A 56,363-nucleotide genomic window follows, 5' to 3' on the forward strand; every position below is an offset into this window, starting at 1 on the left:
GCCCGGGCCCCGGCAACGGGCCCCTCGAACCGCGTCGCCGCATGCGGCTCCGACTCGATTCCCTGCCGACGGTCGCCGCCCTGGTGATCCTGATCGCGATGCTGGCCTACGGAGAGATCGCCTACGGCCGCATCGTGCAGGCCGCGACCCTGTCGAACCTGCTCATCAACAACGCCCATGTGATCGTCCTGGCCGTGGGGCTCACGTTCGTGATCCTCACGGGGGGCATCGACCTCTCCGTCGGTGCGATCGTCGCGGTCAGCAGCGTCGCGGGCGTGCTGCTCGCGAACGCCGGCTGGAACCCCTGGGTCGTGATGGTGCTGATGATCCTCATCGGCACGGCATCCGGCGTCGTCTCGGGCGTGCTGATCCAGTTCTTCGACGTGCAGCCGTTCATCGCGACGCTCGCGATGATGTTCCTCGGACGGGGCCTCGCCTCCATCCTCAGCACGGTGCCCGAGCGACTCGCCGACGAGTCGCCCATCCGCTCGCTCGCGACGAACATGAAGGTCGTCGACGGTCCGAAGGTGAACGACGTCGTGACGACTCCTGGCGTGCTCATCGCGCTCGTGGTGGTCGCCGTCGCGTTCTTCGTGCTGCACCGCACGCGTCTGGGTCGCACCGTGTACGCGATCGGAGGGTCGGAGCAGTCGGCCGCCCTCATGGGCCTCCCGGTGCGCCGCACGAAGCTCGCCGTCTACGTGATCAGCGGATCGCTGGCGGGGCTCGCCTCGGTCATCTACACGGCCCGGCTCGGGAGCGCGCAGAACATCACCGGCATCGGGTGGGAGCTCGATTCGATCGCCGCCACGGTGATCGGTGGCACCCTCCTCACCGGCGGCGTCGGCTTCGTGCTCGGGTCCGTCGTGGGAGCGCTCGTGCTCGGCCTCATGAACGTGCTCATCACGCGAGACGGAGGCATCCCGCCCGAGGCGACGACCATCATCACCGGCGGGATACTCCTGGTCTTCGTGCTGCTCCAGCGCGCGGTGATGGCGCGGCGGCGGCAGACCTAGTCGCCCCTCGAGGCGCGCATCGGATGCGCGTCCTCTCCACGAACGGCTGCGCTGCACAAAGGATCAGGACCGGGGTGCAGCGCAGTCTCCCTCCCCACGAACGGCTGTGCCACCCCCGAGTCCGGGTGCGGCGCGGCCGTTCGTGCTCGGTGTCCCGACGAGTGGCCGCGCCGCGGTCGAGCGCCCTGGCTCGTTCCGACCGAACATCTTGTTAGCGTGAACATCTTGCAATAGGTTCGGCTGGTCGGCACCGATCCAGATCCCGCAGGTCGACTCGTGTCGCGCACTCGCGCTTCCGCTCCCGCACCATCCACATCGGATTCAGAGGCGAATCCTGAGAGGAACCGTCAATGTCGACGTCCCGCAGCCCGTACCGCTCCGCACCGAGGCCACCGCGTGCGCCCCTCGCCGCCACGATCGTGACCATGACGCTCCTCTTCTCGTGTGCCGCCGTTCCGGGGGCGGCTGCCTCGGCCGCGGACACGGTCGCGTCCCCGGAGCAGAGCCTGCTCTCCGACTTCACCTTCGACGCGGCCCCCGTCGACGGTACGTTCGCCGATCGGGCGGCTCGTGCCGGCGTCCGAGGTGCCGCCGACCTGGTTCCCGGAAGGTCCGGGCAGGGGACGGCCGCGCGGCTGTCCGCCGACTCGTGGCTCGACGTGACCGCCGCGGACGGAACGGCGCTGCTCGCGGGCCGGCAGAGCGTGACGATCTCGTACGACAGCAAGCCGGACTCGTCCGGGAACGACGGCTGGACGGTCTTCGCCGCCCGGTCTGCCACCCGCCAGGAGTACGCCCAGGAGCACTACGTCGGCGTCCTGGATCGGACGTCGGGGCTGACGGTCGAGCGGTACGACAACAGCACCGCCCGGAACACCGGGGGAAACCTGGCGGCTTCTTCGTCGAACGCCGAGTGGAAGCACGTCGATCTCGTGGTCGCCGGGACGACGACGCGGCTGTTCGTCGACCAGAAGCCGGTGGCCGTCAACGGCTCCGGGGTCCCGCTGACCCAGATCCTCGGATCATCCGGAGGAGTGCTCCAGGTGGGCAAGGCGAACTGGGGCGGTGGCGAGTACTTCTCCGGCCTCGTCGACAACCTGCGCATCTACGACCGAGCCCTGTCCGGTACGGAACTCGGCGTCGAGGTCTCCGCGCTGCCGTCCGACGTGGGCGCCGCCTTGGCGGTCCCCGCCATCGTGCTCGGCGATCTTCCGGGTCGAGTCCTCGGCGATCAGGTCACCTGGACCGCCACCGGAGCCGGTGCGAGCCGTGTGCGATCGGACGGGACGATCGACACCAGCGGCCTCGGGTCCGGATCGGTCGCGGTGACGCTCACCGCCACCGTCGAAGGCGCCCCCCAGACCTTCCGCTGGGACAGTCGCATCGCGGCCCCTGGAGGGCGCGTCGCGACCTACGTCAAGACCGTGACGACCACCGACGGGAGGAAGGACGACCCGCTGGCCTACGACGACGACCGCCGTGCCGACGCGTTGTACGCCGCGGCCTTGCCGACCGGCAGCACCAGCTGGGAGCCGCTGAACCGCTCACAGGCGATCCTGTACGTCGGCAACGATGGCGACCAGGCATCGAAGCCGAACGCCCAGGTGGGTTCACCCGGTCTCTTCCGTTTCGCGGACGGTGCACTCGGGGCCGTGTCGTCGCAGAACAACGCCACGGACTTCATCTACGTGTGGACCTCGCCCGACGGGCGGACCTTCGCCCAGCAGCGGGCCGTGAGGATCGCCACCGGCGCGGTCGTCACCGACCCCCGCATCGTGTTCGACTCCGCCGCTCAGAAGTACAAGGTGTTCTGGACGGACCTTCTCACCGGGGAGGGGCGGGTGACGGTCGTCGCGGACCTCACCACGACCACGCCTCTCGGTGTCACGTCCGCCGCAGACGTCCGCGTCCTCGGCGTTCAGGGTGCGGGGTTGCCGTCATGGGTCACCCAGAGCCAAGCGAGCGACGACGTGATGTCCACCGCGGAGTTCGACACCTTCTACGAGAACTACGTCGACCTCCAGAACACGGGCGTCGAGAAGATCGACGCCGCCGTCGCCCAGGGTGCCGGCGCCGATGGGGTCGCCGCCGCTCTGCCCAAGCAGGCTGCCCTGACCTACAACGACGGGTCGACGAAGAGCCTCAACGTCGACTGGCAGGACGACCTCACCGGCGTGGACACCACCAAGCCGGGCAGCTACCAGGTGTCGGGGATGCTCCAGCAGGACCCCGAGGAGATGGTCAGCGACGCACGCGCCGATCCGTACGTGTTCCACAATCCTGACGACGGCTACTACTACCTCACCGGGTCGCACTACGGACAGCCCTCCCTGGGGCCGATCGAGGAGAGCTCGAGCTACCGCAAGATCGGCCTCAAGCGAGCGACGACGCTCGCGGGGCTCCAGGACGCCCCGGAGCAGATCGTCATCGACCCCGACGAGGGCACGCCCGGCAAGGAAGCGCAGTACCCGAACACCTTCTACGGCTGGGGCGGCTACATCTGGGCGCAGGAGTTCCACAAGATCAACGGCACGTGGTGGATCGTCGCAGGCATGAACAAGGGCTACGCGCCGGTCGGCGGGTGGTGCGACAACACCGTCCTGATCCCGTACACGGGCACGGACGCCTCCATCGCGGCGGGTGGATTCCTGGACCAGACGAAGTGGGGCGAGCCCGTCGTCCTCGACGGCGCCGCATTCGACGTCAGCTACTTCGAGCGCACGGAGGCAGGCAAGCAGCAGGGCTACTGGATCATGCCCTCCGGCGGCCAGATCCTCGTGGGGAAGGCCGTGGCGGGGCCGAAGGGCACCGTCCCGCTCGTCGACGGCGAACTCCGGCGCGTCTACGGCGAGTCCCAGCCGTGGGAGATCGGCAAGCGGTCTCCGACGCCCAGTGACACGTCCGAGGGAAGCGACCAAGGGGTCGTCGAGGCCCCGTTCATGGTGCAGCAGGGAAATGCCATCTCGATCACCTACTCCGGCGGCACGGTCGACAAGTACTACAGCTTGGGCCTCCTGACGACGACTGCCGACGCTGACCTCCAAGATCCGGCGAGCTGGAGGCAGACCAGCTTCCCCGTGCTGGACACCAACGACACCTCGACGGGCCGTCTCGGGGCGGACGAGACCCGCTACTACACGAGGCAGCAGGCCGGTACGGGGCACAACTCGTTCGCGAAGGACGAATCGGGCAATCTCGTCCTCGCCTACCATGCCCGTCCGTACGAAGATCCTCACCTGGGGACGGATCCGCAGAACGTCGGCGGCCTCTTCGACTCCGACCGGAACACCTGGTTCAAGGGCGTCAACGTCCGCGCCAACGGCACCCTCGACCTGTCGTTGACGAAGGACCAGGAGGTGGCTCCGAGCAATCGGACCGTCACGGCCACGGTGGTCGTCCGCGCCACGGCCTCGGCCGTGACCTCCGCGGCCACGACGAGGTGCATCGCGGGGAAGGCCGTCGTCACGATCGTGACCAAGAACTCCGGAGCGGCCGCGGTCGTCACCTGGGCGACCCCCTGGGGCGAGCGGACGCAGAGCGTCGGTGCGCAGAAGACGACCACACTCGCGATCACCACCCGGTCAGGCGCGATCGCCGAGGGGACGCTGACCGGGACAGCCGTCGCCGGAGGTGCGAGCACGCCGGTCACCGCGTCGTACCCCGCCGCACGCTGCGGCTGAAGCAGGAGGGGGCGGGGCGGGGCGGCCGAAGGTCGGCTCGGTCGCGCTCGGGCCGGGTCCGGAGTGCTGTCTGTCCGAATCGCGCACGATGAGCCCTCACGGTTGTTCACGGTAACAAAAACGGATACCCTGACCATTCAGAGGCCGCGCAGGACACGATCCAGCCGACTCGCCCCGATCGATCGGCTCGAAGAAGAGCCTGAGAGGAACGTCGATGACGACGTCGCCAACCCTTCCCCGACGAGGCCGCCAGGCCTCGTCCCCAGGTCACCGTCGCTGCCTGCCGGCAGCTGCCCGTCCGCACTCCGCTGACGAATCCACGGGCTGACCGTTCGCGATCGCCGCCCCCACCCGGGGCTGCTCAGCCCGAGCCGAGCGAGCAGCGCGCGCTACCTCGCCGTCCTGCATCGCTGTCCGCCGTGCCTCCCCACCGACGCTCCGCTCCTGCTCGCCCTGTGCGAGAAGCAGACGGCCGATCGGCCTTTCCTCCCCGCCGTCCCACCATGCGAAGGACTCCTCATGTCACGATCTCTCACGCACGAGCGCACCCGACGCTCACGCCTTCCTCGCGCGGGCCTCGCGCTGACTCTCGCCGCCGTGTCGCTCGGCGGTGCACTGGCGCCGATCGGAGTCGCCGGAGCGGCGGAGAGCGTCCCCGCGCCCGTCTTGCAGTATTCCTTCGACGCCATCGGCTCGACCCCCGGCAACGGTGCGGTCATCGCGGACTCAGCGGCGGGCGACCACCCCGGGACGCTGGTCGACTCCGGCGCGACGAGCGTCGCCGGTGCCTCCGGTGCCTCCGGCGACCGCGCGCTCTCGCTCCCGGGCGGGTCGAGCACGTCCGCTGCCCCGCACGTCCGGATCGCGCCCGGCCTCATCCCGGCCGGCACCCAGGACGTCACGATGTCCGCCTGGCTGCGCTGGAGCGGCGCTCCGGACTGCACCTGGCCCTTCACCCTCGGCTCCAGCGTCGACTCCCACGTCCTCGCGACCACCAAGTGCGGTCCGGCCGGCTTCGGCGCGGTCAAGAACGGCTCCGAGGTGCGGGGCGCAGGGAACACCGCCGTCGCCGCGAACCGCTGGGTGCACATGGCGGTCGTGGTCAAGGGCGGCCAGTCCGTCTCGACCTACTTCGACGGTGCTCTCGTGGGCCAGGGCAGCACCTCCTCAACCGCCGCGTCCGCGATCGGCACCTCCACCTCCTCGGGCTTCCTCGGCAAGTCGTTCTACGGCGCGGACGCCTACTGGGCCGGTGCCATCGACGACATGCAGGTCTGGACCTCCGCGCTGACCGCAGGCCAGGTGCAGCAGAGCGCTGCCAGCGTGCACGCCGTGCTCGCGAACCAGGACGCCACCGTCTCGCTCGGCGACACCTCCGCCGTCACCTCCGACCTCACCCTCCCCACGTCCGGCGCCGCCGGCTCCGTGGTCACCTGGGCGTCGAGCGCCCCGGGCACGGTCAGCCCCACCGGCGCCGTGACCCGACCTGCCTCGGGCAACCCGGACGCGACCGTGACGTTGACCCCCACCGCCGTCCACGGCGGCATCTCCGCCGTCGGCCGTCCGATCACCGTCACCGTTCCCGCCTACGCCGCGGGCGAGACCGCCGAGTCCGAGCTCGCTCGGGCCGTGGCCGACGCCATCAGCGCAGATCCCGCACTCGCCGGACCTGTACGCGGCAGCCTGGACCTGCCCTCGACCGGAGCCGACGTCGCAGCCACGGCCTCGCGGCCCGGCAGCTCGGGCGCGGCCGTCAGCTGGACCTCGTCGAACGAGGCGGTCATCACTTCAGGCGACAAGGGAACGGCGCCCGACCTGGTCGCCAAGGGATCGCTCACGCGTCCCTCCGCCGACACGACCGTCACCCTCACCGCCACGGTGACCGTGCCGGGAGCCTCGCCCGTCGTGCGGACGCTCACGCGCACCGTGCCAGCCGCGGCCCCCGTCGCCGCGAGCGACCTCGACGCCTACTTGTTCGCCTACTTCACCGGTGACAGCGTCGAGGGCGAGAAGATCCGCTTCGCCACCTCGGACGGCAACGACTCGCTGCAGTGGAAGAACCTGAACGACGCGCAGCCGATCCTCACCTCGACCCTGGGCACGAAGGGTCTGCGCGACCCGTTCATCTTCCGCTCGAAGGAGGGCGACAGGTTCTTCCTGATGGCCACCGACCTCTCCGTCGGCACCACCGGCTTCGGCGGATCGACCAACCGCGGCAGCCGCCACCTCGAGATCTGGGAGTCCACCGACCTCGTCAACTGGGGCCAGCAGCGTCACGTCGAGGTCAACCTGCCCAACGCGGGCATGACCTGGGCGCCGGAAGCCACCTACGACCCCACCATCGACGCCTACGTCGTCTACTGGACCTCGGCTCTCTTCACGGACAGCACGCGAAACGTGGAGGACGGCAACGGACCGCAGATCCTCACCTCCACCACCCGCGACTTCCGTGACTTCACGACTCCGGAGGTGTGGTTCAAGGCCGCCGACGTCCCCTCGCTCAACAAGAGCAACGGGCTGATCGACGCCACGATGCTCAAGGACGGCGACACCTACTACCGCTTCACGAAGGCGACCCAGACCACCGGCTGCCCCTCGCCCGACATCATCGGACAGAAGTCCACCGACCTGCGTGCCACCACGGCCTCCGGGGCGTGGAGCTTGATCGACACCTGCATCGGCCGCGACGCCGGAACGCCCGAGGTCGAGGGTCCGGAGATCTTCAAGACCAACGAGGGCGACCGGGCGGGGTTCAAGTACTTCCTCTGGACCGACAACTACGGCGGACGCGGCTACATCCCGCTGGGCACCAACTCGCTCGAGGGCGACATCCGGTGGACGATCCCCAGCAGCTTCTCGCTGCCGGCCTCGCCCCGTCACGGGTCCGTCGTCTCGATCACCGCCAAGGAGCGCGACGCGCTCGCCGCCAAGTGGAACCCGTCGCTCCTGGTCACCTCCGTGGACCCGGTGGCACGGACGGTGCAGGCCGGATCGAGCGCAGTGTCGCTCCCCGCGACGGTGGCGGCGTCCTTCAAGGACGGCCACCGGGAGACCGTGGCCGTGACCTGGGAGACCGCGGACCTCAGCTCGCTGAAGAAGGCCGGCGACACCGTCCAGGTGCGCGGACAGCTCGCCAACTCGGCAGCGACCACCGCGGTCGCGACGATCACGGCGACGGCGCCTCCTGGACCGGCCGTCCAGGCTTCGGCCTCCAGCCGCTGCGTCGCCGGCAAGGCCACGGTGACGGGGACCGGCAGCAACGCCAGCGACTCGACCGTCGAGCTGACGATGTCCTCGCCGTGGGGGAGCAGGACGTTCACGGGCGTCGCCCCCGGGAAGACCGTCTCCGCGGCGTTCAGCACCCGCTCTGCCTCCATCGCGGCAGGTGAGCTCAGCGTCACGTCCAAGGCTGCGTCCGGTTCCCGGACGGTGACGGCGCCCTACGCGGCGATCGTCTGCCGCTAGCACGGGTCCAGGGAGGCAGCCGCTCTCCCCTCCCGGACCTCCTGCACCCGGGAGCCTGAGTTTCCCGCCCAGCGGGGAGCGCGGACCGAACGGCCCGCGCTCCCCGGATGCACCTCTCACGGAAGTTGACGAACGATGCAGTTCCGACGCACTACGGCACTGATGGTGGCCGCGACCTTGACGGCGGGGAGCGCTGCGCTCAGCGGCGCACCCGCGCAGGCCGCCGCACCCGGCCCGATCCTCTCCTACGACTTCGCCTCGACGAGCGCCGCGGGCGCCCCCGTCACCGCGGGGACGGCCTTCGCCGACTCGGTGGGGAACCGATCCGCCACGGTGCGCGGGACCGGCGCCACGACGGTCGTGGGTCCGCGAGGCGGGAACGATCGCGCCCTCCGTCTCCCCGGAGGCGTCGCCGGGAGCTCTGCTGCATTCGCCGAGATCGCGCCTGGACTGACCTCGACGTCGACAGCCGACCTCACCATGTCAGCCTGGCTGCGATGGGACGGCAGCCAGAGCTGCAGCTGGGCGTACGCCCTCGGGCAGTCGACCGAGCGGTATCTCTTCGCCACCCCGCAGTGCGGCGGGAACCTCATCGGCGCGGTGAAGAACGGCTCCGAGCAGCGCGCGGCGGACACCGGCCCCGCGGCGTCCGGCCGCTGGACCCACGTCGCCGTCGTGCTCCGCAGCGGAGTCAGCGTGTCGACCTACGTCGACGGTCGGCTCGCGCAGACGACCCCGACCTCCGCGACCGGCGCGACGACGATCGGCACCTCGACCGCGTCCGGACTGCTGGGCAAGTCGCTCTACGGTCCCGACCCCCTCTTCGCGGGTGCGATGGACGACGTGCACGTGTACTCCACGGCCCTGTCGCAGGAGCAGGTGCGTGAGGACGCAGCTCCCGCCGCCTCCGTCATCGCGGGCTCGGACGCCGCTGCGGCGACGTTCTCGGCCACGCAGCCCGTCACCGGCGACATCGCCCTCCCGACCCGCGGCGCGGGAGGCTCCCTCCTGACCTGGTCGAGCAGCGACCCTTCGGTGATCGGCGCCGACGGGACCGTGCGGCGACCAGCACCCGGAACGGCGAACGCCGCGGTCACCCTCACGCCGAGCGCGAGCTTCGCGGGCTCCGCCGCGACCGGCGCCGCGCGCTCCGTGACCGTCGCGGCCGACACCGAGGCCGACGCGATAGGACGCCTGCGCACCGCCCTGGTCGTTCCCCCCACCGTCGCGTCCGGCACCACGTTGCCCACGATCGCCGGGTACGCCGTGTCGTGGAGCGCCGACGGCACCGGCCTGTCAGGGGGACGCCTCGTCAACGACACGGCATCCGACCAGGCGATCCGGCTCACCGCCTCCGTGGCGGTCGGCGGCACCACGCTGACGAAGACCTTCCGCACCACCGTCCTCAGCGCCACCACCGGGAAGACCGTCGTCGCCTACACTCGGACCCCCACCGGCGAGCTGAAGGCCAACCAGGACACGGTCGCCCGCAGCATGCACCTGGCCCTCGGTTCGTCCGTCGACACAGCGGCACCCCTCGCCGGCAACGGCGGTGTCCTCTTCGCCGAGGGCGTCTTCGTGGGGACCGACAAGGTCGATCACCGGGCCGTCGCGGCTCCGTCGCTGTTCACCTTCGCCGACGGGACCGTGGGGGTGCTCGCCACCCGCGTCCGTGAAGGAGGCGGACCTGACGGCACCGAGACCTCCAGCGCTCTGGTCTTCAAGGCCACCGACGGCACCGCGACCGACTTCACCGAGCTCGGCTTCGTCGACCTCGGGACCACAGGAGGCGTCGTCTCGCCCCGCGCCGTCTACGACAGCGACCAGGAGCAGTACCTGGTCTCGTGGACGGATGCGGCGGGGGCCGCCAAGTACGCGACCGTCACGGATCTCGCCCGCACCGAGCTCCGGACGGAGGCCTTCTCGCCGAAGGACGGCGGCCGCCGGAGCGTCGTCGTGACCGACGGGAACCGCGGACCGGTCCTCGGCGGGAGCCCCGCGACGGTGGCGACCGCCGACCTGTCCGCATTCGCCGGCCGTGTCGCCGACGCGGTCCCTGGCGGTGCGCTGGCTGTCTCCGCCTCGACCGCCGACGCGCTGACGAAAGCCCTCGGCCGCACGGTCAACACCGGATCGTCCGTCGCGCCGCAGACGATCGAGCAAGGGGACGTGACCGCCCTCACGGAGGCGAAGGCCAGCCTGTCCTACGCCGACGGCTCCACCGGCAGCCTCGGCGTCGACTGGGACCCTCAGCAGCTCGCGGACATCGGCACGAAGGGCCCGGGGACGTACGACCTCTCGGGCACCGTCCGCCAGCGGCAGTACGACGAGCCGTTCGCCTACAACCGCGCCGACCCGACCATCTACCGGTACGAGCGCGGCGGGAAGACGCAGTACCTCTTCACGGCCACCGACGACACGGGCAACGACAACATCGCCTCCGAGCACCTCCCCATCCGGGTGGCCGACAGCATCGACCAGCTCAGCGACGACGACGGCGGGCGTGCCAGGGAGGTCGACCTGCTCAACCGCACGACGCGGATGGACCGCACTGCCGAGGGGAAGGTGATCGCGGGCTGCTACTGGGCCCCCGAGATCCACGAGATCGGCGGCAAGCTGTCCATCCTGTTCGCCCCGTGCTTCAACCCGGGGAACGACCAGTCGAACCAGGACGCCGCGTGGTACACGGTGCAGGCCCACATCATGCAGCTGCGCGACGGGGGAGACCCTGCTGAGCCGGCTGACTGGTCGGCGCCCCGCGCAGTCCTGAAGGGCGACTCGAGCGCCCTCGGACGCACCGGCACGGGGCGCAACATCAGCCTGGACATGACCTACTTCGAGTCCGGCGGAACCGCCTACTACGCGTGGTCCCAGCGCTACGTCGACGGAGGCGCCAGCGACCCGGCGACCTGGATCGCGAAGGTCGATCCGGGCGATCCGACTCGGGTCATCGGTGAGCCGACACCGATCATCGTCGCGTCGCTCTCGTTCGAGGACCACCTGTCAGAGGGGGCGTTCGCGATCCAGCGCGACGGGAAAATCACGCTCGTCTACTCCAGCAGCGGCGTCAGCCCGAAGTACATCGTCGGCGGTGCCTGGGCGAAGGAGGGCAGCGACCTGACCGACATCGCCAGCTGGACCAAGTACGACGCTCCGCTGTTGGCGAGCGTCCCCATGCCGGACGGAGTCGTCGACTACCGCACGTACGAGCAAGGACCCGGCCACGGGGCCGTCACACGCGACGAGGACGGCAACGACGTGTTCGTCTACCACACGTGGGGCAACGGGGTCGGGGGAGACGGCAGGGACACCCGGCTCGTCCGCATCCACTACGCCGCCGACGGCCGCCCTGTGCTCGACGTGACGCGCGACGAGGAGGTGGCGCCCGCCAACCGTGCGGTGACGACCACGGTGACCGTCCTGTCGCGACCCGTCGTGAGCGCCGTCGCGACGACACGGTGCATCAGCGGCAAGGTCGTCCTCACCACCGTGGTCAAGAACTCGGGCCCCTCGGCCATCGACGTCACCACCGCGACTTCCTTCGGGTCGAAGACCGTGAAGGGAGTCGCTCCGGGAGCGTCGGGCACGACTGCCACGACGACGCGGGCAGCGTCCGTCACGTCGGGATCGGTCGCCATCACCGCGACGTCCGCCACGGGCACCTCGCAGGAGAGCGTGGCGTACGCGTCGCGCAGCTGCGGATGAGCGGGGAGGGCGCAGGCGGGCCGATCGGCGGTCGTCTGTCGCGTCTGAGCGGAGAACTCGACAGGGATCTCGTCGACGGGAGCTCCGGGTCCGACGACGACGTCCTGATCATCAACGGCAACGCCTTCACGATCACCTAGAAGTCGGCCTCGGCACAGCACACGCCGCCGCCGTGACACACCCGCTCACGTCTCAGGAGGCACTCTCCGCACATTCCCACACGGCGACGTCAGACGTCCTCACCCCCGATCGACCCCACTGACCCACCCTAGAAAGCGAACCATGTCAACAAGATCGAACTCCCTAGCCGGCCCCGGCCGCAGCTCGTGGCGGCGCCGTCTGGCGACCATCGCCGCGACGGTCGCCATGATCGGTGCCTTTGTCGTGGCGTTGCCACCGTCAGCCCCCGCAGAAGCAGCGACGGCCAACAGCGCCTACGTCATGGCGTACTTCAAGGAGAGCCCCAACGGGTCCGGCAACTCCAACAACGTCCACCTCGCCGTGAGCAAGGACGCGCTGGAGTGGACGGCCCTCAACGACAACGCCCCGATCCTCGTCCCGACGCTCGGGACGAAGGGCATCCGCGACCCGTTCCTCTTCCGGCTGCAGGACGGCAGCTGGGTGATGACGGCGACGGACCTCAAGAACGAGAACTTCGGGGCAGCCAACCCCTCCATCCACATCTGGACCTCGCCTGACCTGGTCAACTGGTCGAGCGACCGGCTGCTCAACATCAACAGCGCGAACCCCAACTCGTTCACCTGGGCACCCGCGATCTTCTGGGACCCGACGCGTGCCAAGTACGGCATCACCTTCAGCGCGAGTCCTACGGGTGGCCCGTTCGGCACGATCCTCGTCGTCTACACGTCTGATTTCGTGACGACCACGGCACCCGTGACGTTCTTCGACAACAACGGCCAGGGCGGTGTCATCGACTCCGACGTGCAGACCGACATCAACGGGGTGAACTACCTCTACTACCGTTCCCCTGCCCCGAACCAGACGGGCCTCATGGGCGCCCGCTCGTCGTCCCTCACGCCGGGCTCGTTCACCCCTTACACGACCGGCCTGTACCAGGGTGGCTGCGTCGAGGCACCCACCGTCGTGCGATCTCTGTCAGACCCCAACTCGTGGTGGCTCTGGGGCGACAACTACTGCCCGAACAACAAGTTCAACGTTTGGCAGGGAAGCGTCACGACTGGATCGTGGACGCCGCTCAGCCAGCGGAACTTCACGGCCCCGATCGGGTCCAAGCACAACAGCATCCAGCCCATCACGTCCTCCGAGTACACCGGATTGACCGGCAAGTACGGCCTGAGCAGCTCGACGCGACTCAAGTCGTCCAACTTCCCTGACCGTTACGTACGCCACCAAGGCGGGGCAGCACGCATCGATGCCTTCCCCTTCGACCTCCAGCAGGACTCGCAGTGGAAGATCGTCCCCGGTCTGGCCGACGCGAACGCCGTCTCCTTCGAGTCGGTCAACTTCCCCGGCCAGTACCTCAGGCACTCGAACTTCTCTGTCGTCCTGAACGCCAACGACGGCAGCGCCGGCTTCGCCGCTGACGCGACGTTCAGGAAGGTCGCCGGCCTCTCGGACTCGTCTTGGTCCTCGTTCCAGAGCTACAACTACCCCACCAGGTACCTGCGACACAGGGACTTCTCCTTGAGGATCGACCCGGTGTCCAGTGCCGAGTACGGAGACGCCACCTTCCGGCTCGTTCCCTGAGCCCCAGGACACTGAGCTCCACGAGATACGCGAGAGCCGCCCCGAAGGGGCGGCTCTCGTCGTTCGCGCTCATGCACTCGGCGAGCTGCTCAGCGATCGTTCGCGTTCGCGCTCCCGCCATCCGTGCCCCCGCCGGCGGCACCCTCCCGAAGGCCTTCCTCCTTGGCCTGCCGCACGAGCGCGGCGACACGGCTGCGCGAGCGTGACCGGCCCGCGAGGAGCGCCGAGAGAACGAGTGCCGTTCCGAGCACCACGAGCAGTTGCGACCACGGAACTGCGGCGGCCGTCGCCGTGGCGGTGACCGGCTCCAGATCGACGGCCGCCCCTCCGTCCGGTGCGACGACCGTGGGGGCGACCTCCAGCTCGGCGCTCGCGACGACGAGGGGCCAGACGCCCCTGAGCGGGATCGACACCGCCCTGCGGTCGCCCGGCAGCAGTTCCTGTCGTGCGGCGTCCTCGGCAACGATCGGCGCGGACGATCCCTGTGCGCGGACTGTCCCGTCGAGGACGAGGCGGACGTTGCCGGTGTTGACGATGTCGGCCTCGACGGTCAGCGACCCGGCGGCGAAGGGGTTCCACGACATCTGGTAGTCGACCCGCATGCCGTCGACGGCGACACCCGGGACGACGTCGCCGGTCACCCTGGTCATCACGCGGAAGCCGATGCGGCTCTCGACCCCGACGGACGCGCCACCGGCGCCGGAGCCGACCGACACCAGGGACGCTGCTATGCCGGCCGCGTGGTCTCCGGGCTCGGCATTCGAGGGCACCGAGACCGTGAACGGGACGATGCCCGTTGCTCCGGGCTCGACGGTGACCGTCTCGGGAGCGGAGATCCACGTGCCGGCGTCCGTCGACGGCCTGTCCGAGGGGAGCATGGAGAAGTGGCCCTCGTCCGTGAAGTAGCCGTCCGCCGCGTCGATGCGGAACGTCACGGTCTCGTCGCTGAAATTGCGCACGGCAGCTTCGTCGGAGGCGGTGGCACCGGGGCCGAGGTCGAGTTCGACCCAGGATCGCTCGTCCGGAGCGCCGTCGGTCGCGGGGCTCACTGCCCACGTCACTCCCTGGGGGGCTGACGCGGCTGACGCGGCCGGAGCGGCCGCCGCGACGAACCCCCCGGTGACGAGCCCGACGAGGACGAACCGGGAGAGCGTGTGGAGGCGCGTCGCCGGAAGGCGCCCGCCGGAAGAGGATGGGCGTGGACCGGTCATGGAAACCTCTGGATCTTGAGCAGGACGCACGGAGCGGCCGGGCACGAGGTGCCCGGCCGCTCACGGCTGTCGAGGGATGAGGGGTGTGCCTCGCGGAAGTTACTCGAACAGGGAGAGCGTGATCGTGGAGCTGTAGTCGCCGGCGTCGACGGTGGTCGGCGTCTTCAGGGTCAGCGCCGCGTCCGCGGTCCACGACCCCTCGCCCGCGATGCCGGCGGAGTTGTCCGTGATCGCCAGGAGCTCCTGGTCGACGAGGCCCACGCCGTCGGGACCACCATCGATCGCGGTGTCGACGACGTCGCCCTCAGCGACGAGGCCGCTGTCGCCTCCGTCGATGAGGTTCGGAGCCCAGCCGAGGTTCTCCGCGCCGATCGTGCTCAGGCCGTCCGAGGAGACGAAGTCGGTCGCGGTCCCCAGGACGTACCAGCCGGCGTCCGCGGGGATGTCGGCGGGATCGCGGGTGTCGGTCACGGTGACGGTGGGCAGGGTCCCGGTGAACTGGCGGATCACGCCGGTCGAGCCGTTCTCGGCCAGTGCGGACGAGGTGCCGGCCACGGACATGGCGAGAGCGCCTCCTCCGCTGAGGGGTGCGATGTCGACGGTGACGTCGACGTCGTCGGTGCCGATCTCAGGTTCTGCGGCGGCCGCCGTGCTGGCGACGCCGAGGAGGAGCAGGCCTCCGGTCAGGCCTGCGGCTCCGCGGGCGAGGAGGGAGCGGGTGTTCATCTCGGGTGTCTCCGTTCTGCGTGGGCAGCATCGCCGACGCGGTGGGGTGTTGAGGGTGGGACGGGGGTCAGCGGCAGCTAGCAGCGGGATAGGGGGCGACAGCGCTCGTCGTTGCGGGCTTGCCGGCGACGAATGCCGTGGCGGACACGCTCACCTGTCCGCTGGCGACGCTCGCGTCGCGGGTGGTGAACGCATGTGTGGCGCTCTTCCCGGCGCCGATCTCGTCGATGGTCTTGACGCCGTAGGCCGAGGTGATGACGACCTTGATCGCGAAGGCGTTCGGGTTGGTGACGGCCACCGAGAGGACGACCTTGCCCTGCACGCAGCGAGTCCTGCTCGAGGCGGTGACGGTGACCGCGGGCACGGCCACGTCGACGACCTCCTGAGCGCTGGCGCCCTCGAGCGTCGGTCGCACCTTCTCCATGAGGCCGGTCGTCGGAGAGAACGTGACCCGGTCGATGGTCGTCTCACGGTGAGTGCCGTCGCCGCCGGAGAAGGCGAAGCGATGGTAGGCGATGTACCAGTCGTCGGTGCCCGGCACGTTGACGATCGAGTCGTGGCCCGTGGCGAGGATGCCCAGGGCAGGGTCCTTCTCGAGGACCACACCGCGGTAGGTCCAGGGTCCGTCGATGCTCGTCGCGGTGGCGTACCCGACCTTGTAGTTCTCGGACCCCGTGTCGTCTATCGAATACGTCAGGTGGTAGAGCCCGTTGCGCACGTTGACGAAGGCGCCCTCACGGAAGTCGGTCAGGCCGTCGATCCGCTTGATGGTGTCTGCCTTGACCGAGATCATGTCGTCGGCGAGCTCGGCGTAGACGGGAACTCCGTTGCCCCAGAAGAGGTAGCTCTTGCCCGTCGCCGGGTCGGTGAACGCGGCTGGATCGATGGCCTGCCCGGAGTTGACGGCCTCGCCGTTCGTGATCATGGCCGTCGGCTGTGCGGCGAAGGGGCCTGTCGGGCTGTCGGCGACGGCGACTCCGATCGTCTTGCGGTCCAGCGCGGCGTTGTGGCCGGAGAAGTAGAAGTAGTACTTGCCGTCCTTCTCCGAGATCGTCGGTGCCCAGGCGTTGCCGACCGCCCAGGGGACGTTCCCGTTCGCACCGTCGAGGGTCAGGATCGGTTGGTCCGAGCGGGTCCAGTCCACGAGGTCCTTCGACGACCAGACCCAGAACTGGTTGCCGCCCCAGCCGGGGACGCCGTCGGTCGTGGCGTAGACGTAGTAAGTGTCTCCGAAGACCGCGATGTTGGGGTCGGCGTAGAGGCCGGGGATGGCGGGGCTCCCCATCGAGATCGCCTTCAGCGTCCAGGTGGTCGGCGAGCCGCCGTCGAGCGGCGTCAGCACCACCCGCTGAGGCGAGGACAGATCGCGCACGGTCCCGGAGGCGGGGCTGGCGACGACGCCGGCTGCAGTCGTGTAGGTGGGAGCGAGGGAGGTCAGCGCAACACCCGGCTTCACCGGGAAGGTGACGACCCGATCGACCGAGTCGATGATCGGCGCGGTCTTGAGGACGTCTCCGCCGATCGTCACGTCGGACAGGGTCGTCGTGTTCCCGGAGGCGGAGAGCACCTCGGCCGGGCTCAGAGCTCGGTCGTAGATCGCGAATTCCCGGATCTGGCCTCGGAAGCGATTGTCGGCGTCGTAGTTCGAACGGCCGATGTAGTTGGCCGTCGTCCTGCCGGCTCCGATGTCCTTCGGATCGATGGTCACGGTCGAGCTGCCAACCTTCACCCCGTCGAGGTAGAGGGTGGCGGTCGTTCCGGCGAGCGTGTACGCCAGGTGCGCCCAGGTGCCGCGCGGCACTGCTGCACTCTGCGACACCGTCTGCTCTGTGGTCCAGTTGCCGGTGGTCAGGCTGGTGCGGTAGTCGTCTCCGGAGGTGAAGAGGTAGCCGTCGCCTGCTCCGGCCGTCGTGTTGCCCAGCCCGTAGAGGAAGTAGGGGGAAGCCTGGGCGGGATCGATCCAGACGTCGGCCTCGACGGTGATGTCGGTGACATCGGCGAGCAGGTCGTCCGGGAGCCTGACGAAGTCGTCGTCGCCGTCGAGCTGCAGAGCACCGTCGTTCCACGTACCGCCGGCGACGAGCTCCCCGTTCCGACCGTTTCCCGAACTGTCGAGGACGGATGTCCCGGCATCGGAGTCGAAGGTGTAGCGGAGGATCTCGTCTGACCCGCCGACCGCGTCTGCCGAGGCGTCGGACTGCGCTGCGGTGGCGGATGCTGACGACATCACCAACGCCAGAGGGGCCGTGAGGGCCACGGCTGTCACGAGGGCGAGCGGTCGGAAGAAGGGCTTCATCACACGTGCTCCTGGTTCGGCGTCTTTGCTGAGGAGGGCTAGGGCTGTCAGTGATGTTCACGGTAACACCCAAACGAGGGTCAACGCGAGCGATCTTGCCCACGCGGTCTGCCGGTCGCTTTCCTTCAGGAGTCGGCGGCGATCATCTCGACGATCGTGTCGACCGTGAGCCACGGGCCGTTGCTGACCTCGCCGATCTTCTCGCGGTCCTTGAACACGACGATCCGATCGCTGAGGCGGACGACTTCGTCGAGGTCGGACGAGATGTACACGATGGCGACCCCGTCCTCCGCGAGCCTCACGACGTGGGCTTGGATGTCGACCTTCGAGGCCACGTCGATCCCCTTGGTCGGCTCGTCGAGCACGAGGAGTCGAGGCTTGGTCGCCAGGCACCGTGCCAGCACGACCTTCTGCTGGTTGCCGCCGGAGAGGTACTTGGCCAGGAGGCCGGGATCCGCCGGCGAGATGTCGAGCGAGTCGACGTAGGCACGGACGAGGCTGTCGGTCTCGGCGGTCGAGAGGGGTCGAGACCAACCACGAAGCGCCTGGATGCCGAGCACGATGTTCTCGCGGACCGACAGCTCGCTGATGATTCCGTCCTCGTGGCGGTTCTCGCTCGCGTGCGCTATCCGATTCCGCATGCCCGAGCGGGGATCGGGAACATGCGTGGGCTCACCGTCGATCAGGACGCGTCCGCGATCGAAGCGATCAGCGCCGCTGAGCAGGGAGGCCATCTCGGTGCGACCGGAGCCTCGCAGCCCGGCGAAGCCGACGATCTCGCCACGATGCAGCTCCAAGTCGGTCGGTGCGACCGCTCCTCGACGGCCGAGGCCGAGAGCCTGGTACATCGGCGGGCCGACGGGCTGCCGGCGATGCTGGCGGCGGTCCGCGCCGATCCGCCGTAGCGCCTCGATGTCTTCGCCGAGCATCGAGGCGATCAGCTCGGCCCGGTCCATGGAGTGCGCCGGGTATTCGCCGACCGTGCTGCCGTCGCGCAGCACGGTAATCCGGTCGCTCAGGGCCAAGACCTGTTCCAGGAAGTGCGAGACGAACAGTATCGCCACACCGCTGTCGCGCAGGCGTTTCAGGACTGCGAAGAGCCGGACGACGTCGTCGAGGTCGAGACTCGAGGTCGGTTCGTCGAGCACGAGGACGCGAGGGCGGTCGATCATCGCCCGACCGATGGCGACGAGCTGGCGGAGAGCCGGCGACAGCGAGCGCACGGATGCTCGCGGATCGAGGTCTCCCAGTCCGAGCTCTCTCAGCATCTCGGCTGCTCGCTGGTGGGTACGCGACCAGGAGATGCCGAAGCGGCCACGGACCTCGTGCCCGAGCATCATGTTCTCGCCGATGCTCAGGTTGTCCGTGAGCCACTCATCCTGGAACACTGCCGAGATGCCGGCCGATCGTGCGTCCGTCGGCCCCGAGAAGCGGCGCTCGACGCCGTCCACCTTGACCATTCCGGCGTCGGGACGATGAATGCCCGTGAGGGTCTTGATCAGCGTCGACTTGCCCGCGCCGTTCTGCCCCATCAGCCCGTGGATCTCTCCCGGGGCCAGGCACAGACGTGCGCCGGTGAGAGCCGGGCCCGAGGTGAAGACGACGTCGATCCCGACCATCTCCACCGTCCGGTGGGGAGAACCAGGAGTCGCCATCGACTGCAGATCCACGTGCCGTCCTCGGATCGTGTGCGGCACGGCATCGGGGCCGCCGTGCCGAGGTGTCGCCGATGATACGCGACAGCTGACTACGGATCACCCAACGGCGATCAGGCGCGGGGCGGTGCAGTGGACTCGCGAACCACCAGCTCGGTCGCGATGCGTGTGCGCCGGGGGATCTCCTGGCCGTGCATGTGGGCGTGGATCACGTCTGCGACCGTCGTCCCCAGCTTGTCGAAATCCTGCCGCACCGTCGTCAGCGGAGGCAGCATGTGGCGAGCGCTCGGCAGATCGTCGAAGCCGATGACGCTGACGTCTCGCGGAACACGGATCCCCCGTTCGGCGAGACCGTGGATCACGCCGAGGGCCATGTCGTCGTTGGCGACGACCATCGCGGTGAACTCCGGGACCGAGGTCAGGCTCGCGGCGAACTCGTAGCCGGAGTCGGGCGTCCAGTCACCGACCACGATGGGGCGTTCTCGCATCCCCCAGGACTTGGCGCGCACGTGGAAAGCACGTTCACGAGATCGAGCGTCGAGCCAGTCCAGAGGGCCCGAGAGGTGCAGGACGTCACGATGCCCCAGCGAAGCGAGGTGGTCGACCGCCTCCGCCGTGCCCGCTTGTTGATCGACCGAGACCGTGAGGAAGGTCGGGTCATCCTCGGACTTCACTACCAGTGTCGGGACCCCGATCTCGATGGTGCGGAGGGTCGCCACGGACGAGGAGCGCGGCGCGATGATGCACAGGGCGTCGATGCCCAGCCCCGTCAAGTGCTCGATGGCGTCGACCGGAGTCATGTCCTGTTCGTCTCGCAGTGCGACGGACGTCACCGAATAGCCCCTCGACCGCGCGGCCCGCTCGATGGCCCGCAGGGTGCTCGAAGGACCGAACGCGGTTCCGCTCTCGACCAGTACGCCGATGCGCTCCGTGCGCTGCGTGACGAGCGATCGAGCCGCGACGTTGGGTCGGTAGTTCAGCTCGTCGACTGCCTTGAGCACCTTCTCGCGAGTGGAGTCCCTGATGTTGGGATGGCCGCTCAGGACGCGCGAGACGGTCATGTGGGAGACGCCTGCCACCGCGGCGACTTGTTTGAGGCCTGGCCGACCGGTCACCACGACGACCTCCTCCCCGATCACGGGCATGTGTGTCCCGGGCCCCTGAGCCGGTGGCAAAAACGCCGATCGCTCAACTCCAGCTTAGTGACGCAGCCGAGGAGGGCTCGACGTCGCGACCCGCTCTTCGCGCCGTCGGCGAGATGAGCACGTCACGCGTTCAGGCCTGCCGCCCGGCGAGGCGTGGCGCGTGGTGCCGCAGCCGTCCGCACCCGGCAGTCGAGTGGGCCGAGTGGGCAGAGTGCGGCCTCCGGGTCAGGGGGACGAGGCGAGGGCGGCGAGCTCGGTGCGGCTGCGAGCCCCGAGCTTGCGCAACAGGTTCGACACGTGGAACTTCACCGTGTTGTCGCTGATGCCGAGCACCGCCGCGATGTCGCGGTTCCGGTCGCCGGCCGCGACCCGGTGCAGCACCTCGCGTTCCCGCTCGCTCAGGGCCGCGACCAGCTCCCGCGGCTCGTTCGACGGCGGCGGGTCGAGCGGAAGGCGCACCGTCAACTCCGAGCCCCACCCCACGGTCGACGCCACCGTCAGCTCGCCCCCGACCCCCGAGACCTGCTCGGTGATCGGCCGCAGCGCGTCGTCGTGTGCCGTCAACTCGCCCGCGCCGTCGTCACGGATCGCGATCAGCAGGTTCAGGCCGTCGCAGTCCCACTGGATGCGCACCCGACGTGCGTCACCCGCGTCGACGAAGGTGAGCACGGCGTTCCGGACGACGGCCCGGGCCACGTGCGCGACGTCGCCCGGCAGGGCCCGACCCGTCGCCGGAGGCTCGACGAACTGGACGTCCAGGTCGCCGAAGCGCACGAGCGGCCGCAGGTCGGACCGGAGGCGCGCGAAGGCCCCGACGACCGGTTCGAGGGTGGTCCCGCGGTCGCGGTCGGACCCCGTCCGGAGGGCGACCAGGGCCCCCGCCGCGACGTCGATGGCCTCGGCCCGTGCCGCCCGGTCGTCGAGGCGTCGTGAGCGCAGGGCGGCCAGCACGGACTCGAGCGTCATCGCATGCCGGTCGACCAGGTCGGCGGTCGCCCGCGCGTGCTCGGACGCCAGGGTCCGGGCCAGGGTGTCGGAACCGGCCCGACCGGGGACGTCGTGCACGGTGTGGCTCATGCGCCCACCCTAGGCGTCCGCCTACCCGACGCCACCCTCCCTACCCGAACGGATGGGTGGGACGCCCCCGTCGAGGGGCTGCTCTCACAGCATCGTCGGACCAGGATCGAAGGCGACGGGATCGACGACGTACCAGAGGCCCGATCGGGCCCCGTCGCCCCCACGAGGAGCACCACATGAAGCTGCAGTTCGCCATGGACACCCTGACCACCGACGCCGCCCTCGAGCTGGCCGCCGCCGCCGCGCCGAGCGTCGACATCATCGAGCTCGGCACTCCACTGATCAAGGCCGAGGGCTTCCGCGCCATCACCGCGATCAAAGAGGCGCACCCCGACAAGATCGTCTTCGCCGACCTCAAGACGATGGATGCGGGCGAGCTCGAGGCGGGCGAGGCGTTCAAGGCCGGCGCCGACCTGGTGACCGTGCTCGGCGTCGCCGGTGACAGCACCATCGCTGGTGCCGTCAAGGCGGCCAAGGCCCACGGCAAGGGCATCGTCGTCGACCTCATCGGCGTCGGCGACAAGGCCGCCCGTGCCAAGGAGGTCGTCGCGCTCGGCGCCGAGTTCGTCGAGATGCACGCCGGGCTCGACGAGCAGGCCGAAGAAGGCTTCACCTTCGAGAAGCTGCTCGAGGCCGGCAAGGCCTCGGGCGTGCCGTTCTCGGTCGCCGGTGGCGTCAAGGCCGCCACGGTCGGCTCGGTCCAGGACGCCGGAGCAGTCGTCGCCGTCGCCGGTGCCGCGATCTACTCGGCCGACGACGTCGCCGGTGCCGCCGCCGAGATCCGCGCCGCCATCAAGTAGCAGCACCAGCACCACCCGCAGCGGCTCACGAGAGAGCGCTGACGCGCAGGAGGCGCGGTGTCGGTCGGACCGGCACCGCGCCTCCTCGTCGTCCCGCGGTCAGCGGGATGCGTCGACCAGACGGGCCGAGACCGACACCACGACGTCGCCCGTCACGCCGGAGGCGGCCAGGCGTCCCCGCAGCGCGTCGGCCGCCCGGGCCAGCGTCTCGGGCGTCGGGACGTCGAGTCCGGTCGCCACGTGGGCGGTGACGGACACCGAACCGGCCGTCCGCGAGATCTCGACGAGGCCGGTCGAGCCCGCGAGGTCGAGGCCGGCCGCGACGGCCCGCACCGCCCCCTCGACGACGGGGTGCGCGTCGAACACGTCGACCACGCCCTCGACGCCGCGCAGCACCTCGGTCAGGTCACGGGAGAGCAGGTCGTCGCTCATCGGTCGTCCTCTCTCGCCACGAAGACGTCGTCGACGAGCACGTCGACCCGGACGACGGTCAGCCCGGTGTGCCGCGTCAGCGTCTCGGTGATGCGGGTGCGCAGCTCGTCCGCGACGGCGCCGAGGTCGAGTCCGTACCGGGCCGCCGCGGTCACCCGCACGACCACGTCGGCCCCCGCCGTCGTCAGGTCGCCGTCGAAGGTCGTCGACCCGAGCACGACGCCGGACTGCTCGTCGCCCGCCCGTCGCACCAGCCCGCGCGCCGCGGCCTCGGTGACGCTCAACCGGACCGCGGGATCGGGGTGGCCGATCGGGATCACCCGGCCGCCGACGACCTCTCGACGGATCGAGTCGAGGAGGCCGTCGATCCAGGCGCCGTCCCGGTCGGGCTCGCGGCGGGCCTCGTGCTCGAGGGAGGCGCGGGACAGGTCGTGCACCCGGGCCAACGACTGCAGGTACAGGCGGCAGGCCGCCGAGCCCTCGATGGCCGGGTCGCGGGGCGTGCGTCCGGCGTCGAGGTAGTCCGCGAGGCGGTCGGCGGGGATGCCGTCCACCGTGTCGTCGTCCTCGGGCACGTCGAGGGGGGAGCGGTCGTCGGTCGTCATCGCCACGCCTCCATCTCGGTCATGAGGAACACCCGGGCCCGCGCGATCTTGCCCCGGACCGTCGAGACGGGCAGGTCGAGGGCCTCGGCGATGTCCGCGTACGAGTAGTCGGCGGTCTCACGCAACAGCCAACACCGTCGCTGGTCGAGGGGGAGCTTGTCGAGGGCCGACCACATGGCGTCGAGCTGCAACCGGGCCTCGACCACGCGTTCGGGCGTCTCGTGGCGCGGGGCCGACACCTCGAGCCGGTCGACGTCGTCGTGGTCGCGTCGCACGCGCAGACGGTCGACCGCCTTGTTGCTGACGATGCGCATCAGCCAGTTGCGCACCCGCGACGGGTCGTCGAGGTCGGCCAGGCGTCGCCAGGCCGTCATGAAGGCGTCCTGCACGACGTCGTCCGACTCGAGGTCGGAGCCCAGGAGGCGCGCGGCGTACACGCGCATCAGCGGTCCGTGTCGGCGCGCGATGACCTCGTAGGCGTGGACGTCGCCGTCGCGGGCCCGTACGGCCAGCGTCGCGTCCGCAGCGTCGAGGAGGGGGTCGTCGGTGGTGATGACGACCTCCTGCGATCGGACGGGGCGGGACGGGACGCGGCGGGACCCCGGCGACGAGGACCGGACGGCCCGCGCCATGCCTCTTGACTACCACCCCGTGCCCGGATCGGGGGACGTGATGGCCGAAATGTGAGTGGTGGTGAATCGTTCCCTGAAAGCTGGCTGACCCACCATGACACCTGCCGTGCCCCATGCGTCTGAATGATGTGACCCGCTTCACGGGCACCCCGACACCGACCGGTCCCACCGGTCCAGAGCAAGGAGCAACCATGAGCAACGTGACCCCCTCCACCAGCACCGCCGCTGCCAAGACCACGCAGTCCCACGCCGCCGGCAAGAACACCATCGCCGAGGGCGTCGTCTCGAAGGTCGCCGGCATCGCGGCCCGCGAGGTGCGCGGCGTCCACGACCTGGGCAACGGTGCCGCCCGTGCCATCGGCGCGATCCGCAACGTGATCAACCAGCAGGACCGCGGCCAGGGCGTCTCGGTCGAGGTCGGCGAGAAGCAGGTCGCCGCCGACATCGTCATCGTCGCCGAGTACCCCGTCGAACTGCAGAAGGTCGCCGACGACGTGCGCAAGTCCGTCACCGACGCCATCTCGCAGGTCGTCGGCATGGAGGTCACCGAGGTGAACGTCACCGTCTCCGACGTGTACATCCCCTCCGAGGACAACGACGACGACGCCGACGACAGCCGCGTCAAGTGACCGCCACGACCACCGGCATGCTGGTCGGCGCCGTCCTGGCGCTGACCGCCCTGGCCTTCGGCTTCTGGGCCTTCGTGTTCGTCGCGATCGCCATGGCGATCGGGTTCGGCGTCGGCCGTGTCGTCGAGGGCAAGCTCGACGTCCGCGGCCTCGCCGACGCACTCCGCGGGCGGCGGTCGTCGTGACCGCGGCGGTGACGGCCGACCGGGCCCTCCACGGCCGGAACAAGATCACGTCACGTGCCGTGCGTCGGGTCGTCTCGGCCGTCACCGCGGAGGCCCTCGAGGTCTCCGCGTCGAAGGTGTCGGTCGAGCTGGCCGACCACGACGGCGCTCTGAGCGTGATCGCCAAGACCCCCATCCGGGTCTCGCCCCTGGGCGTCTCCGAACGTCGTTCGGGCACCCTGCTGGACCGCCTCACGGCGGCCCAGTCCACCATCCGTGACCGCGTGCTGCAGCTGACCGGGTCGAGCATCGACAAGGTCGACCTGCAGATCACCGGTGCCGACATCCGAGAGAGGAAGCGCGTCGCATGAGCACCGCATCGCTCTACAAGCGCATCGTGCGCCGTGAGACGCACTCGTCGCGGGCCGGCATCGCCATCACCCTCGCCGTCCTGCTGATCGTCGCCCTGGCGTGGATCGGCACCGAGGCGGTCCTCGCCGCCGTCGGGACGGCTCCGCTGCTCCTGGCGCCGACCGACCTCGTCGGTTCGACCCTGGACGCCGCGAGTGCTCCGGTCGGCGTGCTGACCGCCGTCGCGGTCGTCGTCGCGCTGATCGGGCTCGTCCTGATCGTCGTGTCGCTCGCGCCGGGCCGTCGTGGCCGTCGTGGCGCGAAGGCCGAGCGCACCGTGGCCGTGGTCGACGACCGGGTCATCGCCCGCTCGCTGGCCCGCACCGCGAGCTACGCCGGCGACGTGGACCCCTCGCAGGTCAGCGTCAGCGTGGGCAAGCGCAGCGCCCTGATCGAGGTCACCCGCACCTCCGGCCGTCAGACCGACGTCCGCAGCATCGACGAGGCCGTCCGTGACGAACTGGGCGCCTACGACTTCAGCCCGGCCCTGCGTCACAAGGTCAAGCTGTCCGAGAAAGGAACGGTCGGGTCATGAACAGCACCAATCGCGCTCTGAACCGCATCGTCGTCTTCGTCATCGGCCTCGTGCTGCTGCTCGCCGGCGGAGCCGTCGCCGTCGGGGCTCTTCTGCCCGACGTCCAAGAGACCGTCTCGCAGGGTGCCTCCGATGCGAGGGGCCCCGCGACCGACGCCCTCGGCGACCAACCGTGGATCCTCTGGGTGGTCGCGGCGGCCAGCCTCGTGCTGATCGTCCTGCTCGCCTGGTTCGCCCTGCGACAGGGACACGGCCAGACCGGCACGTTGCTCACCGTCGACGAGGGGTCGCGTCGCGACCAGACCACCGGTGGTCGCCTGGTCGTCGACGCGAAGGTCGCCGAACAGGTCCTCGAGGAGGCGCTGGCCGACACCCCGGGCATCGTCTCGGTGGACGTGACCGCCTTCCGCGTCAAGCGCGAGTCGGTCCTGCGCGTCACCGCCAACGCGCGTCGCGGCGTCTCGCCGACCGACATCCGCCGGAGCATCGACCAGGCCGTCGCCCACTGGGACGGCGTCCTCGGGACCGAGACGCCCGTCGTGATCCAGATCAACGGCGGTCTGCGCAGCCAGATGTCGTCCGCGACGCGGCTCGACTGACCTCCCTCGACCCACCGCACGGACGGCCCTCGCCCTCGACCCGAGGACGGGGGCCGTCCGTCGCCCCACCCACGTTCCACGATGAAAGGCCGGTCTCATGAGCGAGTCCACCCACCACGTCACCCCCATCGACATCGACGCCGCGGCGTCCACCCGGGCCACCTCACCCGAAGAGGTCCTCGAGCACACGATCGGCGTCACCGTCCTCGGCGTCTCGGGCGTCCACGCCCTCGGCACCGCGTCCCAGCGGCTCGCCGGCGCCCTGCGCACGGCGATCGGCACGGGCTCCGTCCCCGGCGTCCGCGCCGGCACCACCGACGAGGGACTCGTGGTCGACATCGTTGTCGTCGCCGAGTACCCGACGAACGTCACCACGCTCGCCGACACCGTCCGCACGCAGGTCAAGCACGCCGTCGGGCAGCTCGACGGCGAGGAGGTCACGGTCAACGTCACCGTCACGGACGTGCACGGCCCGTTCGACTCGGACGAGGACGCCGCCGACAAGGTGAACGCCGCCGCGGACAAGGCGAAGCAGACCGTGTCCGACGCCGGCGACCGGGCGAAGGAGGCCGGCGAGAAGACCAAGGCCGCCGCCGGCGAGGCACGCGACCGCGCCGCGACCGCCGCGGGCGACCTGTCCGACAAGGCTCGGACGGCCGCGGGCGACCTGTCCGACAAGGCCCGCGAGCTGGGCGACAAGGCCGGCGAGGTCGCCGAGCAGGCGAAGGCCACCGCGGGCGAGGTCGGCGAGAAGGCGGCCGCCAAGGCGGACGACGTCGCCGACGATGCCCGCGACGTGGCCGACCAGGCGCGGGACGCTGCTGCCGACGCCCTCGACTCCGCGGCGGACCGTGGCGACGACGCCCGCTCGACGACCGCCGACGCCACCGACGCCGCACTGGACACGACGTCCGAGGTCGTCGCCGACGCCCGCGCGAAGGCCGCCGACGCCGTGGACGGCGTGGCCGACGCGGTGGACGAGAACCGGGCCTCGGACGGCGACGCCACCCGCGCCTCCTCGGGCGACGCCCACGACGCCGACGGTGCCGACGTCACCGTGACGGTCGACGGCGGAAGGGTCACGGTCGAGGTCGACTCCGACAGCGACGCGCAGGTCGTCGTCGACGGCGACGACGTCGCCACGACGGAGAAGTGATGTTCGGGCGGCGCGCCACGATGACGACCCGACGCCCCCGGCCGCGGGCCGTCTGGGCGGCCCTGGTGACCTCGGCGGTGCTCTGCGTGCTGATCGTCGTCGGCGTGCTGCTGCCCGTGCTCACCCTGATCGGTGCGGCGGACGGCGGCACGGCCGGCGCCCTCGACGTGCCCGTCGGCTCGATCGTCGCGGCGATCGCCATCGGTTACGTCCTGGCCCTGGTCTTGCTGCTGCTCATCGTGAAGGTGCGCAACGGTCCCCTGGCCTGGGTGCTCGGGGTGGCGGCCGTGATCTCGACGCTCGTGGTGTCGCTGTGGCCCCTCGTGGCCGTCGCGATCGCCGGCGTCGACCAGGTGCAGGACCTAATCCCGTTCATCCAGGACCTGATCACCCGCTTCTGGCCCGGCAGCTGACCCACCCCGAGGTGGACCGACCCGTCTAGGCTGAGGCGGTCGTCGGAAGGGGTCCGGCGCACCACCGGGGGACCACCATGCGCACCACCACCACGCCCGCACTCTCCACCGTCGTCGGAGCCGTCGCCGTGACCCTCCTGCTCGCGGGCTGCACCGGAGGCGGCGCCGACTCCGGTGACGCCGGTCGGTCGTCGTCCCCGGGGCAGGCGACCGCCACGGCGGACGCCGCCGACCAGCCGACCGGCGAGTTCACCCTGCCCGCCGACTGCGAGGCGGCGGGGGCCGTCCTCGGCGATCTCGTCACGGGGCGGACCCTCGTGGCGGAGACCTCGACCATCGGGTCCGGCGAGGCGAACTGCACGTGGACCAGCGAGGCCGACGGGTCCCGGGTCGGCTTCATCGCCACGGTCCAGGAACTCGACCAGGCGGGCATGGACGCGGAGGTCCCCGCAGGGGGCGGCGTCGACGGGCTGTCCCTCGAGCAGGTCGAGGACGAACGGGCCGACGCCTTCGACGGGCGCGCCTTCGTCGCGACGGCCCAGGACGGGTCACCGGTCGTCGGGGGCGGGTCGATCCTGCTGACGCCCCACGGGCTCCTGAGCGTCATCGTCGCGGCTCCGGCCGGGTCGACCGTTCCGATCGATCCCGCCCGATCGCTCGATCTCGTCTTCGACTTCCTCGACTGACGCGAGGCCCCGAGGAGGCGCGGTGCCGGTCGACCGGCACCGCGCCTCCTCGGTCGTCAGGCTCCGGAGAACTCGACCGGGAGGTCTCGGCTGGTGTGCAGCACCCGGTGGACCCGCACGGCGTCCGCGTCGTCGATGGCGTCGACGAAGTCGAGCGCGGCTGCGTGCGCCCCCTCGTCGAGGTAGTGGTCGACGGCCGACTCGATGTCGTGGTCGGCGCGTCGCGAGGTCACGACGCGGCGGCTCACGCGCGGTCGGCCCCGGCGCGGTGCACGCGGTCACGCAGGCGGTCGAGGTACTGCTCGTCGAGGTCCGAGCCCGCCCCGGACGCCATGCCGTCCACCACGAGTTCGCGGAGGCGGGCGCGCGCCTGCTCACGACGGATCAGCTCGCGGATGAACTCGCTGCTCGTCCCGTAACCGCGCTCGTCGACCTGGGCCTCGACGAAGTGCTTCAGACCGTCGGGCAGCGAGACGTTCATGGTGGCCATGGACCGATCCTAGGCGCGATGGCAAGGTTTGTCATGCGTCGACCGGCACCGCGCCTCCTCGGTGTCCCCCTAATGGTGGGCATGACGTGGCGAGGGCTCTGTGGCATCGTTGCAGGGTTCGGAGACGGCACGCTCCCACCAGGCGCGCCCAGCGAGAGGGAGCCGTGTGATCAGGGACGAAGTCCGCGAAGAACGTCGGCAGCGAGCGGTCGAGACGCTCGGCATCGTCGAGTCGGGCCACGAGGCCCGCCTCGACCGCGTGACCCGCGTCGCCCGGGCCGTGTTCGGGGTGCCGCTGTCGTCGGTCACCGTCATGGACCACGAGCGCGCGCTCTTCGTCGGCCGGGCGGGCTTCGACGACCCCGAGTCCGGGCGCTCCGACACCCCGTGCAGCCTCGTGACCGACACGGGCGAGATCGTCACCACCGACGACGCCCGCCTCGACCCGCGGTTCGCCCACCTGGGCGCCTTCAACGACAACGGGCTGCGGTTCTACGTCGGTCACCCGCTGCGCGACGGATCGGGCAACGTCGTGGGGTCGTTCTGCCTGATGGACGCCGAGCCCCGGCAGCTCTCGGACGACGAGATGGCCGAGTTCCGCGACCTGGCCGCCTGGGCCCAGGTCGAGCTCCTCGCCGACGCCGACGCCTCGGCCGCCCGCTCGACGCAGCAGGCGCTGTTGCCGGCCGAGCCCCTCGAGGTCGAGGGCGTCCGGGTCGAGGGCATCTGCCTGCCCTCGCTGAGCGTCGGGGGCGACTACTACGACTACGGACTCATCGGCCGGTTCGTGCACGTGGCCGTCGGCGACGTGATGGGCAAGGGCGTCGGCGCGGCCATCATCGGTTCCTCCGTCCGGGCGGCCTGTCGTGCGGCCTCACCGCACGTCGCCGCCGGACGCGAACTCGGCCTCGCGGTCGACCGCATCGAACGAGCCGTGCGGACCGACCTCCAGCGCACGGGGACGTTCGTCACGTACTTCCACGCCGTCCTCGACCTCGACACGGACGAACTCTCGTTCGTCGACGCCGGGGCGGGGCTGTCGATCATCGTCCGGGCCGACGGCAGCGTGCAGCACCTGGCGGGCACGGGGCTGCCGCTCGGGCTCGACGAACAGCAACAGCACGTCACCGAGACGACCCACCTCGGCGTCGGCGACCAGCTGATCGTCATGAGCGACGGCGTCCTCGACGTCCTCGACGACGAGTTCGACTGGGCCCTCGAGGTCGGGCGGCTCGCGACACGGCCCGCCACCGGCGGTGCCGACGGGGCCGACGGCCTCGGCCTGCTCGGATCGATGGCGGCCCTGACCGAGCGACGCCTCTCACGCGACGACGTCACCGTCGTCGTCATGGACCGTCGCGCGTGACCGACACCCTGAGTCGCCGCGACAAGCGGCTGCTCGACCGGACCACCCCGGGTCGCCGCATCGTCGCGATCCGGGTGGCGGTCCTGCTGGCGTCGCTCGCCGGCCTGAACTACATCGTCTGGCGCTGGGCCGCCTCGGTGAACTGGTCGTCGTGGTGGATCGCGGTGCCGCTGATCCTCGCCGAGACGTACAGCGTGATCGACTCGCTCCTGTTCGGCCTCGGGGCCTGGCGGCTGCGTGAGCGTGGCGAGCCGCCGACCGCGCCCGACCCCGACGACCTCGAGACGCGGGTCACGGTCGACGTCTTCGTCACCACGTACAACGAAGAGGTCGACCTCGTCATGCGTACCGCCCTCGCGGCGCAGCGCATCGACTACCCGCACACGACGTGGATACTCGACGACGGGGGTCGCCCCGAGATCCGTGCCGCCGCCGAGGCCGCGGGCATCGGCGTCATCACCCGGTCGGACGACTGGGCCGACCGGCCGCGCCACGCGAAGGCCGGCAACCTCAACAACGCCCTCCTGTCGACCGAGGGCGAGTTCCTGCTGATCCTCGACGCCGACCAGGTGCCGAAGCCCGAGATCCTCGACCGCACCCTCGGTTACTTCAAGGACGAGCGGATCGCTCTCGTGCAGACGCCGCAGTGGTTCGAGAACGTGCCGGAGTCCGACCCCCTGGGCAGTCAGGCACCGCTGTTCTACGGCCCCATCCAGCAGTCCAAGGACGGCTGGAACAGCGCCTTCTTCTGCGGGTCGAACGCGGTCCTCCGTCGGGAGGCGCTGATGCAGCTGGGCGTCGCGCGGTACGTCACCGAGGTCGAGGCGGCCGTGCGTCGAGCCGTCCGCACGTCGCGCAAGCTGCTGGTGCGGGCACGCGAAGAGGCCGTCGGCCAGCCCCGCGTGCTCGAGGCGTTGGACGACGCCGAGACCGTGGTCGAGCGGGCCCGCGCCGAGTTCGCCGCGGGGGAGTCCATCGGCGACGTCACCTACCGGTTCCAGCGCAGCATCGACACGATCGCCTTCCGTTTCGCCGACGCCGACCTCGCGGCCATGAAGGGCGACCTTGCCGAGCTCGCCGCCATGTCGCTCGGCCCCGACACGTTCGACGCCCTCGACGAGGCGGCCCTCGACCTGCTCGCGCAGCGGTCGTCCTCCCCGCTCGCCGCCATCGAGTCGATCTCGCTGCTCGTCGGGGCGCTCGACGTCGACCGCGGCTCCGAGGCGCAGGCGATCATGCCCCTGGCCACGATCTCGGTCACCGAGGACATGGCCACGGCGATGCGCCTCCACGGGTTGGGCTGGAGGTCGGTCTACCACGACGAGACCCTCGCGATCGGGCTCGCGCCCGAGGACCTCGCGACCATGATGACGCAGCGACTGCGCTGGGCCCAGGGCACCATGCAGGTGTTCTTCCGCGAGAACCCGCTCGTGCAGAAGGGCCTGTCGTGGGGTCAGCGCCTCATGTACTTCTCCACCATGTGGAGCTACCTCTCGGGCTTCGCCGCCGTGGTCTACATCGCGGCGCCCGTGCTCTGCCTGTCGTTCGGCGTCGTGCCGGTGCAGGCCTACAGCGTCGACTTCTTCGCCCGCCTGATCCCCTTCCTGGTCTTCAACCAGCTGCTCTTCTGGGTGGTCGCGGCGGGCAGGCCGACCTGGCGGGGACAGCAGTACTCGCTGGCGCTCTTCCCGGTCTGGATCGCCTCGGTCACCACGGCGTTCCAGAACGTCTACCGCGGCCGCGCGCTCGGCTTCTCGGTGACGCCCAAGACGAAGCAGGCGGCCACCGGCCCCCGGTGGGACCTCGTCCGACCGCAGATCTGGGCCGTCGCCTGCCTCGTCGCCGCACTCGTCCTGGTCGGCGTCCGCTACGCCACCGGGCAGGCCGAGGGCCTCGCGCCGCTCGTCAACATCGCCTGGGTGCTCTTCGACCTGGTGATCTTCAGCATCATCGTCCGGGCCGTTCTCTACCCGGGGCCCTCGGCACCCCACGACAAGGAACAATCATGATGACCGTCACCGTCGAGGCCGTCGAAGGCGGCTGCGTGCTCTCCCCACAGGGGCGCCTCACCGTGGTCTCGACACCACAACTCCGCGACGAGGTGGCCGCGCGTCTCGCGGCCGGCGACCGCCTCATCATCGTCGACCTCTCGGGCACGACCTTCGTGGACTCGTCGGGCCTCGGGGCCCTCGTGTCGTGCCTCAAGTCGGCACGCCAGGCCGGGGGAGACCTGCGGCTGGTGGCCCCCACCGAGCAGGTCTCGATGGTGCTGCGCCTCACGAACCTCGACCGCATCCTCAAGCCCCGCGCCTCGGTCTCGGCCGCCCTCGATGACTGAGCGTCCCGGCCCCGTCGTCATCGACGTGGCCGTCGAACCCGAGAGCATCGACCTGGTGCAGAACGCCTTCGAGGCGTGGTGGACCTCGCTCGGCGACGACTCGCTCGAGACGCGCTTCTCGTTCGAGACCGCGATCGTCGAGATCGCGGCGAACGTCGTCGAGCACTCGCGCCGGTCCGAGGCCGACCGTGGTCGCCGCTTCACCCTCGAGCTCTCCGCCACCGACGACCGGCTGACGGCCGTCTTCCACGACAACGGCATGCCCAGCGAGATCGACCTCAGCGCCGTCTCGATGGCCGACCTCGAGGACGAGGACGGTCGCGGCCTGGCCCTGGCGCTCCTCAGCCTCGAGAGCCTCGACTACCGCCACGAGGACGGCCGCAACGTGTGGACGCTCGTGTGCCGACGCTGAGGCACCCGTCGGCGACGGTGCCACGTCGGCGGGCGGCCCGCCGGATCGGCGCGGCCCTGCTCGCCGTCGCGGCGTTCGTGCCGCTGGTGCTGGGGCCGGCGGTGCTCGGGGACGCGACGTCCGCGTCGGCCGCCGCCGCGCCTCCTGAACCCTCGGACACGTGGTTCGGCCCGGACCTCGACTGGGGCTCGGACGGACCCGACGGCTACGCCGGTCGACTCGGCGCGACGCCGTCGCTGTACGCCGTCAACATCGACTACCCGCTCGACCAGGGCGCGGTCGAGGAGTGGCGCCGGTCGGCCCGTGCCGCGGCCGCCCAGGGCGCCGTGCTCGTGGTCAGCCTGGAGCCCACCGGGCGGCTCGCCGACCTCGACGCCGCGGACGCGCGCCGGGCCGACGACCTGCTGACCGAGATCGACCGGCAGTACGGCACGCTCCAGCTGGTGCGCTTCGCGCCCGAGATGAACGGCAACTGGCAGCGCTGGGGGCAGCAGCCCACGGCGTTCGTCGGGGCGTTCCGGGCCCTCGCCGACGTCGTGCACGCCGGGGACTCGCAGGCCCGCATGGTGTGGGCTCCGTCCTACGGTGCGGGCTATCCGTTCTCGGACGCCGTCGGCCGCCTCACCGAGACCCCCTCGGGCGACGTCGACCTGCTCGACACGAACGACGACGGGCGGGTCACCGAGGCCGACGACCCCTACGGGCCGTACTACCCCGGCGACGACGCGGTCGACTGGGTCGGCCAGTCGATGTTCTTCTTCGCCAAGGGCAGCGCCTCGACGGCCGCCGGCACGTCGGTGCCGTTGGTCGAGAACCAGGCCCCGGCGGCGGGCGAGGTCGAGGCACGCTTCGACGAGACCTGGGGCTACACCGAGGCCCAGCCGTCGACGTTCTACGAGCGCTTCGCCGAGGGGCGCGACCGACCCATGCTGCTCGACACGGGCGCCCTCTACGCCGCCGAGTTCGACGGTGCCCCCGAGCTCGACGTCAAGCAGGGCTGGTGGCGTCAGGTGCTGGACGCCCTGCCGACCCACGAGCGGATCTCCGGCGTCACCTGGCTCGAGGTCGAGCGGGACGAGGCCGAGGCGGGCGACCGACCCGTCGACTGGCGGGCCACGGCCGAGTCGGGCATCGCCGGGGCGCTGCGCACCGACCTCGAGGCGTCCGACCGGATCGACCTCGGGCCGGTCACCGACCGCGTGACCTCGACCGACGGCGACGCCGCGACCGTGCAGGTCCGCGACGGCGGCGGCGACGAGATGGGCTGGATCGTGGCCTGTGCCGTGGTGCTCGCCCTGGTCTTCCTGGTGAGCGGCGTCGTCGGGCGCCTGCTGCCCCGCTGGCGCTACCCCGACGACGGATCACCCGGTCGCGACCTGCGCATCGACCTCTTCCGCGGGTTCATCATCCTGGCCGTCGTCATCACGCACATCGAGGTCGCGGGGCCGTTCTCGTTCGTCACGCTGAAGGCCGTCGGGGCGATCACGGGCGCCGAGATGTTCGTGTTCCTCAGCGGCATCGTGCTCGGCATGGTCTACCCGCTGGGCATCAAGAAGTACGGCGAGAAGGCCGCCGCGATCGGCGCTTTCGTCCGGGCGCGCAAGCAGTACGTCGTGACCCTCGCGGTCATCCTGATCGTCTTCGCGCTGAGCTTCGTGCCGCTGCTGAACACGGACGCGGTCACGACCTTCACCGACCGCGGCACGGGCATGACCGGCACCTCGGCGGAGGGGCGGGTCTACGACCTGTACCCGAACGTCGACCGCCTGCTCGACTACCCGCCGCCGTGGTACGCCGTGCGTCAGCTGTTGCTGCTCGAGATGGGGCCGTGGCCGTTCAACATCATGGGCCTGTTCGTCGTGCTGAGCCTGACGATCCCCGCCCTGATGTGGGCGATCAAGCGGCGTGCCTGGTGGGCCGTGTTGCTGGTCAGCTGGGCGGTCTACGCCGTCGGGGTGGTCTTCCCCGACGTCCACCTCCTGCCGTCGCAGTTCGAGCCGGTGTTCCCGCTCTTCGCCTGGCAGGTGCTCTTCACCCACGGTCTCGTCATCGGCTGGTACCGGCGTCGGATCGTGACGGCGCTGACCACCCGCCTCGGCAAGGTGCTGGTCGGCGTGGGGGTCGTCGGCTACGCCGGGTTCCTCGCGCTGATCTGGGCCGGGCACGCCTACGGGTTCGCCCCGGGGCCGATCCCGACGGGCCTCTACGACACGCTGTACGCCACCGGCTACCAGCGGGTCGACATGCAGTGGGGCCGGCTGGTCGACGTGGCCCTCGTGGTCGTCTGCGTCTACGCGATCCTCACGGTGTTCTGGAAGCCGATCTCGGCGGCCCTCGGCTGGTTCTACGTCCCCCTCGGACAGGCCAGCCTCTACGTGTTCATCTGGCAGGTCTTCTTCGTGCTCGCCGTCGCGTCGATCCCCGGGTTGGACCGCTCGGACGTGGTCGTCGGCACGATCGTCCACGTGGTCTCGGTGCTGCTGCTCTGGGTGATGGTGAAGAAGAAGTTCCTGTTCTCGGTCATCCCCCGCTGAGCGGCGGGCCGCCGGGGACGCAGGAGGCGCGGGTCGCGTGACCCGCGCCTCCTGCGTCCCTGGGAACTCGCGTCAGGCGGGCTCGCCCGGGGCGGCGACCACGAGGTCCAGACCGGCGTCGACCAGGGCCGCCGTCGCCTCGTCACCCAGGCGGTCGTCGGTCACGATCGTGTCGAGTTCGGCGAGGCGGAGGGCCCGGTACTTGCCGAAGCGCCCGTACTTCGAGCTGTCCGCGACGAGCACCGAGCGTTCGGCCACCTCGAGCGCGGCCCGCTTGACCTCGACCTTGGCCTCGACCGGCGTGGTGACGCCGTGCGTGAGGTCCCACGAACTCGACGAGATGAAGGCGAGGTCGAGCGACAGCTCGGTGAGCGTCAACCGGGTCAGCCGCCCCAGCGTCGACTGGTTCGCGCTGTCGACCCGGCCCCCGACGACGATGAGGTCGACGTCGGGGTGGTCGAAGAACGACCGGACGGTCGCGAGGTCGTTGGTGACGACCGTCAGGCCGGTGAGGTCGTCGAGGTGCTCGCGCATGGCCTGCACGGTCGTGCCGGCGTCGAGGTAGACGGTCATGTGGTCGCGCACGAGCGCCGCGGCCTCGCGGGCGATGGACCGTTTCTGGGCGACGTCGACGTCCTGCTTGACGTCCCGGCTCGCCTCGACCAGCAGTCGCGGGGTGAGCTTGGCCCCGCCGGGCGTGGCCGTGACGCGCCCCTCGTCCTCGAGGGTCGCGACGTCGCGTCGGACCGTCATCTGGCTGACGCCGAGGAGGTCGGTCAGCTGCCGGTAGCTCAGGACACGCTCGCGCTGCAGGTGCTCGACGATGCTCTCGCGCCGCTGCTCGGGGATGAGGGGGGCTGTGGGGGACACGTCGGCCTTTCTCGCGTCGGTCAGCCTAGTGCGGTGGGACCCGTCCACGGCATGCCCGACGCCGCGGTGATGGCGGCCACCTGGTCGGCGGGGATGAGGCGGCGGTCGGCGCCCTGGGTCAGCAGGGCGATCCGGCAGGCCTCCTCGACCTCGACGGCACCGAGGACGGCCCGGTCGACGTCCTCGCCGCTCACGACGCTGCCGTGGTTCGACAGCAGTGCGGCGCGGAACGGCAGCGGACTGTCGGTGACCAACGACCCCATGGTCGGGTCGCCGGGGGCGACGAAGGGCAGCAGCGGGACCTGGCCGACCCGCATGAGCGAGTACGGCGTCAGCGGGGGCACGGCGCAGTGCTCGGACCAGGGCTCGAGGCAGGACAGGGCGACCGCGGACGGGGAGTGGACGTGCACGACGGCCCGGTGCCCGGGGTTCTTGAGGTAGAGCGCCAGGTGCAGGGCGACCTCCTTCGACGGCTTGGGGCCGGCGAGCACCGTGCCGTCGAGGGCGAGCACCGAGAGGTCGTCGACCGTGAGCGACCCGAGCATGGTGCCCGTGCCGGTCATCAGCAGCTGCTCACCGTCGCGGACGCTGACGTTGCCCGAGCTGCCGGGGCTCAGACCGGCGGCGACGAGGGCGCGGCCGGCGTCGACGAGTCGTTCGGCCGCGGTCTTCGCGGACTTCGTGGTCGTGGCGGTCACGAGAGGGCCTCCCAGGCGGTCGAGAACAGGTCGGCGGCACCGAAGTTGCCGCTCTTCAGGACGAGGGCGACCGGTCGGCCGCCGCTCGTCGTCGCGGCGCTCCAGCAGACGCCGGGGCCGAGCGGTGGTCCGATGACCAGGGCGGGTGCCCCGAGCGCCGTGACGACGGCGCCGCTGGTCTCGCCGCCGGCGACGACGACCCGCCCCACGGTGCCGTCGGCGACGAGGTCGTGCACCAGGGTCGACAGGACCGCCTCGACCAGGGCCGCCGCGTCGGGGGTGGCGTCGGACGTGGCGCGGTCGGTGGCCGCCACGACGTCGGACGGGTTGCCGACCGAGTAGACGACGGGGACCGCGTCGGCGTCGAGGCCGCGCACCCACGCGGTCAACTCGGCGATCTCGACCGCGGGGTCGGTCGTGGCGGCCTCGAGGTCGACCTTGCGCGTGGGGTGCGTGGCCGCCGCGTGGGCGATCTGGCCACGGGTGGCGGCGGACGCCGAACCGCAGACCACGAGGCGGCGCCCCGTCACGTGCGAGAACTCGGCGGGCAGGACGGGGGCGGGGGCGTCGTCGGCACCGACGCCGAGGGCGAGGCCCGCGCCGCCGCTGAGGAGGCGGTGGTGTGCCGTCGCGCGGCCGATGGTCACGAGGTCGTCGTCGTCAACCGCGTCGACGACGAGATAGCCGGCCGGCGCGTCGTCGACCGTCGAACGGAGGGCGTCGGCCCCGGCGCGGACGTCCTGTAGGGGGACCTCGGTGACGGTGGCCCGGGTCTGCGGCGCGAGCAGGTCGCGCAGCCTCGAGCGCGTCATGGGCGTCAACGGGTGGTGACGCATCGGCGAGTCCTCGAGCAGGTCGTCGCCGACGAACAGGCGACCCTCTCGGACGGTCCGGCCGTTGGCGGGGAACGCGGGGACGACGATCACGCGCTCGACCCCGAGCCGGTCGCGGAAGGCGTCGAGGACGGGCCCGATGTTGCCCTCGTCGGTCGAGTCGAAGGTCGAGCAGTACTTCAGGGCGAACCGCTCGGCACCCGCCTCGACCAGCCAGGACAGGGCGGCGGTGGACCGCGCGACGGCCTCGTCGACCGGGGCCGTGCGGGACTTCAGGGCCACCACGACCGCGTCGACGCCGGCGTACGTCGCCGGCTCGACGGCGGCGGGGTCGACGATGACGACCGTCTCGAGGCCGCGGCGGCGGAAGCCCGAGGCGAGATCGGTGGCTCCGGTGAAGTCGTCGGCGACGGCACCTATCAACATGCGGGACCTCTCGGTGGCGGGCGGGCTCACGACGCCTCGGTCTCGGCGGGTGGGCGAGGACAGTCTATGTGACTATTTGGTGCGATGTTTGACAATTTGATAAGTCTCGCTACAGTTGCCATGCTCGCCCGGGCCGCTCCTGGCCTCTTGAACGAACGGGAACAACGGTGATCCTCCACTCGACGACGTCTCGCGCGACTCCGGTCCGCGTCCTCCTCACCGGCGCGAACGGTGGCTACGGCCGCACGCTGCTCGACCAGCTGCGCCGCCTGCCCGACCTGACGGCCACGCAGCTCGTCGACCCCGACGTCGACGGGGTGACGGCCATGCTCCACGAGCTCGGGGTACCCGCCTCGTCCGTCGCGACGCCGTCGACGGCGGCGGCGACCGCCGAGGCGGTCTCGGCCGGCTCGATCGCCGTGATCGCCGACGCCTCGGCCGTCGACTGGGACGGTGTCGACGTCCTCGTCGAGGCCACCGGTCGCATCGAGGCCGGGCACGGCTACGCGGACACCGCGCTCGACCGCGGGGTGCACGTCGTCATGGTCAGCAAGGAGGTCGAGTCCGTCGCCGGCGTGGCGCTGAGCGCCAAGGCCCGTGCGGCCGGTCTGCGGTACCTGCCCGGCGACGGCGACCAGCCCGCGAACCTGTTGCGTCTCGTGGCGTGGGTGCTCGAGTGCGGCTTCGACGTCGTGGCCCTCGGCAAGTCGGGCGAGTACGACCTCGCGTTCGACCCGGCCACGGGTGTCGTCGACCAGGCCGGCACGACCGTGCACGCCCCCTCCCTGGCATCGCTGCTCGACCTGGGCGACGACCCCCTGGCGACGGTCGAGGCGCGTGCCGCGGCGGTCGCCGGCCTCAAGCGGGCGGCGGCCGCCGACTCCTGCGAGATGAACGTCGTCTCGCTCTACACCGGCGCCCGCGCCGACGTGGAGGCCCTGCACTACCCCGTCGCCCGCCCGGACGAGCTCGCCGACCTCTACACGGCACGCGAGGACGGCGGTCTGCTCGGCCGTACCGGCGTCGTCGACGTCTTCTCGATGCTCCGCCTGCCGGGTGAGGCCAGCTTCGCCGGCGGCGTGTTCGTGATCGTGCGCACCGGCGACCCCGTCACCTGGGAGACGCTGCGCGGCAAGGGGCACGTCGTCAGCCGCGACGGCCGTCACGCCTGCATCTACTGGCCGTACCACTTCATGGGCGTCGAGACCCCGCTGAGCATCGTCGCCGCCGTCGACGGGACGTCACGCCTGCCCGAGCCCCGGCAGCACACGGTCCTCGCGGCCCGTGCCCGCGAGGCCCTGTCGGCCGGCACCGCCTTCCGCGTCGAGGGCCACCACCACGAGATCGCCGGTGTCGCCCCCGTCATCGTCGACCCCGACGACGACGGCATCGCGCCCTACTACCTGCTCGGCGGCGCGCGGCTCGTGGCCGACGTGGCCCCCGGCGACCTGGTGCGACTGGACGACCTCGCCGACGTGCCCGAGGCGGCGCTGGCGGCCTACCGGGCCGGGCTCGCGCTGGGTCGCTGACCCGCGCCTCCTCGACCTTTCCCCCTTCCCCCTCCCGACCCGGCTCGGTCGCTGCCTACCGTGGAGGTCCGCCGTTGCTCACCACTCGGCGATGAACGGTGGCCCTTCCCCCCGACGGGTAGGGCCACCGTTCATCGCCGAGTGGTGAGCAACGGCGGACCTCCACGGTAGGCAGCGACCGAGCCGGGCCACCATCCACCGGACGCGGGGTCTCGGCCGATTCGCGCGAGGGGCTGTTCTGCCCGCCCCCGAGGGTCGGTAGGGTCGAAAGATGCTCGCGGAGGGTCCAGAAGTGTTCGCCGGACACCGCGTCGCCACGTGTCACGGCGTCGACGAGGCACGACGCGTCCTCGGCGAGGCCTTCCTCCCCGTCGAGTTCCCGACGGCGAGCGCGTCCGGCCACCTCGGGCTCGAACTGAACGCCGTGAGCACGGGCCGGTTGACGCTCGGCTACATGAGGTTCGACCGGACCGTCCGCCTCCGGACGGCCGAGCCGGACAACTACCACGTCGACATCCCCACCGCGGGTCGGGCCGTCCTGCGCCCAGCCGGCGGGCGGCGGGTCGACGCGACACCCCGGTCCGGAGGCGTCTTCATGCCCGGCCGACCGGTCGACCTCGACTGCGGCGACGGCTTCGCGCAGATCGCCCTGATGATCCCCCGCGCCGAACTGCAGCGCGAGCTCGAGGACCTGCTCGAGTCGACGTCCGTCGCCCGGCTCGAATTCGACGCGGAGCTCGACCTGGCGACGGGCGGATAGGTCGTGCTGCAGGCGGTACGAGTCGTCGACGAGGCGTCCCGGCGGGAGGACGGCGTCCTCCAGCACCCGCTCGCCGTCCGCAACCTCGAACGATCGCTCGTCCACGCCCTGCTCCTCTCGCAGGGCCACAACCACTCCGAGGCGTTGCGGGCTCCCGTGCCGCAGTCGGGCGGCCGGGCGGTCGCCCGCGCGATCGAGCTGCTGCGCGCCGATCCGGCTCACGACTGGACCGTGGCCGACCTGGCGGCGGCGACCGCCACGAGCGTCCGCAGCCTGCAGGAAGGCTTCCGCCGGGCCCTCGACACGACCCCGACGGCCTACCTCCGACGGCTGCGGCTCGAACGTGTGCGCACCGACCTGGTCGCCGCGGGACCCGGGGACTCGAGCGTCACCGACGTCTCGGCCCGCTGGGGGTTCACGCACCACGGCCGCTTCGCCGCGGCCTACGCGGAACGGTTCGGCGAGCGCCCCTCCGACACGCTCCGCGCCTCGTCCGGTCGCTGAGCGGGGACGAGGAGGCGCGGGTCGCCTCGATCGGGGAGCCCGCTACCGTGGGCGCATGAGCACCGAGGCCTGGGAAGACCGCGTCGCCGCCCTCTGGGCCGACGAGACCGTCGACGACGAGCAGCGCATCGAGCGCATGGCGGCCCTCGCCGCCGACGCTCCGCACCCTGCGCTGGGCGAGTTCGAACTCGGGGGTGCGCACGACTCCGGGGGCCGCGAGGCCGAGGCCCACGGGCACTACGCGGCGGCGACCGAGGCCGGTCTCGACGCCGTCGACCCGACCCGGGCTGCGCAGATGGTCGTGCAGCACGCCTCGACGCTGCGCAACCTCGGCCGGGTCGACGAGGCCATCGCCATGCTGCGCGACGCTCCCGAGCACCCCGCCACCGGAGCCGCGCCGAGGGTCTTCCTCGCGCTCGCCCTGCACAGCGCCGGCCGCTCCGACGAGGCCCTGCGGGTCGCGATCGAGGCCGTCGAGCCGACCCTCCCCCGCTACCACCGCTCGGTCCGCGCCTACGCGGCCGGGCTCACCGGGGACTGACCCGTCCACGGACCGGCCGAGGCATCGACCCGGCGCCGAGATGGCCACCGGCCCGTGCCGCCCGTAAGGTTGTCACGACATACGTTCGGCTGAGGGGACCACATGACCGACGCGCAGCTTCCGGCCGACCTCTTCGCCGACCTCGACCGCAGCAGCCCCATCCCGTTGTGGTTCCAGATGTCCACGCGGCTCGAGGCGGCGATCCTCGGGGGCCAGCTGCCGGCGGGCGCTCGACTCGAGAACGAGGTCGGACTCGGCGAACGTCTCGGCCTGTCGAGGCCCACCGTCCGGCGAGCCATCCAGGAGCTGGTCGACAAGGGGCTCGTCGTCCGGAGGCGCGGGATCGGCACCCAGGTCGTCCACGGACCCGTGACCCGCAACGTCGAGCTGACCAGCCTGTTCGAAGACCTGACCGACAGCGGCAAGGCCCCGACGACACGTCTGCTCGCCCATCAGGTCGTCGCGGCCGACGAGAAGACCGCCCTGGCTCTCGGCATAGAGGTCGGCGACCGCGTCAGCCACGTGCGGCGCCTCCGCCTGGCGGACGGTGTCCCCGTCGCGGTGCTCGAGAACTACCTGCCCCTCGACCTCGCTCCGTTCTCGGACGCCGACCTCGCCGCCCAGGGCCTGTACCAACTGCTCCGGGCCCTCGGCGTCACGATCCGGGTGGCGAAGCAGCGGATCGGGGCCCGGGCCGCCCACGCCGACGAGGCCCAGCTGCTCGAGATCGAGCCGCGCGGGGCCGTGCTGACCATGACCCGCACGGCCTACGACGCGTCGGGTCGGGCCGTCGAGGTCGGGCACCACTGCTACCGGCCCGACCTCTACTCGTTCTCGATCACCCTCGTCGACAAGTAGCCGCCGGGCACCGCGCACCCGACGGCGGGCGTCGTCGGTTGCGCGGTCCGGGACCCTGCCGCTCAGCCGGCCTGTCCCGCCGCCGAGGGCACCGTCAGTTCACCGGTCACGTACTGGGCCACCCCGAAGCCGAACGACCAGTCCTGCGGACCGTTCTCGACGTAGCCGATGAAGACGTCCTCGCCGGCCACGCCCACGGCCTCAAGGCCCGAGGCGATGCGGGCGTACAGGGACTGTTTCGCGTCGTCGGTGCGTCCCCGCTGGGTGAAGATCTGGATCATCACGACTCCGCCGGAGCGTTCGAAGCCGAGCCCGGCGTCCTGGGCGATGATGCGACCGGCCGGCAGTTCGTTGATCACCTGGAAGCGGTCGCGAGGCGGGATGCCGTAGACGTCGACGATCGCGTCGTGGACGGCGTCGGCGATCGCCGTGATCTGATCGGGGCTGCGACCGGGCAGGAGGTCGATGCGGACGAGGGGCATGGGCTCTTCTTTCGTCGGGTGTGGTCGGGGATGGTGAGGTGCCGCAGGGGCCGCAGGGGCCGGGCTCGGCGGCTCAGGCGCGCGCCGCGGCGTCGATGCGCGCCAGGATCTGCTCTCGTTGGTAGCGACTGACGCCGTCGACGGCTTCGTCCTCGGCGAAGACGCTCGAGACGGCGATCGTGTCGTCGCGATCGAAGAAGCCCAGCCCGTGCAGGCCGCCGAAGAAGCCGTCCCAGTCGACGTCACCGTCCCCGATCTTCAGGTGCTGGTGGACGCGGGCCGCGTTGCCGGGCGGATTGCTGATGTACCTCAGCCCGTGCGAGCGGCGGTGGTCGAACGTGTCGGCGATGTGGACGAGGCCGAGTGACTGCCCCGCGGCGGCCATGATCCCGGCCATGTCGCCGCCGTAGTGGAAGGTGTGGCACGCGACGTAGGCGAGACCGACCTGCTTCGTGTTGAGGCCGCGGATGACCCGGAGGGCCTCGAGTCCGTCCTCGACGAAATCGTCCGGGTGCGGGTCGATGAACACGCGGATGCCCTCGCGTTCGAGGACGGGCAGCAACTCTTCCATCGACCAGTAGAACTGTCGCTCGGATTCTTCGGACAGCTCGGGGCGACCACTGAACTCGGTGTTGATCACCGCGACGCCGAGGCGGGCGGTGATCTCGATCACGCGCTTCCAGTGCTTGACGGCGGCCCGACGGGACTCCTCGTCGGGACCGGACCACCGCAGGACGGGCAGGACGGACGCGATCTCGACCCGCGCCTCCTTGCAGGCCGCCGCGAAGGCGTCGACGAGGTCGTCGTCGGCCTTCGGGTGCCGGAAGAACGGGATGAAGTCGCGGTGCGGGGTCAGCTGCAGATGGTCGTACCCCAGTTCGGCGACCTTGGCGGGCAGTTCGAGCAACGAGTGGCTGTGGTGCAGCGGGGTGGGGTCGAGGGCGATCTTCACCATCGGTCACTCCCCCGACGAGACGACGCCGGGCAGGTCGTAGAACGACGGCTTGGGCATCGCGTAGTCGACCTCGACGCGCCGACCGGTCTTCTGGGCCTCGACGCCGGCGGTGGCGACGACGCTCGCCAGGTAGCCGTCCCAGGCGCTCGGACCGTCGATGGTGCCGCGGTGCGCGGCGTCGACCCAGCGCTGCACCTGCGTGTCGTAGGCGGCGCCGAAACGCTCCTTGAACGTCGGCGGCACGGCCACGGCCGAGCGGGCGGCCGTGGTGAGCTGGAGCCCGGTCTCGCGCCCGATGGAGGCGACGCCGCTCTCGAAGACGGCGTCCGTGGTGACCTGGTAGCCGAACTGGATGTTGACGTTGATCTCGACGATCGCCATCGTGCCCGACTCGGTCTCGAGGATCACGAACTGCGGCTCTCGGAGCCCCTCGGGCGCGAGCGAGTTGCGGCGGGGCTTCTTGACCTCGACCGCGACGATCGGCTCACCGGCGATGAAGGGGACGGCGTCGATCTCGTGGATGACGGAGTCGAGGATGAGCATCTCTTCTGAGTAGCTCGGCGGGGTCGTGGCGTTGCGGTGGGCGCAGTGCAGCGCGAGCAGGGCACCGTGCTCGCCGGACGCGACGAGGGCCCGGAGGTCTCGGTACCCCTGGTCGAAGCGACGCATGAAGCCGACCTGGATGTGCGGCCGGTCGAGCTTCTGCTCGGCTTCGAGCACGCGGAGCGAGGCGGCCTCGTCCGTGGTGAGGGGCTTCTCGCAGAGGATCGCCAGCCCGCGGTCGAGTGCGGGCAGGAGGACGGCTTCGTGGAGGAAGCCCGGGGTGGCGATGATGACGGCGTCGATCTCGGTGGCGGCGAGCGCCTCGTCGAAGTCGGCCGCGGTGATCGCGCCGGGGGCGGTCGCCGCCGCGGCATCGGCACGAGCGGTGTCGGGGTCGACGACGGCGACGACGGTGGCCCCGCTGATGGTGGACGTGATGCGGGCGACGTGGTCGGCGCCCATCATGCCGGCACCGACGACGGCGACGCGGAGGTCGGGGGTTGTGGTGGTCACGGGTGTTCTCCTTCGGGGCGGGGGTGTCAGCGGCGGGACGTCAGACGAGACGGGAGCGAGGCGAGCAGCTCATGATGTGCTCACGCGTGCGGGTCGCGATCCCGAGGGGCAGGTCGATCGATTCGACCGGGAACATGTCCTGCTCGACGATGGCGAAGATCTCGGGGTCGATGCGGCTGACCGCGTCGAGCACCGGGGCCAGCTCGGGCACGCCTCGGGGCGGCTCGACCATGACCCCCTGCGCGACCGCGTCCCCGAAGGGCACGTCGTTCTTGAGCACGGTGAACCGCAGGTCGGAGTCGACCTGCTTGAGGTGCAGGTAACCGATGCGGTCGGGGTACTCCTCGACGAGGCGCACGGAGTCACCGCCGTAGTAGGCGAAGTGCCCGGTGTCGAGGCACAGGTTCGTGTAGCGCACGTCGGTCTCGGCCAGGAACCGCTCGGTCTCTCGGTACGTGCCGACGTGGCTGTCCGCGTGGGTGTGGAACTGCTGCTTGACGCCGAATTCTTCGAGGAGCGCCTTGCCGAGCTTGTCGTGGCCGGCGCCGAGCGCCGCCCACTGGTCGTCGGTGAGGGTGCGGGCCTCGAGTACCTCGCTCGTGGCGTCGCTGCGCCAGAGGTCGGGGATGACGACGAGGTGCTCGGCACCGAGCTCCGAGGCGAGGCCGGCGACGGCGAGCGCTTGGTCCCACGCGCGTCGCCACTGATCGTCGCCCTTGTGGAACCCGGTGAAGACCGTCCCGGCGGAGAGCTTGAGGTCGCGCCGACCGAGCTCGTCCTCGAGCTGGTGGGGGTCGGTCGGCAGGTACCCGTAGGGGCCCAGTTCGATCCAGTGGTAGCCCGCCTGCTGGACCTCGTCGAGGAACCGCGGCCAAGGGATCTGACTGGGGTGCTCGGGGAACCAGACGCCCCACGAGTCGGGTGCGGTCCCGATGCGGAGCCCGCGCCCGCCCGGACCGGTGGGCGTGGCGTCGGGGTCGGTGACGGTGTCGGTCATGGCGGCGGTGCCTTTCGAGAGGGTGCGGGTGAGGTGTGGCGGTGTCAGCCGAGCAGCGGGCGCTGCGCGGCCCGCTGCTCGCGGTAGTCGGCCAGGGCGGCCTCGGTGCTGTCGAGGGTCGAGACCTGCGCGACCGGCACGTCCCACCAGCCCTCGCCGTCCGGGGCGTACACGAGCGGATCGCTGTTCACGTGGATGAGCGTGCTCGTCGACGACGCCTTGGCCGCGGTGAGGGCTGCGGAGAGGTCGGCGACCGCGTTCGGCGTCGGTTCCACCTCGACGACGTCGAGCCCGTAGCTGCGAGCGTTCATGGCGAGGTCGACCGGCAGCACCTCGGTGCCCTGGAAGTCGAGGGAGTCGGGATCGAGCTTGCGGTAGAGCGTGCCGAAGCGTTCGGCCCCGACGGTCTCGGAGAGGTGGCCGATCGAGGCGTAGCCGTGGTTCTGGACGAGCACCACGATGATCTTGATGCCCTCGGCGACCGCGGTGACCAGTTCGGTGTGCAGCATGAGGTACGAGCCGTCACCGACCATGACGATGACGTCGCGGTCGGGTGCACCCCTCTTGACTCCGAGACCACCGGCGATCTCGTAGCCCATGCACGAGAACGCGTACTCGACGTGGTACCCGAGCGGGTCGCGCACCCGCCACAGCTTGTGCAGGTCGCCGGGCAACGACCCGGCCGCCTGGACCACGACGTCGGTGGGGTCGCTGGCCGCCTGGACGGCGCCGATGATCTCGGGCTGGCCGGGCAGGGCCAGCCCGGACGGCTGGAAGGCCTCGTCGACGAGGACGTCCCACCTCGCCTTCTCGGTGGCCACGCGAGCGGAGTGCTCGTCGGGTACCCGGTGCCCGGCGAGCGCCTCGGCGAGGGCGTCGAGCGTCTCGCGGGCGTCGGCGACGACGGGTAGCTGCGAGCCGTGCTTGTAGGCGTCGAACGACGTGACGTTGACGTTGACGAACCGCACGTCGGAGTCCTGGAAGGCCGTCCGGGAGGCGGTGGTGAAGTCGCTGTACCGGGTGCCGATGCCGATGACGAGGTCCGCCTCGGCGGCGATGCGGTTCGCGGCCGTCGTGCCGGTGGCACCGATGCCCCCGAGGTACTGCGGGTGGTCCCAGGCGAGGGACCCCCCGCCGGCCTGCGTCGTGCCGACGGGGATGCCGGTCGCCCGGGCGAAGGCGTCGAGCTGTTGCTCGGCGCCCGAGTAGAGGACTCCGCCGCCGGCCACGACGACGGGGCGCTTCGCGGCCTTGATGGCGGCGACGGCGCGTTCGAGCGGTCCCCGCTCGGGGACGGGGCGCCTGACGTGCCACTCGCGGGGTTGCAGGAACTCGTCGGGCACGTTCAGCCATTCGGCCTGGACGTCCTCGGGCAGGGCGATCGTGACGGCGCCGGTCTCGGCCGGGTCGGTCAGCACGCGCATCGCGGCGAGCGCGATCGAGAAGAGCTGCTCGGGCCGGTCGACGCGGTCGAAGAACCGCGACAGCGGCCGGAACGCGTCGGTCACCTGCAGGGACGTGTCGTGGGGCAGCTCGATCTGCTGCAGCACCGGGTCGCTGACCCGGGTGGCGAAGGTGTCGCTCGGCAACAGCAGGGCCGGCAGCCGGTTCGTCGTCGCGAGCGCGGCCGCGGTGAGCATGTTGGCGGCACCGGGACCGACGGAGGCGGTGCTGGCGTAGGTCGCGCGCCTCCGGTGCATGCGGGCGTAGCCCACGGCCTGGTGGACCATCGCCTGTTCGTTGCGGGCCTGCAGGTACGGCATGAGCCCCGGGCGGTCCACGTGGTACTGCTTGAGCGCCTGGCCGACCCCGGCCACGTTGCCGTGGCCGAAGATGCCGAACATGCCCGGGATCGTGCGCTCTCGCACGTCGCCGTCGACGGTCCACTGGTTGGCGAGGAACTCGACGAGTGCCTGGCCGACGGTGAGTCTCTTCGTCGTCATGGACGCGGTCCTTTCGAGGCAGCGGTGGGGAGGTAGGGCAGCCGGGGGTCGGGGGCCTGGGACTCCCAGCCGGCACGGACCCACCCGTGGGCGGGGTCGTCGGTGATCAGCCAGGCGCGCTCGGGGTCGGGCCCCGCCATGACGTTGAGGTAGTAGAGGTCGTAGCCCGGGGCGGCGACGGCGGGGCCGTGGTACCCGTGCGGGACGAGGGCGACGTCGCCCGTGCGGACCAGCTCGTTCACGTCGATCGGCCCCGCAGGTGAGCCGTACGTGGCGAACATGCCGAACGGGTCGGCCTGCTCGGGGGCATCGAGGCCGCGACCGACGGCGGATTCGAAGTAGTAGATCTCTTCGAGGCGGGACTCGGTGCCGGGAACGGCCTCGTCGTGCTTGTGCGGCGGGTAGGACGACCAGTTCTCGGCGGGGGTCACGACCTCGCAGACGATGAGCTTCTGAGCGTGCAGCCCGTCCGGGGTGCCGAAGTTGTGCACCTGACGGGTCGCCCGGCCGGCACCGCGGATCTCGACGGGGATGTCGTCGCGACGGAGCACCTGCACGTCGAGCACCTGGTCGGCCGGTGCCTCGGCGACCGCGACCCGACCGTGCCCGGTGACCACCGCCTCCGTCCGAACGCCCAGGTAGGCGACGTCGGCCGGCCCGTCGAAGACGGACGCCCGCCCGGCGAGCTCGACGGTGCCCGACCCACCTCGGTCGTCACTCCACTCGATCACGACGTCACCGGCCAACGGCACCACCATGCGCTCGACCCCGCCGGCGGCGAGGGTCGACGAGACGCCGTCTCGGAGCTCGCCGATGCGCAGGCCGGTGTGCTGCCAGCCGGCGAGGTCGCCGTCGACGACGGTCTGCCAGCCGTCGCGGGTCAGGTCGCCGCGGGGGAAGAACCAGCGGGGTTCGTCGTTCATGTCGTCCACCTCATCATCGAGCGGAGCGGCCCGGGGGCCGCGGGGTACTGCCTGGGGACAGATCGGGTGTGCCGTCAGTTCTGGGGGAAGCCCAGGTCGACGCCGCCGTGGCTGGGGTCGAGCCACCGGGACGTGATGGCCTTCTCGCGGGTGAAGAACTCGAAGCCCTGCAGGCCGTAGGCCTTGTCCGAACCGAAGATGCTGTCCTTGAAGCCGCCGAACGAGTAGTAGGCGACGGGCACCGGGATGGGCACGTTGATGCCGATCATCCCGACCTCGATCTCGGCCTGGAAACGCCGCGCCGCGCCTCCATCGTTGGTGAAGATCGCCGTTCCGTTGCCGTAGGCACCGGCGTTGATGAGGGCGACGCCCTCGTCGTAGGACGCGACGCGCACGATCGACAGCACCGGCCCGAAGATCTCTTCGGTGTAGACGCGGCTCGTGAGCGGCACCTTGTCGATCAGGGTGGGCCCGAGCCAGAAGCCGTCGGCCTCGCCGTCGACCTCGATGCCCCGACCGTCGACGACGACGTCGGCTCCGTCGTCGAGGGCGATGTCGATGTAGCTCGCGACCTTGTCACGGTGCTGTTCGGTGACGAGGGGACCCATGTCGCAGCTGCGGCGACCGTCTCCGACGGTGAGGCCGGCCATGCGCGAGGTGATCTTCTCGATCAGCTCGTCGGCCACGGGTTCGACCGCGACCACCACGCTGATGGCCATGCAGCGCTCACCGGCCGAGCCGAACCCGGCGTTGATCGCACTGTCGGCGACGAGGTCGAGGTCGGCGTCGGGCAGGACGAGCATGTGGTTCTTGGCTCCGCCGAGGGCCTGGACGCGCTTGCCGTGCTTGGCGGCGGTCTCGTAGATGTACTGGGCGATGGGCGTCGACCCGACGAACGAGATGCTCTTGACGTCGGGGTGTTCGAGCAGACCGTCGACGGCCTCCTTGTCGCCGTGGAGGACGTTGAAGACGCCCTCGGGCAGGCCGGCCTCGGCGAAGAGGCGGGCGAGGAACATGGCGCTCGACGGGTCTTTCTCGGACGGCTTCAGGACGACGGTGTTGCCGACGGCGATGGCGATCGGGAAGAACCACATCGGCACCATGGCCGGGAAGTTGAAGGGGCTGATGATGCCGACCACGCCGAGCGGCGCCTTGGTCGAGTAGACGTCGACCCCGGTGGACACCTGCTGCGAGAACTCGCCCTTGATCAGGTGGGGGAACCCGGTCGCCAGCTCGACGACCTCGAGGCCGCGGGTGATCTCGCCGAGGGCGTCGCTCAACACCTTGCCGTGCTCGCTCGTGAGGATCTCGGCGAGCTCGCCCTTGCGCTCGTTGAGCAGCTCACGGAAACGGAACATGATCTGCTGGCGCTTCGTGATCGAGAGGTCGCGCCAGGCGGGGAACGCGCGGTGGGCCGAGGCGACGGCGGCCTCGATCTCGGAGGCGTCGGCGAGCGAGACGTCCTTCGTCGCGACGCCGAGGGCCGGGTCGTAGACGGGCGCGGTGCGGCCGCTCGTGCCGGGCACCTCGACGTTGTCGATCCAGTGCGCGACCAGGGGGCGATCGGTGGCGGTGGTGCCGGTGTGCGTGCTGGTGGTGCTGGTCATCGTTCTGCCGATCCGTTCGTGGTCGAGGGTGGGTGGACGAGCCCGGCCGCGTGGTCCACGGCTGCGGCGACGTCGTCGTCGCTCGGGTAGAGCAGGGTGCGCCCGACGACGAGCCCACGGACGCCCGGGAGCGCGAGGGCCGCGGCCCAGCGGGCGTAAGTGTCGGCCGGGTCGACGGCGGGGTCACCGCCCAGCAGCAGGGTGGGCAGGGTCGTCGCCGCCATGACGCGTTCCATGTCGTCGACGACGGGCAGCTTGAGCCAGCTGTAGGCGGAGGATTCGCCCAGGCCCGACGCGATGGCGACCGACTTGATGACGGCGTCGGCCGTCAGGTCGTTCGTCACCCGTCCGTCGACCCACGAACTCATGAAGGGCTCGAGCATGATCGGGAGGCGCAGCCTGGCCGACTCGGTCACCGCGCGTGCGGTCGCGGCCAGCGTGGAGGCCGTGCCGGGGTCGTCGAGGGCGACGCGCACGAGCAGCTTGGCGAAGTCGAACCGGGAGTCGGCGATCGACGCGGCCGAGTACGCGGTGAACCGGTCGTCCAGCTCGAACGTGGCGCCCTGGAGACCACCGCGGTTCATGCTGCCGACGACGACCTTGCCGTCGAGCGCGCCGAGCAGGGCGAGGTCCTCGAGGATGTCGGGCGTCCCGAGCACCCCGTCGACGCCGGGTCGGCCGAGGGCGACGACCAGGCGACGGAGGAGGTCGTACCGGTCGGCCATGGCGCTCGAGTCGCCTCGGACGCCGAGGGCACCCCGGGCGGGGTGATCCGCCGCGACGATGAAGAGGCGTCCGTCCGCACCCAGCGGTGCGGGTCGCGTCCGGGCGGCGAGGATCTCGGCCACCCGGTGCGGCTCGGCGGCCCGGAGGGTTCGGAGGCGCTCGAAGTCGAGGACCGGGGCGGTGCGATCAGACATGGTGCGCCTCCTGGAGGACGGCCTCGACCTCGGCGGTGGTGGGCATGGCGGTGGAGCACTCGAACCGGGTGGCGACGATGCCGCCGGCCGCGTTCGCGAAACGCAGGGTGCGATCGAGCGACCACCCCTCGATCAGGCCGTGGCAGAGGGCGCCCCCGAACCCGTCGCCCGACCCCAGGCCGTTGATGACCTGGACGAGGTGCGCCGGCACCTCGATCCGCTCGTCACGCGTCTTGGCGAGGACGCCCTTGGGGCCCTGCTTGACGACGGCGAGTTCGACGCCCCGGTCGAGGAGGGCGTCGGCCGCCCGCTCGGGCTCGGTCTCGCCGACGGCGATCTCGCACTCTTCGCGGTTGCCGACGGCGACGGTGACGTGCTCGAGAGCGCGGCCGACCTCTCGGGTGGCGACCTCCGGGCTCTTCCAGAACATGGGGCGGTAGTCCAGGTCGAGGATGGTCAGGGGCCGACGACCCCTGGCCTGCCAGGCCACGTGATGCGCCTGTCTGCTCGGTTCTTCGCTGAGGCCGGTGACCGTGGCCCAGAAGACCGTGGCCTTCTCGACGGCGGCGAGGTCGAGCGAGCCCGCGGTGATCATGAGGTCGGGTGCCTTCGGCTGCCGGTAGAAGTACAGCGGGAAGTCGTCGGGCGGGAAGATCTCGCAGAACGTGACGGGGGTGTTGAGCCCGTCGACGGTCGAGACGAGCCGGGTCGAGACGCCGAGCCGCTCGAGCTCTCGGACGATGTAGCGACCGAAGGGATCGTCGCCGGTGCGGGTGACCACCGCGGACCGCCGGCCGTGACGGGCGGCCGCGATGGCGACGTTGGTCGCGCTGCCACCGACGGATTTGCTGAAGGTCTCGACCTCTTCGAGCGGGACGCCGGACTGCTGCGGGTAGATGTCGACGCCCACGCGGCCCATGGTGAGGACGTCGTACGGAGCGGTGTCGTTGTCGGTGTGGTCGGTCATGACGTGGTCGTCCTCTCGAGAGCGTGGCGTGCGGTCGCGGTCACTTCTTGCCGTTCTTCACGACGTAGATGGCACCGGTGCTGAAGTCCTCTTCGAGCTGCTCGAGCGACCGCCCGTTCGTCTCGGGCACCTTCTTCACGGCGAAGAGGAACGACCCGGCGTTGAGCACGGCGAAGATGAAGAACGTCGTCGAGATGCCGATGCCGGCGACGAGGATCGGGAACAGCAGGCTGACGGCGAAGTTGGTCAACCAGAGGATGAGCACCGTGAGCCCCATCCCGACGCCGCGCAGCTTGAGGGGGAAGATCTCGCTGAGCATCAGCCAGACGAGAGGGCCGATGGTGCCCTGCATGGTCCCGACGAAGCCGATGACGAAGATCAGGACGACGATCGCGCGGCCGAGCCCCTCGGGGATCAGCAGCGACGACAGGCCGATCAGCAGGTGGAAGATCGTGACGCCGGCGAAGCCGGCCATGAGCATGGTGCGCCGTCCGACCTTGTTGATGATGCGGAGGGCGACGAGCATCGCGACGACGGCGATGACGCCTGCCCCGACGTTGGCGATCAGGGCCCCGCTCTGCGAGAAACCGGACTGCTGCAGCACCTGGGTGCCGTAGTACATGATCGAGTTGATGCCGGTCAGCTGCTGAGCGACGGCCAGGCCGATGCCGATGAACAGGATCTTGCGGAGCCAGGGCTCGGCGATGAGGTCGGCGAGGCGGGCGCTCTTGGCCTCTTTCTCCTCGTCGGCCAGGAGGCGCACCTCGGCCATCTCGGCCACCGCGCGGTCGTCGGCACGGATCTGCTTGAGCACGGCGAGCGCGTCGTCGTCGCGGCCCTTGGCGATGAGCCAGCGAGGGCTCTCGGGGACACGGAACATGCCGATGAAGAGGGCGATGGCGGGCAGCACCGCGACGGAGAGCATGTAGCGCCACACGTTGTCGTGCTCGCCCCAGACGCTGCCGATGACGGCGTTGATGGTGAAGGCGGCGAGCTGCCCCGAGACGATCATGAGCTCGTTGCGACTGACGAGTCCGCCGCGTTGCTCGGTGGGGGCGAGTTCGGCGAGGAACACCGGAACGGTGACCGAGGCCCCGCCGACCGCGATGCCGAGAAAGAACCGCGCCCCGGTGAGGAACTCCCACGTGGGGGCGAGCACGCAGGCGAGCGCGGCGAAGAAGAACAGGATGGCCAGGGTGTTGATGGTCGGCTTCCGCCCGAAGGCGTCCGAGATGCGCCCGATGAAGAACGCCCCGACCGCGGCCCCGATGAGGATGGCCGAGACCATGATGCCCTCGCTGGCCGGCGTGAGCCCGAGGCTCTCCTCCATCGAGTCGAGCGCGCCGTTGATCACGCCCGTGTCGTACCCGAAGAGCAGGCCACCGAAGGTGGCGATGACCGCGACGGTGCCGAGACGCTTGGTGTGCGGGCCCGAGACCAGGGCGGGAAGAGCTACTCGGGGCGAACTGCCCGATGTGTCGGTGACCACGATTCCTCCATTGGTTGTGGTTACAGCTTCCCGCGTCGGTGCGGGTCGTCGCCCTGCAACGGCGACAGGACGAGGCTAGCCATGTCCGTATGTCCTGTCAATCGGTCATGCGTGGACCACCCCCTCGAGTGGGACGGGAGAGGGACTCGCGCGTCCCTAGACTCGGAGCATGCCTTTCGACGAGTGGTACGACGACGAGACACGAGAGGCCGCGACGGCCCGCGTGCTGCAGCGGCGGATGACGAACCCCACCGACCGCAACGTCCTCACCGTCGTCGCGGAGGAGTTCAACGTCCCGCGGCAGACCCTCAGCGACTGGGTCGACGAGGCCTCGCCCGAGTCCGCCAAGCCGAAGCGCAAGCCCCGCCCGAAGTTCTCGCAGGTCGTCAAGACCACCAAGGAGGCGCGGGTCGAGTCCCCCGAGGACGACGAAGCGATCGACGCTCCGCAGCCCGCCGCACCTCCGGAGCCCGCGAGCGAGCCCGAGTCCGACGCACAGACAGAGTCCGTGCCGCAGGCCGAGGTCGTTCCGCAGACCGAGGTCGCGTCCGACCCGGAGGCCGACCCGCAGCCGGAGCGGGAGCGGGAGCCGGAGCCCGAGCAGGACCCCTGGGCGGCGTCCGATCCTGCCCCCGAGCCCGAGCCGACGCTCGAGAGCCAACCCGGCCTTCAGCCCGAGCCGGCATCCGTGCCCGCACCCACACCCGCACCCGCCGCACCCGCCGACAGCCGCCTCACCGCCCTCGAGGCCGAGGTCGCGGCTCTCCGCGCCGGCAACCGCGCACTCGTCGAGGCCCTCCGCATCCTGGTCGACTGACGACGCCGGTCGGCGCCTGGCCGACCCGGGCGACGGCCACGGGGCCGTCCGGTCACCGTCGTCGTGGTGACGGCCTCGACGTCGTGAACCGGGCCTGGCGCCGGTCGGCCGCACGCGCCTCCCGGGGGAGGCGGTAGCCGTCGCGGTAGACGCCGACGACGTCGAGGGCGACGCCCACGAGGGAGCGGACGGCGGTGCGCCGCTCGCGCGAGCCGTACCAGTTTCGGTGGAGACGCCACAGCTCGACGATCCCCCGCACGAGCAGTCCCCCGCCGAAGAAGACGGCGGCGATCCAGGCGATGCCTGTCGAGCCGAACGCGACGACCGCACCGATGCAGACGACCAGCGTCACCACCAGGGTGATCATGAGCGTGCGCGGGCTCGGCAGCTGTCGGCCGTGCTCGCCGGTCCAGTAGGACGACAGCAGGTAGAGGGCGTCCTCGCGGGAGCGTCCGCCGTGACGCAGCCGGTCGACGGCGGCGTCGGTGCGCGCGAACCGGTCGGGCCCGTCGGCCTGGCGCACCGCGGCGCTGGTCGACGCGACGATGCGGATGACGGGAGGTTCGCGTCGAGCCACCAGGCCATCTTGCCGCACGCCGGACGCACGCCGCCCGCCGCCCGACGCCGTCCGCCGGACGGGCCCGCTCTGTCCCCCGCCTGGCCGCTTCGCGAGTGCCTGCCGACCCGAGTCTGCAAGCTCGCTGGAGGTCGATGACGGGTGGGCTGCCGCTCGCGTCCGAATGGTGTGTCACCGAGACACAGCGCGTCCGCACCGCGGCACCGCGATCCCCGGCCACCGACGAGTGGCCGCGCCGAGAGAAGGACGACCACCATGAGCGCAGACGACGACAAGCAGGCCGACTCGGGCTTCGCCGGCAGGTTCCGCGACCAGCTCGGCAGCCGGGCGATCGAGCCCATCATCAAGGCCGTGCGCGCCGAACTGAGGTCAGCCCGCGACGAGGTCGCCGGTCGGGCTCGGGACGCGCGATCGGGCGTCGTGTTTCTCGCCGTCGGGGCCGTCCTGGCGATCGTGACCGTGATACTCCTGGCCGGCACCGCCGTCGCCCTGCTGGCCCTCGCCCTGCCCCTCTGGGCCGCCGCGCTCATCACGTTCGCGGCCTTCGCCGTCGTCACCGCGGTGCTCGTCGCCGTCGGCCTGAAGGGCGTCAAGCGAGGCATCCCGCCGGTCCCGGTCGACACGGTGAAGAACCTCACCTCGTCGACCGACTAGCCGCCGACCCCTCCGAACCGGGCCCCGACCCAACCCGGCCCGACCCGGCCC

General features: G+C 70.8%; 52 protein-coding genes. 27 read left to right on the plus strand and 25 right to left on the minus strand.

Annotated elements, in window-relative coordinates; genetic code table 11:
• Positions 1-41 precede the first annotated feature (41 nt).
• The 6 genes from ARTHRO9V_RS03835 to ARTHRO9V_RS03860 all read left to right on the plus strand — a co-directional run bounded on the left by ARTHRO9V_RS03835 (position 42) and on the right by ARTHRO9V_RS03860 (position 13,594).
• The gene (locus ARTHRO9V_RS03835; RefSeq protein ID WP_056227647.1) at positions 42-1,016 is read left to right on the plus strand and encodes an ABC transporter permease; all 975 of its coding nucleotides are present in this window, start codon (positions 42-44) and stop codon (positions 1,014-1,016) included.
• A 350-nt stretch (positions 1,017-1,366) separates the two neighbouring features.
• Positions 1,367-4,696, plus strand: coding sequence for a family 43 glycosylhydrolase (locus tag ARTHRO9V_RS03840; protein ID WP_159825693.1), 3,330 nt, complete (start codon positions 1,367-1,369; stop codon positions 4,694-4,696).
• Between the two features lie 519 nt (positions 4,697-5,215).
• On the plus strand, positions 5,216-8,161 hold the full coding sequence (locus ARTHRO9V_RS03845) for an immunoglobulin-like domain-containing protein (protein ID WP_159825695.1): 2,946 nt from the start codon (positions 5,216-5,218) through the stop codon (positions 8,159-8,161).
• A gap of 162 nt (positions 8,162-8,323) precedes the next feature.
• Positions 8,324-11,866: a LamG-like jellyroll fold domain-containing protein gene (locus tag ARTHRO9V_RS03850; protein WP_236556898.1), complete on the plus strand. Its 3,543-nt coding sequence runs from the start codon at positions 8,324-8,326 to the stop codon at positions 11,864-11,866.
• Entirely contained in the window at positions 11,863-12,006 is a 144-nt protein-coding gene (locus ARTHRO9V_RS03855) for a hypothetical protein (protein ID WP_157489747.1), read from the plus strand. The genes ARTHRO9V_RS03850 and ARTHRO9V_RS03855 overlap by 4 nt, the downstream gene beginning before the upstream one ends.
• A 142-nt stretch (positions 12,007-12,148) precedes the next feature.
• Positions 12,149-13,594: a glycoside hydrolase family 43 protein gene (locus ARTHRO9V_RS03860; RefSeq protein ID WP_201298910.1), complete on the plus strand. Its 1,446-nt coding sequence runs from the start codon at positions 12,149-12,151 to the stop codon at positions 13,592-13,594.
• An 89-nt stretch (positions 13,595-13,683) separates the two neighbouring features.
• Here the strand turns inward: ARTHRO9V_RS03860 and ARTHRO9V_RS03865 are convergent, their stop codons facing one another.
• The 6 genes from ARTHRO9V_RS03865 to ARTHRO9V_RS03890 form a co-directional block, all read right to left on the minus strand.
• The gene (locus ARTHRO9V_RS03865; protein ID WP_201298911.1) at positions 13,684-14,643 is read right to left on the minus strand and encodes a WxL protein peptidoglycan domain-containing protein; all 960 of its coding nucleotides are present in this window, start codon (positions 14,641-14,643) and stop codon (positions 13,684-13,686) included.
• A 261-nt stretch (positions 14,644-14,904) separates the two neighbouring features.
• Complete coding sequence (locus tag ARTHRO9V_RS03870; protein WP_056227481.1) at positions 14,905-15,531, minus strand: hypothetical protein; 627 nt, start codon at positions 15,529-15,531, stop codon at positions 14,905-14,907.
• A gap of 67 nt (positions 15,532-15,598) precedes the next feature.
• Complete coding sequence (locus tag ARTHRO9V_RS03875) at positions 15,599-17,827, minus strand: family 43 glycosylhydrolase (protein ID WP_159825701.1); 2,229 nt, start codon at positions 17,825-17,827, stop codon at positions 15,599-15,601.
• A gap of 125 nt (positions 17,828-17,952) precedes the next feature.
• A complete protein-coding gene (locus tag ARTHRO9V_RS03880; protein WP_236556899.1) occupies positions 17,953-19,446 on the minus strand; it encodes a sugar ABC transporter ATP-binding protein in 1,494 nt (497 codons plus the stop codon).
• 149 nt (positions 19,447-19,595) lie between these two features.
• The gene (locus ARTHRO9V_RS03885) at positions 19,596-20,627 is read right to left on the minus strand and encodes a LacI family DNA-binding transcriptional regulator (RefSeq protein ID WP_159825703.1); all 1,032 of its coding nucleotides are present in this window, start codon (positions 20,625-20,627) and stop codon (positions 19,596-19,598) included.
• 225 nt (positions 20,628-20,852) lie between these two features.
• Positions 20,853-21,704, minus strand: a complete 852-nt coding sequence (locus ARTHRO9V_RS03890; RefSeq protein ID WP_233568536.1) for a LuxR C-terminal-related transcriptional regulator — start codon at positions 21,702-21,704, stop codon at positions 20,853-20,855.
• A gap of 176 nt (positions 21,705-21,880) precedes the next feature.
• Between ARTHRO9V_RS03890 and hxlA the strand changes: the two genes are divergently transcribed.
• The gene (hxlA, locus tag ARTHRO9V_RS03895; protein WP_159825705.1) at positions 21,881-22,504 is read left to right on the plus strand and encodes a 3-hexulose-6-phosphate synthase; all 624 of its coding nucleotides are present in this window, start codon (positions 21,881-21,883) and stop codon (positions 22,502-22,504) included.
• A gap of 99 nt (positions 22,505-22,603) precedes the next feature.
• Here hxlA and ARTHRO9V_RS03900 read toward each other — a convergent pair whose 3' ends face one another.
• The 3 genes from ARTHRO9V_RS03900 to ARTHRO9V_RS03910 are packed head-to-tail and all read right to left on the minus strand — an operon-like array spanning position 22,604 to position 24,173.
• A complete protein-coding gene (locus ARTHRO9V_RS03900; protein ID WP_159825707.1) occupies positions 22,604-22,936 on the minus strand; it encodes a hypothetical protein in 333 nt (110 codons plus the stop codon).
• Positions 22,933-23,541, minus strand: a complete 609-nt coding sequence (locus tag ARTHRO9V_RS03905; protein WP_159825708.1) for an Asp23/Gls24 family envelope stress response protein — start codon at positions 23,539-23,541, stop codon at positions 22,933-22,935. Before ARTHRO9V_RS03905 ends, ARTHRO9V_RS03900 begins: the two co-directional genes overlap by 4 nt.
• On the minus strand, positions 23,538-24,173 hold the full coding sequence (locus ARTHRO9V_RS03910) for an RNA polymerase sigma factor (protein ID WP_123571924.1): 636 nt from the start codon (positions 24,171-24,173) through the stop codon (positions 23,538-23,540). The genes ARTHRO9V_RS03905 and ARTHRO9V_RS03910 overlap by 4 nt, the downstream gene beginning before the upstream one ends.
• A gap of 191 nt (positions 24,174-24,364) precedes the next feature.
• Between ARTHRO9V_RS03910 and ARTHRO9V_RS03915 the strand changes: the two genes are divergently transcribed.
• The 8 genes from ARTHRO9V_RS03915 (at position 24,365) to ARTHRO9V_RS03950 (ending at position 28,766) form a co-directional block, all read left to right on the plus strand.
• The gene (locus ARTHRO9V_RS03915) at positions 24,365-24,802 is read left to right on the plus strand and encodes an Asp23/Gls24 family envelope stress response protein (RefSeq protein WP_056047193.1); all 438 of its coding nucleotides are present in this window, start codon (positions 24,365-24,367) and stop codon (positions 24,800-24,802) included.
• Positions 24,799-24,987, plus strand: coding sequence for a DUF2273 domain-containing protein (locus ARTHRO9V_RS03920; protein WP_043597628.1), 189 nt, complete (start codon positions 24,799-24,801; stop codon positions 24,985-24,987). Before ARTHRO9V_RS03915 ends, ARTHRO9V_RS03920 begins: the two co-directional genes overlap by 4 nt.
• Positions 24,984-25,337, plus strand: coding sequence for a hypothetical protein (locus ARTHRO9V_RS03925; RefSeq protein WP_043597627.1), 354 nt, complete (start codon positions 24,984-24,986; stop codon positions 25,335-25,337). The genes ARTHRO9V_RS03920 and ARTHRO9V_RS03925 overlap by 4 nt, the downstream gene beginning before the upstream one ends.
• A complete protein-coding gene (locus tag ARTHRO9V_RS03930; protein ID WP_056047190.1) occupies positions 25,334-25,912 on the plus strand; it encodes a DUF6286 domain-containing protein in 579 nt (192 codons plus the stop codon). The genes ARTHRO9V_RS03925 and ARTHRO9V_RS03930 overlap by 4 nt, the downstream gene beginning before the upstream one ends.
• A complete protein-coding gene (locus ARTHRO9V_RS03935) occupies positions 25,909-26,511 on the plus strand; it encodes a hypothetical protein (protein ID WP_159825710.1) in 603 nt (200 codons plus the stop codon). Before ARTHRO9V_RS03930 ends, ARTHRO9V_RS03935 begins: the two co-directional genes overlap by 4 nt.
• 97 nt (positions 26,512-26,608) lie before the next feature.
• On the plus strand, positions 26,609-27,667 hold the full coding sequence (locus tag ARTHRO9V_RS03940) for an Asp23/Gls24 family envelope stress response protein (protein ID WP_159825712.1): 1,059 nt from the start codon (positions 26,609-26,611) through the stop codon (positions 27,665-27,667).
• 20 nt (positions 27,668-27,687) lie between these two features.
• Positions 27,688-28,080: a hypothetical protein gene (locus ARTHRO9V_RS03945; RefSeq protein WP_159825714.1), complete on the plus strand. Its 393-nt coding sequence runs from the start codon at positions 27,688-27,690 to the stop codon at positions 28,078-28,080.
• Between the two features lie 77 nt (positions 28,081-28,157).
• Positions 28,158-28,766, plus strand: coding sequence for a hypothetical protein (locus tag ARTHRO9V_RS03950; RefSeq protein ID WP_159825716.1), 609 nt, complete (start codon positions 28,158-28,160; stop codon positions 28,764-28,766).
• A 56-nt stretch (positions 28,767-28,822) separates the two neighbouring features.
• On the opposite strand, the gene ARTHRO9V_RS03955 is transcribed toward ARTHRO9V_RS03950, so the two are convergent.
• Together ARTHRO9V_RS03955 and ARTHRO9V_RS03960 are read right to left on the minus strand one after the other, a co-directional pair.
• Complete coding sequence (locus ARTHRO9V_RS03955) at positions 28,823-28,999, minus strand: hypothetical protein (protein WP_236556905.1); 177 nt, start codon at positions 28,997-28,999, stop codon at positions 28,823-28,825.
• 11 nt (positions 29,000-29,010) lie between these two features.
• A complete protein-coding gene (locus tag ARTHRO9V_RS03960) occupies positions 29,011-29,256 on the minus strand; it encodes a type II toxin-antitoxin system ParD family antitoxin (RefSeq protein ID WP_056047170.1) in 246 nt (81 codons plus the stop codon).
• Between the two features lie 166 nt (positions 29,257-29,422).
• Between ARTHRO9V_RS03960 and ARTHRO9V_RS03965 the strand changes: the two genes are divergently transcribed.
• Genes ARTHRO9V_RS03965 through opgC form a run of 5 tightly spaced genes read left to right on the plus strand, consistent with a single transcriptional unit; the run spans position 29,423 to position 35,906 of the window.
• Complete coding sequence (locus ARTHRO9V_RS03965; protein WP_159825720.1) at positions 29,423-30,622, plus strand: GAF domain-containing SpoIIE family protein phosphatase; 1,200 nt, start codon at positions 29,423-29,425, stop codon at positions 30,620-30,622.
• A gap of 59 nt (positions 30,623-30,681) precedes the next feature.
• The gene (locus ARTHRO9V_RS03970) at positions 30,682-32,631 is read left to right on the plus strand and encodes a glycosyltransferase (RefSeq protein WP_236557070.1); all 1,950 of its coding nucleotides are present in this window, start codon (positions 30,682-30,684) and stop codon (positions 32,629-32,631) included.
• On the plus strand, positions 32,628-32,960 hold the full coding sequence (locus ARTHRO9V_RS03975; protein WP_056047165.1) for an STAS domain-containing protein: 333 nt from the start codon (positions 32,628-32,630) through the stop codon (positions 32,958-32,960). The genes ARTHRO9V_RS03970 and ARTHRO9V_RS03975 overlap by 4 nt, the downstream gene beginning before the upstream one ends.
• On the plus strand, positions 32,953-33,372 hold the full coding sequence (locus ARTHRO9V_RS03980; RefSeq protein WP_082460371.1) for an ATP-binding protein: 420 nt from the start codon (positions 32,953-32,955) through the stop codon (positions 33,370-33,372). The genes ARTHRO9V_RS03975 and ARTHRO9V_RS03980 overlap by 8 nt, the downstream gene beginning before the upstream one ends.
• Positions 33,360-35,906 carry an OpgC domain-containing protein gene (opgC, locus tag ARTHRO9V_RS03985; protein WP_159825722.1) on the plus strand — a complete coding sequence of 849 codons (2,547 nt, stop codon included), beginning with the start codon at positions 33,360-33,362 and terminating at the stop codon, positions 35,904-35,906. Before ARTHRO9V_RS03980 ends, opgC begins: the two co-directional genes overlap by 13 nt.
• 72 nt (positions 35,907-35,978) lie before the next feature.
• Here the strand turns inward: opgC and ARTHRO9V_RS03990 are convergent, their stop codons facing one another.
• The 3 genes from ARTHRO9V_RS03990 to otnK are packed head-to-tail and all read right to left on the minus strand — an operon-like array spanning position 35,979 to position 38,733.
• A complete protein-coding gene (locus ARTHRO9V_RS03990) occupies positions 35,979-36,776 on the minus strand; it encodes a DeoR/GlpR family DNA-binding transcription regulator (RefSeq protein ID WP_056047159.1) in 798 nt (265 codons plus the stop codon).
• Between the two features lie 20 nt (positions 36,777-36,796).
• A complete protein-coding gene (locus tag ARTHRO9V_RS03995) occupies positions 36,797-37,474 on the minus strand; it encodes a class II aldolase/adducin family protein (RefSeq protein WP_159825724.1) in 678 nt (225 codons plus the stop codon).
• Positions 37,471-38,733 carry a 3-oxo-tetronate kinase gene (otnK, locus tag ARTHRO9V_RS04000; RefSeq protein WP_159825726.1) on the minus strand — a complete coding sequence of 421 codons (1,263 nt, stop codon included), beginning with the start codon at positions 38,731-38,733 and terminating at the stop codon, positions 37,471-37,473. Before otnK ends, ARTHRO9V_RS03995 begins: the two co-directional genes overlap by 4 nt.
• A 167-nt stretch (positions 38,734-38,900) precedes the next feature.
• On the opposite strand from otnK, the gene ARTHRO9V_RS04005 reads away from it, so the two are divergent.
• The 5 genes from ARTHRO9V_RS04005 (at position 38,901) to ARTHRO9V_RS04020 (ending at position 42,925) form a co-directional block, all read left to right on the plus strand.
• The gene (locus ARTHRO9V_RS04005) at positions 38,901-40,262 is read left to right on the plus strand and encodes a homoserine dehydrogenase (RefSeq protein WP_201298913.1); all 1,362 of its coding nucleotides are present in this window, start codon (positions 38,901-38,903) and stop codon (positions 40,260-40,262) included.
• Positions 40,263-40,554: 292 nt separating this feature from the next.
• Positions 40,555-41,022: a hypothetical protein gene (locus tag ARTHRO9V_RS15720; protein WP_236556906.1), complete on the plus strand. Its 468-nt coding sequence runs from the start codon at positions 40,555-40,557 to the stop codon at positions 41,020-41,022.
• 3 nt (positions 41,023-41,025) lie between these two features.
• Complete coding sequence (locus ARTHRO9V_RS15725; RefSeq protein WP_236556907.1) at positions 41,026-41,526, plus strand: helix-turn-helix transcriptional regulator; 501 nt, start codon at positions 41,026-41,028, stop codon at positions 41,524-41,526.
• Between the two features lie 55 nt (positions 41,527-41,581).
• On the plus strand, positions 41,582-42,067 hold the full coding sequence (locus tag ARTHRO9V_RS04015) for a tetratricopeptide repeat protein (RefSeq protein ID WP_159825728.1): 486 nt from the start codon (positions 41,582-41,584) through the stop codon (positions 42,065-42,067).
• A gap of 102 nt (positions 42,068-42,169) precedes the next feature.
• Positions 42,170-42,925, plus strand: coding sequence for a GntR family transcriptional regulator (locus ARTHRO9V_RS04020; RefSeq protein ID WP_123571055.1), 756 nt, complete (start codon positions 42,170-42,172; stop codon positions 42,923-42,925).
• Between the two features lie 62 nt (positions 42,926-42,987).
• Here ARTHRO9V_RS04020 and ARTHRO9V_RS04025 read toward each other — a convergent pair whose 3' ends face one another.
• From ARTHRO9V_RS04025 to ARTHRO9V_RS04070, 10 genes are all read right to left on the minus strand, one after another.
• Positions 42,988-43,407, minus strand: coding sequence for a tautomerase family protein (locus ARTHRO9V_RS04025; RefSeq protein WP_159825730.1), 420 nt, complete (start codon positions 43,405-43,407; stop codon positions 42,988-42,990).
• Positions 43,408-43,480: 73 nt separating this feature from the next.
• Positions 43,481-44,359 (minus strand): sugar phosphate isomerase/epimerase family protein, encoded by an 879-nt coding sequence (locus ARTHRO9V_RS04030; RefSeq protein WP_159828428.1) that lies wholly within the window; start codon positions 44,357-44,359, stop codon positions 43,481-43,483.
• A 6-nt stretch (positions 44,360-44,365) separates the two neighbouring features.
• Entirely contained in the window at positions 44,366-45,418 is a 1,053-nt protein-coding gene (locus tag ARTHRO9V_RS04035) for a Gfo/Idh/MocA family protein (RefSeq protein WP_255477488.1), read from the minus strand.
• A 40-nt stretch (positions 45,419-45,458) separates the two neighbouring features.
• Positions 45,459-46,415 (minus strand): sugar phosphate isomerase/epimerase, encoded by a 957-nt coding sequence (locus tag ARTHRO9V_RS04040; RefSeq protein ID WP_159825732.1) that lies wholly within the window; start codon positions 46,413-46,415, stop codon positions 45,459-45,461.
• A gap of 44 nt (positions 46,416-46,459) precedes the next feature.
• Positions 46,460-48,358, minus strand: a complete 1,899-nt coding sequence (gene iolD, locus ARTHRO9V_RS04045) for a 3D-(3,5/4)-trihydroxycyclohexane-1,2-dione acylhydrolase (decyclizing) (RefSeq protein ID WP_159825734.1) — start codon at positions 48,356-48,358, stop codon at positions 46,460-46,462.
• Complete coding sequence (gene iolB / locus ARTHRO9V_RS04050) at positions 48,355-49,281, minus strand: 5-deoxy-glucuronate isomerase (protein WP_159825736.1); 927 nt, start codon at positions 49,279-49,281, stop codon at positions 48,355-48,357. Before iolB ends, iolD begins: the two co-directional genes overlap by 4 nt.
• 74 nt (positions 49,282-49,355) lie before the next feature.
• Complete coding sequence (locus ARTHRO9V_RS04055) at positions 49,356-50,888, minus strand: CoA-acylating methylmalonate-semialdehyde dehydrogenase (RefSeq protein WP_159825738.1); 1,533 nt, start codon at positions 50,886-50,888, stop codon at positions 49,356-49,358.
• Entirely contained in the window at positions 50,885-51,808 is a 924-nt protein-coding gene (locus tag ARTHRO9V_RS04060; protein ID WP_123571059.1) for a deoxyribose-phosphate aldolase, read from the minus strand. The genes ARTHRO9V_RS04055 and ARTHRO9V_RS04060 overlap by 4 nt, the downstream gene beginning before the upstream one ends.
• Positions 51,801-52,775 carry a 5-dehydro-2-deoxygluconokinase gene (gene iolC / locus ARTHRO9V_RS04065; RefSeq protein WP_123571060.1) on the minus strand — a complete coding sequence of 325 codons (975 nt, stop codon included), beginning with the start codon at positions 52,773-52,775 and terminating at the stop codon, positions 51,801-51,803. The genes ARTHRO9V_RS04060 and iolC overlap by 8 nt, the downstream gene beginning before the upstream one ends.
• 40 nt (positions 52,776-52,815) lie before the next feature.
• The gene (locus ARTHRO9V_RS04070) at positions 52,816-54,264 is read right to left on the minus strand and encodes a sugar porter family MFS transporter (protein ID WP_082460110.1); all 1,449 of its coding nucleotides are present in this window, start codon (positions 54,262-54,264) and stop codon (positions 52,816-52,818) included.
• Positions 54,265-54,433: 169 nt separating this feature from the next.
• Between ARTHRO9V_RS04070 and ARTHRO9V_RS04075 the strand changes: the two genes are divergently transcribed.
• Entirely contained in the window at positions 54,434-55,081 is a 648-nt protein-coding gene (locus tag ARTHRO9V_RS04075; protein WP_159825740.1) for a hypothetical protein, read from the plus strand.
• Between the two features lie 52 nt (positions 55,082-55,133).
• Here the strand turns inward: ARTHRO9V_RS04075 and ARTHRO9V_RS04080 are convergent, their stop codons facing one another.
• A complete protein-coding gene (locus ARTHRO9V_RS04080; protein WP_159825742.1) occupies positions 55,134-55,658 on the minus strand; it encodes a hypothetical protein in 525 nt (174 codons plus the stop codon).
• 255 nt (positions 55,659-55,913) lie between these two features.
• On the opposite strand from ARTHRO9V_RS04080, the gene ARTHRO9V_RS04085 reads away from it, so the two are divergent.
• A complete protein-coding gene (locus tag ARTHRO9V_RS04085) occupies positions 55,914-56,312 on the plus strand; it encodes a phage holin family protein (RefSeq protein ID WP_159825744.1) in 399 nt (132 codons plus the stop codon).
• Positions 56,313-56,363: the final 51 nt, after the last annotated feature.

The sequence above is a fragment of the Frigoribacterium sp. 9N genome, from assembly GCF_902506305.1.
Lineage (GTDB): Bacteria > Actinomycetota > Actinomycetes > Actinomycetales > Microbacteriaceae > Frigoribacterium.

What these genes read in the sequence shown, in the direction of transcription:
- ARTHRO9V_RS03835 (WP_056227647.1), top strand. Translation starts at nt 42, where the DNA reads ATGCGGCTCCGACTCGATTCCCTGCCGACGGTCGCCGCCCTGGTGATC.
- ARTHRO9V_RS03840 (WP_159825693.1), top strand. Translation starts at nt 1,367, where the DNA reads ATGTCGACGTCCCGCAGCCCGTACCGCTCCGCACCGAGGCCACCGCGT.
- ARTHRO9V_RS03845 (WP_159825695.1), top strand. Translation starts at nt 5,216, where the DNA reads ATGTCACGATCTCTCACGCACGAGCGCACCCGACGCTCACGCCTTCCT.
- ARTHRO9V_RS03850 (WP_236556898.1), top strand. Translation starts at nt 8,324, where the DNA reads ATGGTGGCCGCGACCTTGACGGCGGGGAGCGCTGCGCTCAGCGGCGCA.
- ARTHRO9V_RS03855 (WP_157489747.1), top strand. Translation starts at nt 11,863, where the DNA reads ATGAGCGGGGAGGGCGCAGGCGGGCCGATCGGCGGTCGTCTGTCGCGT.
- ARTHRO9V_RS03860 (WP_201298910.1), top strand. Translation starts at nt 12,149, where the DNA reads ATGTCAACAAGATCGAACTCCCTAGCCGGCCCCGGCCGCAGCTCGTGG.
- ARTHRO9V_RS03870 (WP_056227481.1), bottom strand. Translation starts at nt 15,531, where the DNA reads ATGAACACCCGCTCCCTCCTCGCCCGCGGAGCCGCAGGCCTGACCGGA.
- ARTHRO9V_RS03875 (WP_159825701.1), bottom strand. Translation starts at nt 17,827, where the DNA reads ATGAAGCCCTTCTTCCGACCGCTCGCCCTCGTGACAGCCGTGGCCCTC.
- ARTHRO9V_RS03880 (WP_236556899.1), bottom strand. Translation starts at nt 19,446, where the DNA reads ATGGTCGGGATCGACGTCGTCTTCACCTCGGGCCCGGCTCTCACCGGC.
- ARTHRO9V_RS03885 (WP_159825703.1), bottom strand. Translation starts at nt 20,627, where the DNA reads ATGCCCGTGATCGGGGAGGAGGTCGTCGTGGTGACCGGTCGGCCAGGC.
- ARTHRO9V_RS03890 (WP_233568536.1), bottom strand. Translation starts at nt 21,704, where the DNA reads ATGAGCCACACCGTGCACGACGTCCCCGGTCGGGCCGGTTCCGACACC.
- hxlA (WP_159825705.1), top strand. Translation starts at nt 21,881, where the DNA reads ATGAAGCTGCAGTTCGCCATGGACACCCTGACCACCGACGCCGCCCTC.
- ARTHRO9V_RS03900 (WP_159825707.1), bottom strand. Translation starts at nt 22,936, where the DNA reads ATGAGCGACGACCTGCTCTCCCGTGACCTGACCGAGGTGCTGCGCGGC.
- ARTHRO9V_RS03905 (WP_159825708.1), bottom strand. Translation starts at nt 23,541, where the DNA reads ATGACGACCGACGACCGCTCCCCCCTCGACGTGCCCGAGGACGACGAC.
- ARTHRO9V_RS03910 (WP_123571924.1), bottom strand. Translation starts at nt 24,173, where the DNA reads ATGGCGCGGGCCGTCCGGTCCTCGTCGCCGGGGTCCCGCCGCGTCCCG.
- ARTHRO9V_RS03915 (WP_056047193.1), top strand. Translation starts at nt 24,365, where the DNA reads ATGAGCAACGTGACCCCCTCCACCAGCACCGCCGCTGCCAAGACCACG.
- ARTHRO9V_RS03930 (WP_056047190.1), top strand. Translation starts at nt 25,334, where the DNA reads ATGAGCACCGCATCGCTCTACAAGCGCATCGTGCGCCGTGAGACGCAC.
- ARTHRO9V_RS03935 (WP_159825710.1), top strand. Translation starts at nt 25,909, where the DNA reads ATGAACAGCACCAATCGCGCTCTGAACCGCATCGTCGTCTTCGTCATC.
- ARTHRO9V_RS03940 (WP_159825712.1), top strand. Translation starts at nt 26,609, where the DNA reads ATGAGCGAGTCCACCCACCACGTCACCCCCATCGACATCGACGCCGCG.
- ARTHRO9V_RS03945 (WP_159825714.1), top strand. Translation starts at nt 27,688, where the DNA reads ATGACGACCCGACGCCCCCGGCCGCGGGCCGTCTGGGCGGCCCTGGTG.
- ARTHRO9V_RS03950 (WP_159825716.1), top strand. Translation starts at nt 28,158, where the DNA reads ATGCGCACCACCACCACGCCCGCACTCTCCACCGTCGTCGGAGCCGTC.
- ARTHRO9V_RS03960 (WP_056047170.1), bottom strand. Translation starts at nt 29,256, where the DNA reads ATGGCCACCATGAACGTCTCGCTGCCCGACGGTCTGAAGCACTTCGTC.
- ARTHRO9V_RS03975 (WP_056047165.1), top strand. Translation starts at nt 32,628, where the DNA reads ATGATGACCGTCACCGTCGAGGCCGTCGAAGGCGGCTGCGTGCTCTCC.
- ARTHRO9V_RS03980 (WP_082460371.1), top strand. Translation starts at nt 32,953, where the DNA reads ATGACTGAGCGTCCCGGCCCCGTCGTCATCGACGTGGCCGTCGAACCC.
- otnK (WP_159825726.1), bottom strand. Translation starts at nt 38,733, where the DNA reads ATGTTGATAGGTGCCGTCGCCGACGACTTCACCGGAGCCACCGATCTC.
- ARTHRO9V_RS04015 (WP_159825728.1), top strand. Translation starts at nt 41,582, where the DNA reads ATGAGCACCGAGGCCTGGGAAGACCGCGTCGCCGCCCTCTGGGCCGAC.
- ARTHRO9V_RS04020 (WP_123571055.1), top strand. Translation starts at nt 42,170, where the DNA reads ATGACCGACGCGCAGCTTCCGGCCGACCTCTTCGCCGACCTCGACCGC.
- ARTHRO9V_RS04025 (WP_159825730.1), bottom strand. Translation starts at nt 43,407, where the DNA reads ATGCCCCTCGTCCGCATCGACCTCCTGCCCGGTCGCAGCCCCGATCAG.
- ARTHRO9V_RS04040 (WP_159825732.1), bottom strand. Translation starts at nt 46,415, where the DNA reads ATGACCGACACCGTCACCGACCCCGACGCCACGCCCACCGGTCCGGGC.
- iolD (WP_159825734.1), bottom strand. Translation starts at nt 48,358, where the DNA reads ATGACGACGAAGAGACTCACCGTCGGCCAGGCACTCGTCGAGTTCCTC.
- iolB (WP_159825736.1), bottom strand. Translation starts at nt 49,281, where the DNA reads ATGAACGACGAACCCCGCTGGTTCTTCCCCCGCGGCGACCTGACCCGC.
- ARTHRO9V_RS04055 (WP_159825738.1), bottom strand. Translation starts at nt 50,888, where the DNA reads ATGACCAGCACCACCAGCACGCACACCGGCACCACCGCCACCGATCGC.
- ARTHRO9V_RS04060 (WP_123571059.1), bottom strand. Translation starts at nt 51,808, where the DNA reads ATGTCTGATCGCACCGCCCCGGTCCTCGACTTCGAGCGCCTCCGAACC.
- iolC (WP_123571060.1), bottom strand. Translation starts at nt 52,775, where the DNA reads ATGACCGACCACACCGACAACGACACCGCTCCGTACGACGTCCTCACC.
- ARTHRO9V_RS04075 (WP_159825740.1), top strand. Translation starts at nt 54,434, where the DNA reads ATGCCTTTCGACGAGTGGTACGACGACGAGACACGAGAGGCCGCGACG.
- ARTHRO9V_RS04085 (WP_159825744.1), top strand. Translation starts at nt 55,914, where the DNA reads ATGAGCGCAGACGACGACAAGCAGGCCGACTCGGGCTTCGCCGGCAGG.